This window comes from Rossellomorea arthrocnemi, assembly GCF_904424705.1.
Taxonomy (GTDB): Bacteria; Bacillota; Bacilli; order Bacillales; family Bacillaceae_B; genus Rossellomorea; species Rossellomorea arthrocnemi.
Genome location: NZ_CAJGBF010000001.1, coordinates 459430 through 517100, shown reverse-complemented (window position 1 = coordinate 517100; position 57671 = coordinate 459430). Strand labels below are relative to the sequence as shown.

General features: G+C 43.5%; 54 protein-coding genes and 1 pseudogene (2 of these 55 only partly in view). 40 read left to right on the top strand and 15 right to left on the bottom strand.

What is annotated here, in order from left to right:
• The 9 genes from BAA9072_RS02615 to BAA9072_RS02575 all read left to right on the top strand — a co-directional run.
• Positions 1–546: the 3' portion of a YveK family protein gene (locus BAA9072_RS02615; protein ID WP_201713110.1), read on the top strand. It extends 201 nt beyond the left edge of the window; only the last 546 of its 747 coding nucleotides appear in the window; the start codon falls outside the window, past its left edge; it ends in the stop codon at positions 544–546.
• Positions 530–1135, top strand: a complete 606-nt coding sequence (locus BAA9072_RS02610) for a tyrosine-protein kinase family protein (RefSeq protein WP_201713109.1) — start codon at positions 530–532, stop codon at positions 1133–1135. The genes BAA9072_RS02615 and BAA9072_RS02610 overlap by 17 nt, the downstream gene beginning before the upstream one ends.
• A 24-nt stretch (positions 1136–1159) precedes the next feature.
• The gene (locus BAA9072_RS02605; protein ID WP_201713108.1) at positions 1160–2629 is read left to right on the top strand and encodes an oligosaccharide flippase family protein; all 1470 of its coding nucleotides are present in this window, start codon (positions 1160–1162) and stop codon (positions 2627–2629) included.
• Positions 2616–3854, top strand: a complete 1239-nt coding sequence (locus tag BAA9072_RS02600; protein WP_201713107.1) for an O-antigen ligase family protein — start codon at positions 2616–2618, stop codon at positions 3852–3854. The genes BAA9072_RS02605 and BAA9072_RS02600 overlap by 14 nt, the downstream gene beginning before the upstream one ends.
• A complete protein-coding gene (locus BAA9072_RS02595; protein WP_201713106.1) occupies positions 3851–4891 on the top strand; it encodes a glycosyltransferase family 4 protein in 1041 nt (346 codons plus the stop codon). The genes BAA9072_RS02600 and BAA9072_RS02595 overlap by 4 nt, the downstream gene beginning before the upstream one ends.
• A 397-nt stretch (positions 4892–5288) precedes the next feature.
• Positions 5289–6533, top strand: coding sequence for an MFS transporter (locus tag BAA9072_RS02590; protein WP_201713105.1), 1245 nt, complete (start codon positions 5289–5291; stop codon positions 6531–6533).
• A 184-nt stretch (positions 6534–6717) separates the two neighbouring features.
• Positions 6718–7425, top strand: coding sequence for a DNA alkylation repair protein (locus BAA9072_RS02585; protein ID WP_201713104.1), 708 nt, complete (start codon positions 6718–6720; stop codon positions 7423–7425).
• 598 nt (positions 7426–8023) lie between these two features.
• Positions 8024–12283: a S8 family serine peptidase gene (locus tag BAA9072_RS02580; RefSeq protein ID WP_201713103.1), complete on the top strand. Its 4260-nt coding sequence runs from the start codon at positions 8024–8026 to the stop codon at positions 12281–12283.
• Positions 12284–12563: 280 nt separating this feature from the next.
• Positions 12564–13799: a helix-turn-helix domain-containing protein gene (locus tag BAA9072_RS02575; RefSeq protein WP_201713102.1), complete on the top strand. Its 1236-nt coding sequence runs from the start codon at positions 12564–12566 to the stop codon at positions 13797–13799.
• A 205-nt stretch (positions 13800–14004) separates the two neighbouring features.
• Here the strand turns inward: BAA9072_RS02575 and BAA9072_RS02570 are convergent, their stop codons facing one another.
• Both BAA9072_RS02570 and BAA9072_RS02565 read right to left on the bottom strand, forming a co-directional pair.
• Entirely contained in the window at positions 14005–14361 is a 357-nt protein-coding gene (locus BAA9072_RS02570) for an SH3 domain-containing protein (protein WP_201713101.1), read from the bottom strand.
• 42 nt (positions 14362–14403) lie between these two features.
• Complete coding sequence (locus BAA9072_RS02565; protein WP_230980728.1) at positions 14404–15180, bottom strand: M23 family metallopeptidase; 777 nt, start codon at positions 15178–15180, stop codon at positions 14404–14406.
• Between the two features lie 667 nt (positions 15181–15847).
• Between BAA9072_RS02565 and BAA9072_RS02560 the strand changes: the two genes are divergently transcribed.
• Positions 15848–16357, top strand: coding sequence for a MepB family protein (locus tag BAA9072_RS02560; protein WP_201713100.1), 510 nt, complete (start codon positions 15848–15850; stop codon positions 16355–16357).
• A gap of 170 nt (positions 16358–16527) precedes the next feature.
• Here BAA9072_RS02560 and BAA9072_RS02555 read toward each other — a convergent pair whose 3' ends face one another.
• Positions 16528–16881, bottom strand: a complete 354-nt coding sequence (locus tag BAA9072_RS02555) for a winged helix-turn-helix transcriptional regulator (RefSeq protein WP_330999256.1) — start codon at positions 16879–16881, stop codon at positions 16528–16530.
• A 114-nt stretch (positions 16882–16995) separates the two neighbouring features.
• Between BAA9072_RS02555 and BAA9072_RS02550 the strand changes: the two genes are divergently transcribed.
• Together BAA9072_RS02550 and BAA9072_RS02545 are read left to right on the top strand one after the other, a co-directional pair.
• A complete protein-coding gene (locus tag BAA9072_RS02550; RefSeq protein ID WP_201713099.1) occupies positions 16996–17790 on the top strand; it encodes an alpha/beta fold hydrolase in 795 nt (264 codons plus the stop codon).
• Positions 17791–17842: 52 nt separating this feature from the next.
• A complete protein-coding gene (locus tag BAA9072_RS02545; RefSeq protein ID WP_201713098.1) occupies positions 17843–18505 on the top strand; it encodes an NAD(P)H-dependent oxidoreductase in 663 nt (220 codons plus the stop codon).
• Between the two features lie 294 nt (positions 18506–18799).
• On the opposite strand, the gene BAA9072_RS02540 is transcribed toward BAA9072_RS02545, so the two are convergent.
• Positions 18800–19633: a YitT family protein gene (locus BAA9072_RS02540; RefSeq protein WP_201713097.1), complete on the bottom strand. Its 834-nt coding sequence runs from the start codon at positions 19631–19633 to the stop codon at positions 18800–18802.
• Between the two features lie 159 nt (positions 19634–19792).
• Between BAA9072_RS02540 and BAA9072_RS02535 the strand changes: the two genes are divergently transcribed.
• The 3 genes from BAA9072_RS02535 (at position 19793) to BAA9072_RS02525 (ending at position 21504) form a co-directional block, all read left to right on the top strand.
• Positions 19793–20278, top strand: coding sequence for an RNA polymerase sigma factor (locus BAA9072_RS02535; protein WP_201713096.1), 486 nt, complete (start codon positions 19793–19795; stop codon positions 20276–20278).
• Positions 20275–20958 (top strand): zf-HC2 domain-containing protein, encoded by a 684-nt coding sequence (locus BAA9072_RS02530; protein WP_201713095.1) that lies wholly within the window; start codon positions 20275–20277, stop codon positions 20956–20958. Before BAA9072_RS02535 ends, BAA9072_RS02530 begins: the two co-directional genes overlap by 4 nt.
• Positions 20959–21084: 126 nt before the next feature.
• A complete protein-coding gene (locus BAA9072_RS02525) occupies positions 21085–21504 on the top strand; it encodes a RidA family protein (protein WP_201713094.1) in 420 nt (139 codons plus the stop codon).
• A 424-nt stretch (positions 21505–21928) separates the two neighbouring features.
• Here BAA9072_RS02525 and BAA9072_RS02520 read toward each other — a convergent pair whose 3' ends face one another.
• On the bottom strand, positions 21929–23545 hold the full coding sequence (locus BAA9072_RS02520) for a glycoside hydrolase family 43 protein (RefSeq protein ID WP_201713093.1): 1617 nt from the start codon (positions 23543–23545) through the stop codon (positions 21929–21931).
• 31 nt (positions 23546–23576) lie between these two features.
• Positions 23577–24761 (bottom strand): ROK family transcriptional regulator, encoded by a 1185-nt coding sequence (locus tag BAA9072_RS02515; RefSeq protein WP_201713092.1) that lies wholly within the window; start codon positions 24759–24761, stop codon positions 23577–23579.
• Between the two features lie 157 nt (positions 24762–24918).
• Between BAA9072_RS02515 and BAA9072_RS02510 the strand changes: the two genes are divergently transcribed.
• The 3 genes from BAA9072_RS02510 to BAA9072_RS02500 all read left to right on the top strand — a co-directional run bounded on the left by BAA9072_RS02510 (position 24919) and on the right by BAA9072_RS02500 (position 28019).
• Positions 24919–26217, top strand: coding sequence for an extracellular solute-binding protein (locus BAA9072_RS02510; RefSeq protein ID WP_201713091.1), 1299 nt, complete (start codon positions 24919–24921; stop codon positions 26215–26217).
• Positions 26218–26305: 88 nt separating this feature from the next.
• Positions 26306–27184 carry a carbohydrate ABC transporter permease gene (locus BAA9072_RS02505; protein WP_201713090.1) on the top strand — a complete coding sequence of 293 codons (879 nt, stop codon included), beginning with the start codon at positions 26306–26308 and terminating at the stop codon, positions 27182–27184.
• 13 nt (positions 27185–27197) lie between these two features.
• Positions 27198–28019 carry a carbohydrate ABC transporter permease gene (locus BAA9072_RS02500; protein ID WP_201713089.1) on the top strand — a complete coding sequence of 274 codons (822 nt, stop codon included), beginning with the start codon at positions 27198–27200 and terminating at the stop codon, positions 28017–28019.
• Between the two features lie 535 nt (positions 28020–28554).
• On the opposite strand, the gene BAA9072_RS02495 is transcribed toward BAA9072_RS02500, so the two are convergent.
• The gene (locus BAA9072_RS02495) at positions 28555–29169 is read right to left on the bottom strand and encodes a YesL family protein (RefSeq protein WP_201713088.1); all 615 of its coding nucleotides are present in this window, start codon (positions 29167–29169) and stop codon (positions 28555–28557) included.
• A gap of 327 nt (positions 29170–29496) precedes the next feature.
• Here BAA9072_RS02495 and xylA point away from each other — a divergent pair, with 327 nt between their 5' ends.
• The 3 genes from xylA (at position 29497) to BAA9072_RS02480 (ending at position 33420) form a co-directional block, all read left to right on the top strand.
• Complete coding sequence (xylA, locus tag BAA9072_RS02490) at positions 29497–30822, top strand: xylose isomerase (protein WP_201713087.1); 1326 nt, start codon at positions 29497–29499, stop codon at positions 30820–30822.
• A gap of 25 nt (positions 30823–30847) precedes the next feature.
• Complete coding sequence (xylB, locus tag BAA9072_RS02485; RefSeq protein ID WP_201713086.1) at positions 30848–32347, top strand: xylulokinase; 1500 nt, start codon at positions 30848–30850, stop codon at positions 32345–32347.
• A gap of 89 nt (positions 32348–32436) precedes the next feature.
• Positions 32437–33420, top strand: a complete 984-nt coding sequence (locus BAA9072_RS02480; RefSeq protein ID WP_201713085.1) for an aldo/keto reductase — start codon at positions 32437–32439, stop codon at positions 33418–33420.
• Positions 33421–33451: 31 nt separating this feature from the next.
• Here BAA9072_RS02480 and BAA9072_RS02475 read toward each other — a convergent pair whose 3' ends face one another.
• The 3 genes from BAA9072_RS02475 to BAA9072_RS02465 form a co-directional block, all read right to left on the bottom strand.
• The gene (locus BAA9072_RS02475; protein WP_201713084.1) at positions 33452–34489 is read right to left on the bottom strand and encodes an aldose epimerase family protein; all 1038 of its coding nucleotides are present in this window, start codon (positions 34487–34489) and stop codon (positions 33452–33454) included.
• An 82-nt stretch (positions 34490–34571) separates the two neighbouring features.
• Positions 34572–35987, bottom strand: coding sequence for a D-xylose transporter XylE (gene xylE, locus BAA9072_RS02470; protein WP_201713204.1), 1416 nt, complete (start codon positions 35985–35987; stop codon positions 34572–34574).
• Positions 35988–36693: 706 nt separating this feature from the next.
• Positions 36694–37191: a DinB family protein gene (locus BAA9072_RS02465; RefSeq protein ID WP_201713083.1), complete on the bottom strand. Its 498-nt coding sequence runs from the start codon at positions 37189–37191 to the stop codon at positions 36694–36696.
• Positions 37192–37374: 183 nt separating this feature from the next.
• On the opposite strand from BAA9072_RS02465, the gene BAA9072_RS02460 reads away from it, so the two are divergent.
• A complete protein-coding gene (locus BAA9072_RS02460; RefSeq protein WP_201713082.1) occupies positions 37375–37908 on the top strand; it encodes a DinB family protein in 534 nt (177 codons plus the stop codon).
• 92 nt (positions 37909–38000) lie between these two features.
• Here the strand turns inward: BAA9072_RS02460 and BAA9072_RS02455 are convergent, their stop codons facing one another.
• Positions 38001–38414, bottom strand: coding sequence for a MerR family transcriptional regulator (locus BAA9072_RS02455; protein WP_201713081.1), 414 nt, complete (start codon positions 38412–38414; stop codon positions 38001–38003).
• Positions 38415–38627: 213 nt separating this feature from the next.
• Between BAA9072_RS02455 and BAA9072_RS02450 the strand changes: the two genes are divergently transcribed.
• Positions 38628–39668: an NAD(P)-dependent alcohol dehydrogenase gene (locus tag BAA9072_RS02450; protein WP_201713080.1), complete on the top strand. Its 1041-nt coding sequence runs from the start codon at positions 38628–38630 to the stop codon at positions 39666–39668.
• Between the two features lie 20 nt (positions 39669–39688).
• On the top strand, positions 39689–40261 hold the full coding sequence (locus BAA9072_RS02445; protein WP_201713079.1) for a sugar O-acetyltransferase: 573 nt from the start codon (positions 39689–39691) through the stop codon (positions 40259–40261).
• Positions 40262–40302: 41 nt separating this feature from the next.
• On the opposite strand, the gene BAA9072_RS02440 is transcribed toward BAA9072_RS02445, so the two are convergent.
• Both BAA9072_RS02440 and BAA9072_RS02435 read right to left on the bottom strand, forming a co-directional pair.
• Positions 40303–40830, bottom strand: coding sequence for a DinB family protein (locus BAA9072_RS02440; protein ID WP_201713078.1), 528 nt, complete (start codon positions 40828–40830; stop codon positions 40303–40305).
• 13 nt (positions 40831–40843) lie between these two features.
• The gene (locus tag BAA9072_RS02435) at positions 40844–41224 is read right to left on the bottom strand and encodes a YciI family protein (protein WP_230980727.1); all 381 of its coding nucleotides are present in this window, start codon (positions 41222–41224) and stop codon (positions 40844–40846) included.
• Positions 41225–41438: 214 nt separating this feature from the next.
• On the opposite strand from BAA9072_RS02435, the gene dhaK reads away from it, so the two are divergent.
• The 16 genes and pseudogenes from dhaK (at position 41439) to BAA9072_RS02355 (ending at position 56861) form a co-directional block, all read left to right on the top strand.
• Positions 41439–43196: a dihydroxyacetone kinase subunit DhaK gene (gene dhaK, locus BAA9072_RS02430; protein WP_201713077.1), complete on the top strand. Its 1758-nt coding sequence runs from the start codon at positions 41439–41441 to the stop codon at positions 43194–43196.
• 168 nt (positions 43197–43364) lie between these two features.
• Positions 43365–43634: a DUF3949 domain-containing protein gene (locus BAA9072_RS02425; protein ID WP_201713076.1), complete on the top strand. Its 270-nt coding sequence runs from the start codon at positions 43365–43367 to the stop codon at positions 43632–43634.
• A 51-nt stretch (positions 43635–43685) separates the two neighbouring features.
• Complete coding sequence (locus BAA9072_RS02420; RefSeq protein ID WP_201713075.1) at positions 43686–43958, top strand: hypothetical protein; 273 nt, start codon at positions 43686–43688, stop codon at positions 43956–43958.
• A gap of 411 nt (positions 43959–44369) precedes the next feature.
• Positions 44370–44966: a TerD family protein gene (locus BAA9072_RS02415; RefSeq protein ID WP_201713074.1), complete on the top strand. Its 597-nt coding sequence runs from the start codon at positions 44370–44372 to the stop codon at positions 44964–44966.
• Positions 44967–45006: 40 nt separating this feature from the next.
• A complete protein-coding gene (locus BAA9072_RS02410) occupies positions 45007–45585 on the top strand; it encodes a TerD family protein (protein ID WP_201713073.1) in 579 nt (192 codons plus the stop codon).
• 40 nt (positions 45586–45625) lie between these two features.
• Entirely contained in the window at positions 45626–46204 is a 579-nt protein-coding gene (locus tag BAA9072_RS02405; RefSeq protein ID WP_201713072.1) for a TerD family protein, read from the top strand.
• A 42-nt stretch (positions 46205–46246) separates the two neighbouring features.
• The gene (locus BAA9072_RS02400) at positions 46247–47035 is read left to right on the top strand and encodes a TerC family protein (RefSeq protein WP_201713071.1); all 789 of its coding nucleotides are present in this window, start codon (positions 46247–46249) and stop codon (positions 47033–47035) included.
• A 55-nt stretch (positions 47036–47090) separates the two neighbouring features.
• Positions 47091–48299 (top strand): HpcH/HpaI aldolase/citrate lyase family protein, encoded by a 1209-nt coding sequence (locus BAA9072_RS02395; RefSeq protein WP_201713070.1) that lies wholly within the window; start codon positions 47091–47093, stop codon positions 48297–48299.
• Positions 48226–49623: a phosphoribosyltransferase family protein gene (locus BAA9072_RS02390; RefSeq protein ID WP_230980726.1), complete on the top strand. Its 1398-nt coding sequence runs from the start codon at positions 48226–48228 to the stop codon at positions 49621–49623. The genes BAA9072_RS02395 and BAA9072_RS02390 overlap by 74 nt, the downstream gene beginning before the upstream one ends.
• Entirely contained in the window at positions 49598–50713 is a 1116-nt protein-coding gene (locus BAA9072_RS02385) for a cysteine protease StiP family protein (RefSeq protein WP_201713069.1), read from the top strand. Before BAA9072_RS02390 ends, BAA9072_RS02385 begins: the two co-directional genes overlap by 26 nt.
• Positions 50710–51510 carry an HAD family hydrolase gene (locus BAA9072_RS02380; RefSeq protein ID WP_201713068.1) on the top strand — a complete coding sequence of 267 codons (801 nt, stop codon included), beginning with the start codon at positions 50710–50712 and terminating at the stop codon, positions 51508–51510. The genes BAA9072_RS02385 and BAA9072_RS02380 overlap by 4 nt, the downstream gene beginning before the upstream one ends.
• Positions 51511–51588: 78 nt before the next feature.
• Entirely contained in the window at positions 51589–53208 is a 1620-nt protein-coding gene (locus BAA9072_RS02375) for a YceG family protein (RefSeq protein ID WP_201713067.1), read from the top strand.
• 12 nt (positions 53209–53220) lie between these two features.
• On the top strand, positions 53221–54312 hold the full coding sequence (locus tag BAA9072_RS02370; protein ID WP_201713066.1) for a toxic anion resistance protein: 1092 nt from the start codon (positions 53221–53223) through the stop codon (positions 54310–54312).
• Positions 54313–54350: 38 nt separating this feature from the next.
• Positions 54351–54959: pseudogene (locus BAA9072_RS02365) on the top strand (TerD family protein); the annotation flags it as partial.
• A 197-nt stretch (positions 54960–55156) separates the two neighbouring features.
• Complete coding sequence (locus BAA9072_RS02360; protein WP_201713064.1) at positions 55157–56236, top strand: thermonuclease family protein; 1080 nt, start codon at positions 55157–55159, stop codon at positions 56234–56236.
• Positions 56237–56369: 133 nt separating this feature from the next.
• Positions 56370–56861, top strand: a complete 492-nt coding sequence (locus BAA9072_RS02355) for an LURP-one-related/scramblase family protein (protein WP_201713063.1) — start codon at positions 56370–56372, stop codon at positions 56859–56861.
• Between the two features lie 30 nt (positions 56862–56891).
• Here the strand turns inward: BAA9072_RS02355 and BAA9072_RS02350 are convergent, their stop codons facing one another.
• A complete protein-coding gene (locus tag BAA9072_RS02350) occupies positions 56892–57419 on the bottom strand; it encodes a hypothetical protein (protein WP_201713062.1) in 528 nt (175 codons plus the stop codon).
• A 77-nt stretch (positions 57420–57496) separates the two neighbouring features.
• Positions 57497–57671, bottom strand: partial view of a hypothetical protein gene (locus BAA9072_RS02345; protein WP_201713061.1) — the 3' portion only. It continues 14 nt past the right edge of the window; 175 of the gene's 189 nt are visible here — the last part of the coding sequence; the start codon falls outside the window, past its right edge; the stop codon is at positions 57497–57499.

The following is a 57671-nucleotide window of genomic DNA, read 5'->3' as shown; positions in this document are numbered from 1 at the left end:
ATTAACAGGTTAATTGCATCAACGGTTGATTTTATTACCAGTCCGATTGTATTGGAAACTGTACAGGATCATTTCAAGCTTTCCCAGGAAGAGATGGAGGAAAGAATCACAGTGAAAAATAAGGAAGGTTCCCAGATTATTTCTATTGTTATACGAGATAATGATCTGGAACGATCCCAAGAGCTTGCCCACCTTCTGGCAGCCACTTCAGTGGAAAAAATGAAGAGTTCTTTGGAATTGGAAGATATAACGATGCTCAATAAAAATGAAGGAACAAATATACCAGAAAAAGTGGGAAATCCAATCGTTAACTTATTGATAGGAACGGTGGTGGGATTATTTTGTGGTATTGGATTGGCTTTGTTAAAAGACCACTGGGATGATTCCATACAAAGTGTTGTTCAAATTGAAGACGAATTGGGGTTGCCGGTGTTAGGTGTAGTGGCTTCCACTAAAGACGAACTTCCCAAAGTCTACCGAAAACAGTTTAAAGCGCCGAAAGGAAATGTGAGAAAAGGAGGGGAAATCCATGCAAAGTCCCATTGAAGATATCATCTGTAGAAAAGACGAGAACAAGAAGGGGATAGTCAACTTTGACCAGATGAAGGTAATCGGTAGCAAAGTAGAGAAGCATGACCCTTCAGTGCTGATGGTTACTTCGATCCCTGCTGGGAAATCAGTAGGTATGATTACAGCAGAACTTGCGGCAGCTATGGCGCTTCAAGGGAAAAGAGTACTTCTTGTGGAAGGAGATTGGAAAAAACCTTCCCTCCATGAATGGTTCCATATGGAGCAACCTGATGGAAATCATCAGGAGCCATTAAATCTCGTCTTCCCGACTTTTCTACAGAGTCTTGATGTGGTTTTGGCGAACGATTCTTCGGGAAATCCGATTGACATCTGGCTTTCACCATCTTTTAAGCAGCATATCGAGTCTTGGCAGGAGACGTATGATCGGGTTGTATTAGCCGCTCCGTCTTTCCATTCAGGTGTTGAAATGGAGCTGCTTGCTGAAGTGTGCAGGGAGGTGGTGCTGGTCCTTCAACGAAAGGATAAAACCGAAGATATAAGGAAAATCCAATCCAAACTTGAAACAGCAGGATGTAAGGTAATCGGTGTCATTTACCAACAATGACTCATGACGAAGGAGTTCCCATTCATGACGGATAATAGAAATTCCATTGTGAAGAATGTTTTTCATCTATTTTACAGTACCGCGCTATCCAGCATCATGAATGCAGCAGCATTGATTGTACTTGCCTCTTTTATCCGCACTGATGATTATGGGAGATTTAGTGTGGTTCTCGCCTTTGCTATGATCATGGCTTATTTGTCGGAAGCTGGCTTAAACCAGATCGTCCTCCGTGAAGGGGCGAAAAAAGAAGCCCCCATTTCTGAAATCATGGCCTCTTTTATAAAGATGCGTATTGCATTAACATCGGCAACGATGGTGATTGGATTCCTTTTAATTCATTGGATTTACCAAAGTGACACGGAATTGATTATACTTTCTTATTCTCTGATTCTGCCGCTTGTAATCGGGATATCCATGCAGAGCATCAGTATTACCTATTTTCAGATGCTGGAGAAAATGCAATATTCCGGATTAATCCGAATCATTTCAGCATGTCTGTTGATTATCGTTATATTGGTCGGGAAATGGTTTTACATAGATCCCATGATCGTCTTTTTCCTATATGGATCATCCTATTTCTTGGCAGGATGTTTTGGAATATACTTGACGGCGAAAAATCTGACGATTTCCTTTAAATCGTCGTTTTATAAAGGGCTGCGTAAGAACTGGTTTTCTTTTATGGCGACCGGTTTATTGTTTATCCTTTTGCCTCAGATTGGTCCAATTGTATTGGAAAAGACATTGTCATGGAAAGAAGTCGGTTTTTTCGCTGTAGCTTACAGGATCCCGCAAGCTTTGCAACAAGTGCCCTTTATTATTGCCGGTGCATTTTATCCAGTCCTATTCCGCTTATTCCAGGCTGGTAACCATCAGGAACATATAAGGAAGAGCCTCTCACAGGTGAAATTGATAGGGCTTGTTGGTATGCTGGCAGCCATACCTTTTTACCATCTTTCTGAATTTGTCATCGAACTTTTATTTGGGGAGAAATGGATGGAGGCCGCGTCTTTACTGAAGGTATTATCCTTGGTCATGGTTTTTCAGGGGATCAGCATCGCTCTGGGAGATGGGTTGACGACAAAGGCACTCCAGTCGAGAAGGATGATGATACAGGGTATTGCCGTTGTATCGGGGGTGATTTTTTATACTGTATTTAGCCGGTTTTACGGTTTGACAGGAGCAGCAACAGCGGGGGTGCTCATTGAATTAGTCCTGTTAATCGGATTATTGTTCTGGCATCCAGATCGGACCATCCTATTCAAACGGGCAGTCTTTCCGTATTTGATTTCCTTTTTTCTCAGTCTCTTGATAGTGGAACTGTTCTTATCTTCTTTCCCGTTCCTTGCTTTTTTCATCCATTTTATCCTTATTCTTTCCCTTGCAGGGCTTGACAAGGAATGGAGGAAAAAAGGTATGGAAACTTGGAGAAAGACTTTCTTGTACGAAAAATGGAAGGGGAAATTCAGAAAGGAGGCACAGGATGGGGTATCCTGAAGCATCTTACTTACCGCGAAACAGTTTGATTCTGTTTCTATTGCTGTTTTCAGTTATGCTTGGCAAGTATCATATCTACATCGGCTTCGCCTTTAAACCGTATATGATGTATTTAGGCATTCTTGTCTTCTTCCTTTCAGCCTTCTTTCGATTTCAAAAACTGCAGGTTTTTGAGGTGCTGCTTCTTTTCTTCTATTTGGTGTATGTATTTTCCGGTGCTTTCTCCTTGTATGCAACCTCCAGCCTTAGGGTTATGCTTGGGATTATTCTATATGTCATCTTCTATATTGCAATGAAAGGAATCCTCGGCATGTTCAGGAAGAGGGAACTGGAAAACGGGATTGCGAATGCGGGCATTCTATTTAATGTTGGGAGTCTTCTTCTTTATGTGTGGGGATTGAAAAGCAATGGGTTTTCCTTACTTGGGGACGGAGTGATACGATACGGGGCTTGGTTTGACCGTGATTACCCCAGACTAATCGGCCTGATAGAGGACCCGAACTATTTCGTATTTTATAATACTCTTTTCTTTACTTTCTATCTATGTAAACGTGACTCGTGGAAAAATAATTTCGGGCTCTTTTTGTGTTTAATATCGAGTGTGCTCACGTTTTCTAGGGGAGGATTGTTGATTCTCATGGTCATCTTCATGGTATATTTTATCCTGAGCAAACCTGCTAACCAATGGCGGTTATTTAGTTCCACCATTTCTTTCCTGAGCATTGCTTGGGTAGCAAGCTATCTCCTCGGTTTCCGTGTCCTTGATATACTCCAGAATAGGTTTCAGGACTTTTCCAATGATGGTGGAAGTGGGAGACTTGAGTTATGGGGACGGGCGTGGGATTTCTTTACATCCAATCCTTTATTCGGAATTGGAGCAAGCAACTTCGCCGATTACAATGCTTTTAAATTCGGTGATGAACTTGTCGTTCACAATACATTCCTGGAAATCTTGACAGAATCGGGTCTTATCGGACTACTTATCTATGTAGTGTTTGTCTTCACTGTACTCTTTCAAATTTTCAAAGCAGACTTTCATAAGAAACACCCATTTCTCTTTTTGACCTTCCTTGGATTCATTTTTCAGATGATGTTTCTGTCTCTGATTTTTAATGACATGTTCTTACTCTTTCTTGCAATCTTATCTACATACTTTTCCTATGAAAGAGAAATTGGCTTGAACAATGAGAATGTACGTATGATAAAGGAGGCGGGATACAGATGAACGTATTGATGCTGACGGATAAATTGACCATGGGTGGAGCAGAAAATTATTTTATCAAACTGGAAAATAAACTGACAGGCACTGGCTTCCGTTTTTATTCTGCTGCCGGTGGAGGAGAACTTACCGATCAAATCGCCCATAAACATAACTTTATGGAATTATCCAGAAAAAATCACATTCTAAATATTGTGCGACTCACCCGGCATATCCATAAGCAGGGAATCGACGTCATTCATGCGAACAGCCTGAGGATGGTCTTGTATGCCGGATGTTTAAGGGGACTTACCTGGAAACGAAAGGTGAAGATTGTCTATACCAAGCATAATATCACTTTTCTTGAAAAATTCCCGAAACTATTTTCCACCTTGATGAATCATTGGGTAACAGGCATCATTACGGTAAGTGAGTACGAGAAAAGAGTACTCGTACAATACGGAGTCAAAGAAGAGAAGATGACCACCGTTTACAATGGGGTTGATTTAGAAAAGTTCCCTTTCTCAGAAAAGTCCCAGCTAGAGGTATTTAAAGTGGGTATTCTGGCGAGATTGTCTCCGGAAAAAAATCATAGTTTGTTCTTGGATATTGCCGCTGCTATGAAGGAGGAAAAAGATTTTCAGTTTTATATAGCGGGAGACGGACCGGAACGGGTGTCTATCCAGGAAAAGATTCAAAAGTTAGGAATCAACGATCGGGTAACTTTACTGGGTGAAGTGAAAGAACCCCATTCCTTTATCCAATCGATGGATGCACTTCTTCTTACCTCAGAGAGGGAGGTATTCCCCATGGTTATCCTAGAGGCAATGGCAACAGGCACTCCTGTGATAACGATTAACAAGGGAGGGATATCCGAAGCCATCGCAGACGGGGAAACGGGAATGATGGTAAACAGTCATTGCGTCAAAGCTTTTTGTGAAAAAATCTTTTCATTAAAATCCAACTGGGAATTAAGGAAAACGATCATACTTGCCGCACGTCGGAAAGTAACAAGTAATTTCTCTTCAACTCAAATGGTTACCCATACTTTCGAACAATATTAAATTACTATAATCAAATTTCAAGAAAAATTGAGAGGGACTATCATGGGGAATATTAAATGATCGTTCCCCAGGTGCCCGTTTATTCGGACTTTTCCAAAAAAACAATTGCCCTCTCAGGAGTCCTCTGCTAGGATTAGTATAATTAAAAATGAAATGGAGGTTTTCCTGTTGACAGCATCACTGAGATTGCGTTTCCCGCTTTTCACTCGTTAATTGAATACGTTTGGAGGCTCTGCCTATCTAAGAGAGCAATGGGATTGATCTGTCTATTTTTAAGGAACCTGTATTAATCGGTATTTTTAAAGAGGGGGGCATCCTCTCTTTTTTTATGTCTTTAAAAATAACCAGTAGGCAAGGCTTGTTTTTATAATAAATAATAGAAATGAGTTGGTGGGAAATGAACATAGTTAATCAAAACCATAAGGAAGATTGGTTAAGGAATATCATTCTTTTTCTTAGCAGTCAGACGATCTCATTATTCGGGTCGTCCCTTGTGCAATATGCGATCATGTGGCATATCACGTTAACGACAGAGTCTGGATTGATGATGACGCTCTTCATCATTTGCGGGTTTATTCCGACGTTCCTTTTGTCGCCGGTAGCGGGTGTCTGGGCGGATCGGTATAACCGGAAGCTTCTGATTATGTTATCGGATGGGCTGATCGCGTTTTCAACGCTGGTTCTCGCGATTCTCTTCTTAATGGGATACGATTCAATTTGGCTGCTGTTTGTCATGGCAGCGGTCCGGGCCCTTGGAACCGGCATTCAGACACCGGCTGTGGGTGCAATTTTGCCGCAGATTGTTCCAAAGGAGAAGCTGACGAAGGTGAATGGGGCTAATGGAAGCATTCAAGCTGTCATTATGTTCGTGTCCCCAATGGTCAGTGCGGCATTACTTGGGATGGCATCGATTGAAGTCATCTTCTTCATCGATGTCATTACGGCGGCCATTGCAATCATCACACTTCTGGCCTTTTTAAACATCTCGGTGCATGAGAAGGCAGCGGGAGAACAAACAACAAGCTACTTCAGTGACTTCAAGCAAGGCTTACAGTATGTCAACAGCCATGGGTTTCTGAAGAAATTCTTCCTGTTTTTCTCCATCTTTTTTGTTCTGATGGCACCTGCTGCCTTTTTGACTCCCCTGCAGGTCACCAGGAGTTTCGGCGACGATATTTGGAGACTGACGGCCATCGAAATTGCCTTTTCTTTCGGGATGATGGCTGGCGGAGCCATCATTGCTTCCTGGGGAGGGTTTAAAAATAAGATTGCCACGATGACCTTCGCAAGTCTCATTATGGGATTTTGCACCTTCGCCCTTGGTATCGTGCCGGTCTTTTGGTTCTACCTCGTATTCATGGCATTATTCGGTGTGGCCATGCCGATTTTCAATACACCGACAATGGTGTTGCTGCAAGAGAAAATCGAAGAGAATTACTTGGGAAGAGTCTTCGGGGTCATGGGGATGATCTCCACCTCGATGATGCCGATTGGGATGCTGATATTCGGACCCTTAGCAGACATCGTCGCCATTGAGTGGCTCCTCTTGGGAACAGGCGTAATGACCATCCTCCTTTCCATCATGCTGGGCCGCGATCAAGTGTTGATAGAAGCAGGGAAGCCTGCTCCTGTGCTAGAGTGATATGATTTCTTAGCTGTTATAAAGGGCTGTCAATGTGGCAGCTCTTTTTCTGTCATCAAATAAAGGAAAAGCAATACGAAGGGAGAATACTTATACTAAACAGGAGTACTCGATTTAGAAATAAAAAGGATGCAAGACAGACGAAATAAGAGGGTCAACCTATTATTAAAAGGAAGTGAATAACATGGATCAACAAACCGTCATGCAGGAACTTGAAGCACTCGGCAAGGAACGAATGAAGAAAATGTACATATCCAATGGTGCTCATGAACCGGTGTTTGGTGTCGCAACAGGTGCGATGAAGCCAATCGTCAAGAAAATCAAGAAGGACCAGGTCCTCGCTGAGGAGCTATACGCAACAGGCAATTACGATGCCATGTACTTTGCTGGCATCATTGCTGATCCGAAAGCGATGACAGAGTCTGACTTTGATCGCTGGATTGAAGGGGCATATTTTTACATGCTGTCCGATTATGTGGTGGCCGTTACGTTGGCAGAAGCCGATATCGCTCAGGACGTGGCAGACAAGTGGATCGCAAGCGGTGATGAGCTGAAAATGTCCGCCGGGTGGAGCTGCTACTGCTGGCTCCTGGGAAACCGTAAGGACGAAGAATTTTCAGAAACGAAGCTTCGAGGGATGCTTGACCAAGTGAAAGAAACCATCCACGACTCGCCGGAACGGACGAAATCCGCGATGAGTCAATTCGTCACGACTGTTGGGGTTTCCTATGTACCTCTTCATGAAACGGCTCTTCAGACGGCAGAAGAGATCGGACCAGTTGAAATGGTACGTGAAGGGAAAAAGAACAGTGTCCTGAAGGCGGCCGATGATATTCGGAAGCAAGTCGAGAGAGGAAAGATCGGGTTTAAGCGGAAGTATGTGAGGTGTTAACAGGGAGACGGTTGCTGCTAAGGAAGATTATGATGTAACGGGGAAACCAGACAGTTTTTCCTAACGACTAAACTAAAGTAATGCCCTAAGAAATAAGATAAGACTGGGACAAACGTATTTTAGTCAAAGTAAAACCCGAACTTACAATGAATTCAAGAATTCATTGTAAGTTCGGTTTTTTAGTTTGCTCCAGTAAAGTGAAGCCTTCCACGAAAATCATAAACGCCTTCACTGAAATGTTCGTCTTAAGGTTGTGGTCCTTATATTTAGTCCCAGCCACATCTTACGAAACCTATTCAATCATCCATACATTCCTACCTTACATTACCCCAAATGACTAATATGAATAACAGGCCTTTTATACTATATAAATCGATCCTTTGTGGTTATATAGAACCGAAACAAATGGGTGGGTTCGTACGTTTTGTACCTGGAAAACCCCGATTTACAGTGTTTTAGGCATCATGCTAACATTCAGAATGAATAGTTAGATTATTCTAAAAAAGTTAGCCGTGGAAAGGGATTGGTCATTATTCACTAGTTGCACTTTTGTCATTTTGAAAATGAAAAAACAAGAGGTTAAAGGGGGAAAATGTAAGTGAAGTCTACTTTAAAGGGATTGGCGTTAGCTACTTTAAGTGCAAGTTTATTACTTACTCCAATAAGTTCGATGGCAATGGGATTAGATTATTTGAAAAAGGCGCCAAATGATAAAACCGGGATATCTAATATTGAAGGTGCATTAAAGCATCTAACAGATCAGCAAAGGATGGAGAATAACCTAGTCACGGATGTAACGAGCAAGTTACATATTACGTCGGAGGTTAATCTAAATAATGAAGAAAATATAGATATCATCGTTCAGTTTTCAGTAGAACCAGTCGAAATTCAAATGAAACAAGGGAAATCTAAAAGTAAAGGAATTGGATTGCCAGAAGCGAAGGCTAAAGTAGATCAATCTCATCAAGATTTTAAAGAAAAAATTGGCAAGATGGGCAAATCAGGTAAAGCAAAATCGGCTAATGAAAATATCACGATAAAAGATGAATACAAACATGCCTTTAATGGTGTAGCTATGACATTACCAGCAAAAGAGGTAATGGAACTAATTGAGTTCTCAGAAGTGAAGGGTGTATGGTTGAATGAAAAAATCCAAGTGGAGCAGCCAAAAGTGGTACAGTCGGCAGTTGAAGAAGATCGCTCTGTATCGACTATGATGAAGGATAGCATTCCTTTCTTAGAAGTTGATACTCTTCATGATGAAGGAATCACAGGTAAAGGAATAAAGGTTGGTGTGTTAGATACAGGTATAGATTATCATCACCCGGATTTAAAAGCTGTCTATAAAGGGGGGTATGACTTTGTAGATAATGATGCTGACCCGATGGAAACGACCTATGAAGATTGGTCAAAGCTAGACCCTAATGATTGGCCAGAAACCTGGAATGGTAGTTCGTATTGGACATCACACGGAACCCATGTATCAGGCATTATTGCGGGACAAGCTCAATCCGATTCAGAACTTGCCATTACAGGTGTAGCGAATGGAGTGGAATTATATGGATATCGTGTGTTAGGACCATATGGCTCGGGGGATACGAGTGGAATATTAAGTGGTATTGATAGGGCAGTGGCAGACGGTATGGATGTCATTAATTTATCACTGGGAGCGGGTATTAATGATCCTTTATATCCAACATCCACCGCCTTAAATAACGCAATGGAGGCAGGGACAGTAGCACTTGTAGCTGCAGGTAATACAGGTCCCGAGCCTTATACCCTGGGCTCTCCCGGAGCATCGGCATTAGCCATAACAGTAGGGGCGAGTGATGTTCCTGTTACGATTCCTACTATGTCAGGCGAGAGTGAAGGGAACACATATAATATGAGATTACTAGCGAAGCATTTTGACGACCGACTAGCTGAATTACAAAATACATCACTTTCTCTGGTGGATGCTGGTTTAGGACATACTGAAGATTTTGAAGGGAAAGATCTTAAGGGGAAAGCAGTGCTGATTGAACGCGGTACAATTGCATTTAATGAAAAAATTGCAAATGCTAAGAAGGCTGGAGCAAGTGCAGTCATTATTTGGAATGATGTGGATGGAGTGATTCCTCATTATTTAGGGGAAGGAATTGACTATATTCCTACCTTCACACTGACTCAAGAGGAAGGTCAAAGACTTCAAGATGGTTTAGCAGAAGGCACCCTGTTTAATTTTAAAGACATAGGTGAAGTGAAAACGGATGGAGATAATCTAGCAGACTTCAGCTCACGCGGTCCATCATTAAAAACATATGATATTAAACCTGAAATCACAGCCCCGGGTGTAAGCATTCTTTCAACAGTTCCTTATTACATTAATAGCAAGGAAGAGGCTGATTATAACTATGCTTATGAGAGAATGTCAGGTACTTCCATGGCCACACCTTTTGCTGCCGGGGTCGCTGCCCTTATCTTACAACAACATCCGGATTATACACCATTTGATGTAAAAACGGCATTAATGAACTCTGCAGACGATTTACGGGAAGATTATAGCGTATTCCAAGTTGGTGCTGGCAGGGTTGATCCATATCATGCTGTTCATTCAGAAGTGAAATTTCAAGTAATGGATACAACACCTTCTGCAGATCAAAACTTTAATCGAACGATTGTTGATGATATTACTGGTGCCATTTCATTTGGTTATCACGCCAAAGAAAAAGATGGACCAACGCTTGATAGCAGAAAAGTAGAAATACAAAATGATAGTAATCAAAAGAAAGATTTTCACGTTAGTGTAGAACTATTATCTTCTGATATTTCAGGTGCAAATGATGCAGATGCAAATGGCGTTACCATTAAAGCAGAAGACACAGTATCTGTAGAAGCAAACAGTAAAGTTGAGTTTTCTCCGAGTATAGAGATACCATCCGAAGCTAAATCAGGCACATATGAAGGGTATATTCATTTTACTAACAAGAATGTTAACGATGAACAATATCAAATTCCTTTCTCTATTATCGTAGCTGAAAGAGGACTTGACTATTCAGTAGATAGACCAGCATTCGCTACAGATACAAGTAAATTTCATCCGTATTTGCAAGTACCTGCTACCTTTATATATATGACATTAAGAAGTCCAATGGATACAATGGATTTAGTGGTGAAAGATGGAAATACAGGTGAATATATCGGATATCTTGGCTCCTTCAATCCTGAGAGCATCAATGACCTGTTAGGAATGGAATTATTAGTACCTTTTGTATTTACAAGTGGAGCATACTACCCATTCACAGGGGATTCGGAAAACCCGATAAGTGATACACCAGTTCAAGCAAGGGATGGCGCTTATGAGCTGGAAATCGTTGCAACAGATGCAAACGGTGACACGTTTCGCCCATCTGATTATGTATTTATTGATAACGAAGCACCAGAAGTGACAATGGAACAAAAGCCTGGTGTGTATGAAATTGAGTATAACCAAAATGATGAACAAGGAGTCACTTGGTTCAATGGAAAGGCATACGATTCAAACATTGATTTGATGAAAGAAAAAGGATTAACAAAAGTTAGGGATAATTTTGAGGGGATTTTAAAACCTGTTGATCAAGGATTAAATACGATCGTTGGATATGATTTGACTAAAGATTTTGGCTTTCCGACGCACTTCTTTACACCTGAAGCAGACGGAAGTTTCAAGTTTGGAGTTACTCCGGAAGAAGTAGCCGATGGCCAGTATGTAGAGTTTCAGTTGTATGGTTTTGACCAAGCGACTGCAGGAGACATGAATTTTGGGATGAATCACTACTACTTTATAGGTAAAGGCGAACAATATGCAGAACATGAAGTAGATAAACATAAGCTTTATTTAAATGATGAAGTCACCGTAACGCTAACCATGAATAACGTGAAAGATTTAACAGGCGGAGAATTTAATCTAGCATACATGAAACAATATTTTGAGTTTGTTGGTGCGAAAGCAACTCCACAATTTGAGAAATTTGCAAGTGATCATCATGCACAGGCGAAGGTTGAAACGGGCGAGATCATTGAAGATTTATGGGAGAACACACTTCCCGTCAGCGCTTCTTTAGATGGAGAAGTTACGAATGGGATTGCTGGTGACATGCCGATTGCCGAAGTTACGTTTAAAGTCATAAATGATGAATCATTTGGATATGCCAATGGGATCCGTTCGAATGGCCAGGCTAAATACTTTAAGCTAGGTGAAACCGAAGCTGTTGAAGTCCCGGATTTCAAAGATTCTGAACCGATTGAAATCGTTCCAAGACATTCTATGATATGGGGTTATATTGGCCCTGAGGCATTTCTTCATGAAGAAGGATGGGTAAATCAGGAGCTGGATGATAAGGGTATTAAGTTTAAAGCCATCGCTCCAGATGGAAAAGAATACAAAGGGGAGCTTGACAATACCGGGGGAATATCTCAATTTGTTATTCATGGCATACCTGCTTCTCTAGAAGAGTATGAAGTCGTTGTGAGTATACCGGGGCACTTCGAATCCCGGACAAAAGTTGAAGTAGGGATAGAAGAAGGTGGGGAAATATTAGGAGTGAAAGAGCGGGTTTTCCCTGGTCTCCAGTTAGCTGGAGATGTCGATGGAGATAATATAATTGACATTAGTGATGCCATTATTTCAGTTTTCTCTTATGGAAAAGAAGGCGTAGGGGTAAATAAAGGCGACATAAATCAAGATGGGAAAGTGGATGAAACGGATCTTCGTTTCATTGAAAAGAATTTCTTAGAAAAAGGAACAGGTGCTAAAAAGAACAAAAAGCCAAAAGAAAAGCATGGAAAAGTTACGTTGGAGAAATTATTCCATTCAATTGGATTGGAATTGAAACAATAGTAAATTATAAATGCCTGAGAAAACATCTCAATAGCCCTGTTTCAAAAGACTAATTATTGGAAGGAATACAAGAGTATAAATCAAAATTTTCACCTCCCTTTTTCCCACCATTGAATAAGGGAGGTTTTCTTTCTCATTTTCCATTTGAAACATATGAATCAGCTCCCTTGTATGGGGAGTGATAATAGAAAAGTGTATAATGGTTACTATATTGGCAATGATACTTTCCTTTATTACAAAAGTGAATAAATGGTCTTAAAGGCAGAATGGGAGGGCTCGGATGATTGAGGGGAATATTATAAAGTTTTATCGTGAAAAAGCGAATTTAACACAAAAAGAGTTAGGCAGCGGTATTTGTTCTGTAACTCATTTAAGTAAAATTGAACGAGGGTTAACAGAGTATTCCTCTGAAACAATCCTCCACATTGCCAATCGTTTAGGGATAGATTTGGAGAAGGAGCTGGAGAAGCTTTGCGACATCAAAGAGCTTCTTGATCGCTGGCATGAAGTGATGATTAAAGAGGGACTCCCAGAAGTGGAAGTTATCAAAATAGAACTGGATCATTCGCCTTTACTGCACATTTCCACCTATAAACACTTCTATCGATTGCTCCAGATAAGATATGAACTCATTCATTATAACCTTGACAGAGCACATGAGATCATAAAGGATATCCGGAAAATCGAATTTCATTTATCTGATTACGAGAGGAACTTGTTTAAACAAATAGTAGGAATGTACTACATATCGAATAGTGATTATGTTAAAGCAATCGATACGTTAAAAACAATCAAACAAAATGAATACAATAATCCAGAACATTATTATCATCTTGCCGTTGCTTATCATAATCTGAACTCTCAAATTATGTGCTACCATTATGCAGAAAAAGCATTGAACTTTTTTAAGAAAAGTAACAATTTCCTTAAAGTAATCGATACCGAAATGCTTATGTTAATTCAACTTCAATATGATCAGCACCATGATTTTAAACGCACGGTCAAACAATATGAAGCGTTAATTGAAAGCTGTGTTACGTGTAACGCAATAAGAAGAAAATCGAAGCTGTTACATAATTTAGCGTTCCTCTATTATGTTAGGAAGAATTATAAAAAGGCAAGCGAGCTTTATAAAGAATCATGCAGCATAAAAAATAAGAAGTCGAGGGAATACTTATTGTCTTTTGAAGGATATATCCGCTGCTCCTTTGAAGCAGATCTAGTATCAAAGGCCAAATTATTACAGTTGACCAATGAGGGATTACGCATCGCTACGGAAACGCACCAGGAATTATTTATGATCCTGTTCAATCTTTTATTGGATTTAATCAATGGAAGACAAGATCAGTATTATCATTATTTATATACAGAAGGTCTGCCCTACTATAGAAAGTATGGATTTGTCTATTTAGTTCAACGCTCAGAGAAAGAATTATTTCATTATTTTTATAAGAAGAATGAAGTAGAGAAGGCGTTGGAAATGGCCTATCTTTCATTTAATGAGGATGAAGGTTGAATCCAGTTTGATTTTGAAATATATGGTATATATGTAGAAGATGGAAAACTCATAGTTATTAAATAAAATTCTTTTGGTTCCATAAAAGATGAATAAAGCTGAAGATTAAGTAACGATCTTCAGCTTTATTTATATTCGGTAAATGGAACTTATCGTAATAAGTTAATTGATTTAAATAGGCGAGAGGAGGATGATGTATTTTTAGCTAGTTGCATTGGGTACCAACCGGTCCGTCTGACCCTGTGTAGAGGTATGTGTCAGAGATATACCCAATATTCACAACTCCCCGTGAATCTTTCCATTGGATTTGATCCCAAATATTACTGGTTCCATACTTCCCTGTCACAGTTGTACCATAAGAGTAACAATAGTAAGGTACCCTCGATCCACTAGGGATGGAAAGCATAATGGGATAATTTGTACCTGGACCGCTACGCATATTTAGCGGCATCCCACTGTTAGTAGATAGTGTGTAATATTGAACTGCTAATGCATTACTAGAAAAAAAGAACAATGATGCTATCACAATGGATAGAATTCCACGCTTTTTTAGTTTACTCATTTTAATCCCTCTTTCTACAGAAAATCCTTTATTTTATGTGTTTTAATTGCAGGTAGGGGCTACTTGTCCATCAGATCCCGTAAAGACATACGTATCGGAAATATACCCTTCTCCGATGAAACTCCATAGATTACTGGTGCCATATTTACCCGTAACGGTTTCTCCACGTTTCTGACAAGTGATGGTTACATTTTGTCCATCCGCAACTGAGCCTACAACTCCATAATTAGTGCCAGGTCCTGAGCGGACATTTAGTGAAATCCCTGAATCCGTATGTACAGTTCCGGTTACACCCTCAGAAGAACAAGAGTTTTTACTTGTATAGTTCTTAGCACCATAGTAGGCAATCTGAGCACCATTAAATGAAATTTTTTGGGCTGAACCATTATACCGTTGTTCAAAATGAAGATGCGCCCCTGTGACATTCCCTGTTTCACCAACTGTTCCAATCTTCTGGCCTTGAGAGACGCTTTGACCATTAGATACACTGAAAGAATTCAAGTGAGCATATAATGTTGACCATCCATTCCCATGATCAATCACAATATACTTCCCATAACTTGAACTTCCGAGATCCCTGACAGTAACGACCGAACCTGATGCAGAGGAGACGACTGTATCTCCATGATCATTGGACCGGTTGAAGTCAACTGAATTTAATGGATTATGGTTCGTTCGTGTTTGACCTTCCCATACTTGTCCACAAGGGAAAGGCATTTGAAAAGAAGGTGAAGCGGCGGATACTTGGCTCGTACTAAAAAGTCCTGATCCTACAAAAAGAATGGCAACGATAAGTACCTTAAAACTATTTAACTTCATCTCTATCTTCCTCCTGAATTTTAATAAAATATATTCGACTTCTTTCATAGCACCCATTTATTCATGTACCACCTCCTTTTTCATAATGCTAACATATAAGTAAAAATTTTCTATTGGTTATTCCTATAATTATATTAGGAAATGCTACTCACTCACTCCTCTTATGTTTTATATAAAGTATTTAATAAGTGGGTACTACAGTATTAATTCCTGAATATATAGATGAAGGGTCCTTCCGATAGGATTTGTGCTTATTTAGCATGAAAGGGAGATCTTGTTGAAGAGCAGCAGGGTATTCCGTGGTTGTTTAAATTAGCGATACATTTGTTGAAGACGAACTATTTATAGCAATCTTTTACTTCTGAATATCAGTACATATGTTCTGTTTTTGTGTTATGCTTTTTAGGGCAGGATAAAACATTTCTTTGTATTGGAGATTCTTGTTCATTCAAAGACAAGACTTTCCAAAAAGTATTATCCATTTTCATGAATAAAGGACGTGATAGATTTCTCTGAATCGCCCATGTTTTTTGAATAACGAACCTAATAGTTACATAGTTCTGAAGTTCTTTAATGTTTGGTGAAATTTCACTGACGTATCTTAATACATTTGTCCATCTTTAATAGGGAGAAATCGTATATTAGCAGAAAGACTAGGAGTGAAGATATGAACCAGTTTTTTAAAGCGTTAGCTCACGTAAACAAAATAGTATATGAACCTAATCAATTAACTTTAAAATCGATTCAAGAAGAAAAACAAAATTTAAATTACGGAGCTGGTACATTTCAATTAGCTTCTCGTTCAGTCCGATTTAGAGTAGCAAAAAAAACACCTAATAAGGCAGGGCAGTTTGTTGCTTTTTGGGAAAAAGACAAAAATGATACAAATCAACCTTTTACATATGAAAAGGCACCCAATTTATTGGTTATTAATGCCTTTTTGAGCAATGATCAATGGGGGCAATTTATTTTCCCGAAAGACATTCTTTCCAAACACGACATTCTTAAAACGAGTACTACAAAAGGGAAAATGGCCATTAGAGTTTACCCTGACTGGGATATTCCTACCAGTAAACAAGCGAAAGAAACTCAAAAATGGCAGTTACCGTATTTTGTTGATTTGAGTGATACGAATAAATTGCCCATGATAAAAATCTTAGAACTGTATTCGCAGTAAATCACTAGAATTAAATTAAAATAAGTATGATCATCAAATGGTTCATGCTAAAATCAAAACACTAAAAAACGTCTTAATGATGAAAAACGCCAAGGTTCCTTCTAAAAAGGGATCCTTGGCATTTTTAACTATATAGGGTGTTATTTCAAGCAGTCCTTCCATTCTTCTCTTCATTCTTCTGTCGCAATGGACCCGAAATTCATGCCCCACTCCTGCAAGTATTGGACAACTGGTCTCAACCCTTCACCAAGGTGGGTTAACTCGTATTCAACTTTGGGTGGTATAACGGGAAATACCTCTCTATGAACAATTCCCGCTTCCTCCAGTTCCCGCAATTGTTCTGCGAGCATTTTATGGGTAATTCCGCCGATGTCTCGATGAAGCTCTCCATATCGCTTTTTTCCTTCAAGAAGTTGGCAAATAATCGTGGTTTTCCATTTTCCTGAAAATATAGAGACCGAGAGTTCTATGGGGCATTGAAATTGTTTTCCGTTTATTTCATACATTTCCGGAGATACCGTCATGACCAATACTTCCTTTCTAGTAAGTATTAAACGAAAAAGTGCGTACTTACTTTTAACCAGTTTATTAGGTAACATTTGGTTTGTAAAATAAAAAAATGTTTCTAGGAGGTTTACATGGATAAATGTGTGAGGGTAGGTAATGTAGATGTGGCTTATTCCGTTGATGGGGAAGGACCGGGGTTGCTGCTGGTTCATGGGACAGGTGGCACATATGAGAATACGTGGGGAGATATGATCAAGTCCCTTTCAGGACATTATAAAATAATTTCTCCCAATTACCACTGTTCCAATGACACAAAGGATCAAACGGGAAAATTACAAATGGATGATTTGATTGAACAGCATATACAAGCGGTTCAGCAAGAAGGTATCGGGAAATTCCATATTGTCGGCTATTCTCTTGGGGCAGAGATTGCTGCAGCAATAGCCTCTAAATATCCGGACAGGGTGGAATCAGTCACACTGATAGCCGGATGGGTAGAAAGCAATTTATCCTCAACCTTTCAATTTGACCTATGGCAAAAACTTTATCATTTGGATCGTACACTGTTTGCACAATTTTTGATTCATACCGGATTTAGTCCTGATTTTTATGATCGATTTAGCAGTATAGAGGAATTGCATCAAATGGCACACCAATTTGGAGGGGTTCTGTCCACGGGAACAGGTAACCACTCGGAACTTGATAAACGGATAAATATTCGTACCCTGCTTACCAGTATAACCGCACCAGTCTTAGTAATTGGTTTAACATATGATCGCATGGTCCCTGTTGAGCAAACGAAAGAACTTGCCACGTTAATTAAAGGGGCTCAATACAGGGAAATTGCCTCCGGGCATTTGGTTCCTTGGGAGAAAGGGGAAGCCCTCATAGAAGAAGTAACGTGTTTTCTTCAGTCAAACTCCTGATATTTGGCTATCTCAATTCAATCAAAATTAGAACAAAAGGAGTGAAGAGGACGTGCATAAAGAAGCCATATTGAATGCATTTAACTATAGACATGCATGTAAGGAATTTGATGCTACGCAAAAGATTGTTAAGGAAGACTTTGACTTAATTCTCGAAACGGCAAGATTATCCCCAAGTTCATTTGGATTCGAACCATGGAAATTTATCGTTTTACCACAATCACATATACGAGAAAAGTTGAGTCCGGTCACCTGGGGAGGGCAAAAACAGCTCAAAACAGCAAGCCATTTCGTCATCATATTGGCACGGACAAAAAATGATATGTCTGCTGATTCGGATTATGTCCAGGACATTATGCGCCATACTCACAAATTACCTGAAAATATCATCGAACAAAGAAGTTCTGCTTATGAGAAATTTCTTCATACTGACTTTAATATATTTCATAATGAAAGAGCTCTGTTTGAATGGTCCTGCAGACAAACATATCTTGCAGCCGGTAATATGATGACATCTGCCGCATTAATCGGTATCGACTCTTGTCCTATAGAAGGTTTCAATAAAGTTGAGGCAGAGAATATCCTCGTACAGGAAGGCTTTTTGAATAGGGATCACTTTGGTATAGCTTGTATGGTTGCCTTTGGTTATCGCTTAAATCAGCCACGGGAAAAAACGAGACAAACAATGGAAGAAATCGTTCAGTGGGTTCAATAATTTTGATGAATAATATTTGCCTAATAAAAAAACAGTCTTTTCACATTGATAAGACTGTTTTTTTTTATGCCCTATAACACTTAATAGAAGGCTTAATACATTTGGTGTGTTTAACATTAAGCTACATGAGAAAAGAGCTGATGTTATTCAAACCTGCATGCAGTCAGAACTGAAGTGATTTAGAGCATAGTTCACTATCTTCCGATGAAATTTAAGTGTAGGGGGACAAGTCTATCGCTGAGTTAGACCTGGTAAAGCTGGCCCTTGGCAACCCCAAGGGCCAGACACCATTAATTATGTCTTCGGAAACGTAAATCCTTCCCCAAACACATCTCTCACATCATGCACCACTACAAATGCTTTCTCATCAATCTGCTGGATCATCTTCTTTAAGAGGAACAGCTCCTGTTTATTGATGACCACATATAAAATGTCCTTGGATTCTTTTGAATAGTGACCTCTTGCGTTGATGACGGTGACCCCGCGGTCCATTTCGTCGCTCACTTTTTCAGCGATGGCGTCGGTCTGCCCGGAAATGATGGTGACGGCCTTTCGTGTATCGAAACCGTCAATCAAGTAATCCAGGATTTTCGTACTGATATAGATGGATATTCCTGTGTACATCGTATTTTCTACACCGATAACAAACGATGATCCGAGAACGACCACAATGTCGAACACGAACATCGTGGTACTGACAGCCCAGCCGAAATGCTGGTTGAGCATGCGGGCAATGATGGTGGATCCGCCCGTTGTTCCCCCTGAACGCAGGACCAGTCCGAGACCGACACCGATGAATACCCCGGCGAAGACGGTCCCGAGCATGATGTCGACAGAATGGCCCATGCCTTCTGTCAACTGAATAAAGAGGGAGGTAAAGAAAATGGCGAGTATCGTATACCATGTCACGCGTTTATTTAATACTTTATAACCAATTCCTAAGAGGATGCCGTTCATGACGAAGTTCGTGATACCCGGTGACCAATCCAGTACGTAATACAGTGTCATGGAGATCCCGGTCACGCCGCCTTCCCCAAGCTCATTCGGGATCGCAAACAAGTTCACTCCGAGTGCGAAGAATAAGGAACCGATAATGATCAGTGTCATTTCTTTCGTTGTTGCCTTCATATTTTCACTCCGTTCCGTTAGAATACTAGGATACTATAGCACACGGGGAAATCGTATGGGAAAAATTCTTGAGACCACGTACGATTTATATACATAACCATCACTTTTTTGTAACGAAATCACTTCAGCATAGTCTTACATAGGAAGGGAGGCAGGCGGGTGACAGAGTTTGAGAAGATATATGATCAATACTTCCGGGAAGTGTACGCGTTTGTACTGAACTTGAGCCGGGATGAAAAGCTGGCGGAAGAGATGACTCAGGAGACATTTTTCAAAGCATTGAAGAGCATGGACCAATTTAAAGGTCATTGCAAGATGAATGTGTGGCTTTGCCAGATTGCCAAGAACACCTACTTCACCTATCATTCCAAACAAAAACGGTATACTGCAGAAGAGATAGCGGATCCGCCCGGTGACACGGTCATCGAGACGCTGATTGAGAGGAAAGAGGAAGCATTCCGTGTACATAAAGTCCTTCATTCCTTACATGAACCATACAAAGAAGTGTTCACCCTGCGGATCTTCGGGGAGCTCTCCTTTAAGGAAATCAGTGGGCTTTTTGAAAAGACGGAAAGCTGGGCAAGAGTCACCTTTTACCGTGCCAAACAAAAAATACAGGACATGTTAAAGGAGGATGGAGGATGAGAGACGTTCCATGTCAAATCATTCATGATCTGCTTCCTCTTTATCACGACGAGGTATGCAGTGACGAGAGCAGGGAAATGGTAGAGGAGCATCTTGTTCATTGTGAACAGTGCCAATTGGAATTGGAGCGGATGAAGGCCGAGCTGCCTATTGCAGAAAAAAAAGGGATCGACCCAACCACGGATGACCGCCTCATCCAAAAGATCGCTGCCACGTGGAAAAAAGGAAGAAAGAAGTCGTTTATGAAAGGGGCCATCATTACAGCCCTATCCATCACCACCCTGATCCTTGTCTATGCCGGCTTATTCAATTGGGACATCATCAGTGTGGCTGCAGACAAGGCGGAGATCAGTGATATTAGTAAAACGGCAGATGGCAAGATCGTCTATTACCTGAACATAGACGACGGCTACAGCGTAAATACATTAAAGTATAGTATGGATGACAACGGGAATTTTTATATTACCGCGAAGCGTCCCGTCGTCAAGAAAGAAGCACAGCCACCGTATGCATTGGAAAAAGGTCACGATTTCATCGATGTCCCAAGCCAGGAACAGTCCCGTGGCCGGAAAATCAAGGCGATCTATTTCGGAACGCCAAAGAATAAGACGCTGATGTGGAAAAAGGGGATGGAATTGCCGGATGCGAGTGAGAGAGTAGAAAATCGCTTTGGGTTTTAAAAAGGGAAGTTCACATCGGGAAATGTTCATGTATCAGTGACCACGGGAACCATTCCCCTGGTAATTAGCAGGTGCAGCAATCAAGGGGATTTTTAACGATTTAGAAATCTATTAGGAGGGAAAAACATGAACAAAAAAATATCATTTATTCGCTCGAAGGATTTAGCTGATGTTGATTATGCATACGCTTCAAGAGTAACTGCTGATATGGATCTTCTTTTTTTGGCCGGATCTTGTCCTCTCAATCAAGACGGGGAAGTGCCTGATGTAAATGATTACGAATGCCAAGCCAAACTATGTGTGGAGAATATGAAGGAAGTACTGCAAGAAAGTGGTGCCTCCTTGAGTGACGTCGTCTATACCCGGGTCCTGGTAGCCTCCCATCATCAGTCAGATTTAGTAACAGCATGGAACGCCATAAGGAAAGAGTTCGGGGATCATGACGTCCCCAGTACGCTATCAGGAGTGACGGTATTGGGATACACGAATCAACTGGTGGAAATCGAAGCGATTGCAGCAGTAGAAAAACGTACACATATAAAGTAATTTGGTTTGTCAGGAGGGTACTTTATTAGATCAATCATAAGGTATAGACTTTACGTAGAAGTTCAAAGATTTTCGACAAGGGGCTCATATAATGAAATTCTGGCTCATATATCAGAATTCCGGCTTATATATGTAAAAGCCGGATCAAAAAAATGAAATGTGGCTCATAAAGAGTCCAAAGCGGCTCATATCTAAGTGAGAGAGAGTGCAACGAGAATTCGAACCCTCTTCAAGGTATCTCCAAGACCGTTTACTACTTAAAAGTGGAACAGTTTCATAGACTTTAAGCTTCATGTAACAGAACATTTATAGAAATCAGTCGCATAGTGCGAAGATTTAAATGTCTCTCCAACATAAAAACAGCCGGTTCTCGCCGGCTGTTTTTATGTTAGAGGTATTCATGAACAGCATTCGTGAATCAACGCTATTCTTTATGTCCTTCCTTATAAACAAAATAATCGAAATCAGCATGCAGCTTTTGTCCGGAAGTGTCCTGGCACTGCATTCCTACAAAGGCTCCTGTAAAGAAGCCGCCACCCTGGATGTAATCGTCTGATAGTTTGTGAGAATCCAGCTTAACAGGGATCGTGGTCCAGTTTTCTCCATCGAAGGAGTAGGAATATTCGTAGATGGCCGTGCTTACATTTACACGCAAGTAGACAGATTCGACGTCTTCCGGGATGACAATCGGGTCATCTTTCAGCGGACCGCTGAATGTGAAGTTGTCACAGACGGTCAGATCGAGAATCCGGCCGTGTTCTTCATGCCAGGTGATTTGCAGGGCAGACCAGTTTTGCGTATTGTAGTAGTTTACTAGACCGGCTGCCTGCTGGAAAGTGTCCGGGTTAAAGGCGACCTTGGTTTCGGCCGTGAAGTTGAAATGCTGCCAGCGCCTTGCGATATGGGCCTGTGTGAATTTAGAGGATAACGATTCTCTTCCATATAGACGCAGGTGTCCAGGGTTATCCTTTAATGAAACGATGTCTTCACCCAATGGGATGCGCAGGGATTGGAAATGAAGATTCAGAGAGTCGGTATTAAAGTCGTCCTTCTCCTGAACATCCCTTTCCCATGGAACTTCTTCCACAGCAGGTCCCTGGATTTCTACAGACGGCTGGTTGCCTCCTGTGACATAAGGCCAATCATGTTTCCATTCAAGTCGCTGGATCGCCGTTTCCCTTCCGAGTGGACAATAGCCGCGTGGGTCTAAGAGCGGTTTATTTTCCTGTGGCAGGGGTCGTCCTGTTAAATGAACAAGGAACCATTCATCCGTATGGGTGTGAACGATGGATGCGTGTCCGGCTTTTTGCAATGGGTTTCTTGGATACGGGAATGACGTGATCAATGGGTTGTCAGGATGCACTTCATATGGTCCCCAAAGATCCTTCGAGCGGGCGATGGTGGCCTGATGATCGTATTTCGTTCCGCCTTCCGCCGTGAGAAGGTAATAGTATCCGTTCATTTTATACAGGTGAGGTGCTTCTGTCAGCTTAATATCCGTTCCTTTGAAGATGATTTCCTTTTTGCCGATCAGCTTTCGTTCGCTTACACTGTATTCCTGCATGACGATGCCGTAGAAGTTATGATGGCCGAGGCGGTGATCCCAGAGCATATTGACGAGATACTTCCTGCCGTCTTCATCATGAAATAAGGACGGATCGAAGCCTGAGCTGTTTAAATGGATTGGTTCAGACCACTCGCCGTCAATGGTGTCGCAGGTAACGAGGTAATTGTGGCTGTCCTTCCACTGTCCTTCGACGACTTTCACATCGGTGTAGATCAGCCAGAAGCTGCCATCACGATAAGATAGGGCAGGGGCCCAGATTCCGCCTGAATCGGGGTTGCCCATCATGTTCAATTGACTGAGACGGTTCAGGGGACGGGACACGAGTCGCCAATTTTTTAAATCCTTTGAATGGTAGATACCGACTCCCGGGAACCATTCGAAGGTAGAAACGGCAATGTAATAATCTTCTCCTGCACGGCAAATACTCGGGTCAGGATTGAAGCCTGGTAAAATCGGGTTTTGAATCGTTGTCATTGTTCTGCACCTCTCCTACTAGAAAATAGTTTTACACTTCCTGAATATCGATGGTTAAGAAGTTTTCACTTGCATAAGCAGCCACGCCCAATGCAGTGGCATGAGTGGATAACTGTGAAAAATCGATGCTCAAATCTTTCTGATGCGTAAACAGAGTCTGACCTTGTTTCTTCTTTAATGGTTCTTCCAGCCATTTAGAGCACGATGCCAGGCGATTTCCGATGATGACTTGTTCAGGATTGAAGATATTGATGATGTTATTGATCCCAGTGCCCAGATATCCACCGATTTCTTCGAAAACACGAATGACATGTGCATCCCCGTTTTCAGCACGTTCAATTAAGCTTTCAAGAGAAAGCGTCTGGCCGTTTTCGGGGTGAATGCCGTGCTCTGTGGCAGAATGGACGAGTGCTTTTTCCGACGCATATAATTCCCAACAGCCCTGATTTCCGCACGGGCATTCCGGACCATCGACTTCAATGGTCATGTGGCCAAGTTCTCCGGAAAAGCCGTTATTTCCTTTATACAGCTGACCATTCAAGATAAGGCCGACCCCGATTCCGATCCCGACACTGACATAAATAATATTGTTGGAATCTTTACCCGCACCGAATTTCTTCTCCCCGTAGGCTCCGGCATTTGCTTCGTTCTCGATTTGAACGGGAACGGTATATTTGGCTTCCATTGTCAGTTTAAGGTTGATATTCTTCCAATTTAAATTGGGAGCGAGAAGAATTTCGCCTTCTGTGCTGACGGTTCCCGGCACACCGATTCCGATCCCCACCAATCCATAGGGGCTATCAGGCATGGACTCAATCAGGGAATCGACAATGGTAAACAGTTTATCTTTGATTTCTTCATACGTCAGGTCATGAAACTTAATCAGTTTTTCATTGCGGATGTTGCCCTGGAGGTCGGTCAGGATTCCAAGAATATAGTTCACACCAATGTCGACACCGATGGAGTAACCGGCTAAGTGGTTGAATAACAGCATGACGGGTCTTCTTCCGCCGCTTGAGACTCCGGGTCCGGACTCGAGGATCAGGTTTTCGTTAAGGAGCTCACTTACCTGGGAGGAGACCGTTCCTTTGTTCAGCCCTGTTTTATTGGCAATGTCTGCCCTTGAGATAGGGGTGAATTCCTGAATGGTTTGTAAAACTAAGGACTTGTTGCCTTTTTTGACAACATGCTGATTGTAGGTTTGTGACATTTTCATTTGGAAGCTCCAATCTTTCTCTATTTTTCCTTTAGTGTACCATTTTCTAATTCTATTATAAACTTAGTTTATCCACTAGACAAACATTGTTTTCGATGGTAATCTAAAATCAGTAACATATCTGGTTTCAAAAAAACGAATATTGGGGGTATTTAGTTTGAGAAATAAGAAAGCGGTTACAACAGTCTTCACTCTTTTTTCCTCTCTGTTACTGATCACCGGTTGTTCCGGATCAGATGAGAAAGCCAATGGGTCCGGAGATGAGAAAACAATCGAGTTCATGCATCTTTGGCCGGAAGGAAGCTCTAAGCAGCACAATGAAATTGTAAACGGTATCATCAAGGATTTTGAAAGTGATCATCCGGATGTGAAAGTGGACCTTGAAGTACTGAGCAATGAGCAGTACAAGGATAAGCTTAAAGTGTTATCAACTTCGAATGAATTACCGGATGTGGGGATGACGTGGGCTGCAGGATTCCTGGACCCGTATGTAAGCGGTAAGAAGTTTGCACCTTTAGATGATGTGCTTGAAGGGGATCTAAAGGACAAATTTGTATCAGGTACGGCAGAAGCGTATGAAGTGGATGGAAGTACTTACGGGCTGCCTCTTGAATTGAACATTGCCACGGTATTCTACAATAAAGCGATTTTCGATAAATATAACTTGGAAGCACCGAAAACATATGAAGAATTGGAAAATGTCGTAAAGACGTTGAAGAAAAATGATGTGGCGCCAATCGCTCTTGGAAACAAGGATCGCTGGACTGGATCGTTATGGTATATGTACCTGGCGGACAGGATAGGCGGGGGAGACGTCTTGACGAATGCAATTAACCGAACTGGTTCATTTGAAGACCCTGCACTTGTTTCAGCTGCCGAAAAAGTACAGGATTTAGTTGGTATGGACGCTTTTGTCAAAGGATTCAATGGGCTATCAGATGAAGAAGCGAAGAGCATGTTTATGAACGAACAGGCGGCCATGTACTTGATTGCGACATGGGATCTGCCAAACTACACAACCAATGAAGATGTTCCGCAAGAGTTCAGGGACTCGGTCGGATACTTCAACTTCCCGACGGTTGATGGAAATGGAGATATGAACAGCTTCGTCGGAGGTCCAGGGGTAGGACTATTCGTTGCGGAAGACTCGGATGTGAAGGAAGAAGCGAAAGAATTTGCCTCCTTCTTCGTACAGGAATGGGGAGAGAAGTCAGTGACCGATGCCGGGGTCATCCCTGCAACGAAGGTCGATGCTGAATCATTGGATCTTCCGGATATGTATGTCGACGTATTGGATGATCTAAACAATGCCAGCAACATTACATTATTCGCAGACGTTCAAATGAGCGCAGATGTTGCACAGGTTCACTTGGATATGATTCAATCTCTCTTTGGTAAAGAAGTTACACCGGAGGAATTTGCAAAAGAACACGAAAAGGCCCTTTCGAAAGAATAATAGAGTTTAGAAAGGATCAATGAAAGAAAAGGACATACCCGTAAGCTGGATTGTCCTTTTCTATTTTTAAAATATGGGGTTGAATGTTATGAATAAAGTAATGTCTAACAAGTGGATTATCGCCTTTTACGTTCTCCCTGCACTCCTTTTGATCGGTGTATTCATTTTCATCCCATTAATCCTGACTGGGTACTACGGTTTGATGGACTGGGATGGCATCGGGGAGATGCAGTTCATAGGGCTTGATCATTATATCCATGCAATTACGGATGAGAAGTTCTGGGATAGTGCACTTCATTCCTTTTTACTTGCTGTATTTTCAACACTGAGTCTGATTATTTATCTGGCAATCTCGTTAATATTGGCTTCAAAAATAAAAGGGGCCGACCTTTTAAGGAAAATCTATTTGATTCCGATGCTGCTCTCATCCGTCGCCATCGCCCAGTTATGGATCAAGGTTTTCAATCCGACAAACGGGATGCTGAATAACATTCTGATGGCAATCGGGGTAGAGGATCCACCGGCGTGGCTTGCTGAACCATCCGTTGTACTGTATGCCATTTTCATTCCGATTCTATGGCAATATGCGGGGTTCTATATTTTGATATACTATGCGGCCTTGAAGAATATCCCGGAATCTCTGGTGGAAGCGGCAAAAATCGATGGCGCGACACCTTTCCAAATTGCCTATAAAATCAAGCTGCCTTTAATCATGGGAGTCGTGAAAGTGACCATCGTGCTGGCGGTTGTCGGTTCACTGAAATACTTTGATCTGATTTACGTCATGACCGGCGGCGGGCCGAATGGCGCAAGTGAAGTCATGGCTTCCTATATGTATAAACTGGCTTTCTCAAGTAATGACTTTGGATACGGAAGCGCCATCGGCTTCCTGCTGTTGATTATCACCTTAATCGTGACCGTCATCGTCCGCAAAGTCACAGCGACCAAAGAAGAAATTCAATATTGAAGGGGGTTAGACCATGAAGCGTGCGGGTTACTTTATTCTCTATCTCTGTTTAGCCATCGTCGCGGTCTTTCAAATATTTCCGGTGGTTTGGCTGTTCCTGTTTTCATTAAAGGATAACCAGGATATTTTCTCGAAATCGCCTTTTTCCCTGCCTTCTGAATTCAGATGGGAGAATTACGCGAAAGTATGGGAAGGCGGAATCGGGATTTACTTTTGGAACAGTATCTGGATTACCGGTGTAGCGATCATCTTAACGGTATTGTTCGCAAGCATGGCGACATTCGTCATCACCAGAATGCAGTGGAAGCTAAGTAAACTGGTATTGGGATTATTCATGGTTGGGTTGATGATCCCGATTCATTCAGCCATCATACCGCTATTCAGCATGTTCTTGAATGTGAATTTAATTGATAATCCATGGTCGATCGTCATTACGTATACGGCTTATAACCTGCCGATTACGATGATGATTTTGCTTGGCTTCTATTATACGTTACCCCGGGAGATAGAAGAGGCGGCTATCATGGACGGATGCTCGGTTCATCGGATGTTTTTCAAAATCATCCTTCCGATGACGATCCCGATCATGTCGACGACCGTCATTATCAATATGATCTACAATTGGAATGAGTTTGTCTTTGTGAACACATTCATCAGCTCCGACGAGTATAAAACCCTTACCGTCGGAATCCAGAATTTCATCGGACAGTACATGACCGACTGGGGAGCCATTGGCGCTACACTCATTATCAGTGTCCTGCCGATCCTGCTGGCATTCCTCTTCTTCAGCAATAAAGTTGTAGAAGGGATCTCATCAAGTGCGGTAAAGGGATAAGTAATAAAAAAATCACTTCTTCTTTTATTCCATTGTCTCTGATAAACATGATGGTTGATTCCCACTTTGGACATCAACCATTCGTGTTAACGGAGTTTAATGGTAAAGAGAGAAGTGATTTTTTTATGCTTTTTTCACAAGTATGTTGTGATTAAATACTGTATTTTTACATGCTCTGACATTACGTGTGTGCTGCAGGGTGAGGGGAACTGCTCCGTTTTCCACGGACGTTCGGCCGAGCCTCCTCAGCTTCGCTTCCGGGGTCTCGGCATGCCCGTTTTCCGTAGGAGTCTCCGCAGTTCCCCTCACCCTCTAAAAAAGCAATTGGTGTCAGAGCAAATTGGTCTATATTTATCAGAAAAAAATATTCTTACTATTAGTCAAGAAAGCAATCCTGACATTTTTTTGTTGAAGTGAAAACGTATGCTTGGACCATTTAGCTCCAGCTCCGCGGAAAGGAACGATCTCTGTTTCCCACTACAACTTGTATAAAAGATAAGGCTACTTTTTTATACTGTGCGAAAAGAGCCTCTTATTATGACTGCTTCCCCTGAATGCGTTTAAATGCATGCAGGCTGATCCATGTTGTGATAAAGGTATAAGCGCTGCCGCCGAAGATAAACGCAAGAGCCGGTACCCGTGACATGATCAAGAAAAGGGAACCGAGACAAAGGAGTATCAACAGCGTATGGAGTGGATGGATCAGCATGATCAGAAACGCTTGTTTGATCAGTTGCCTCACGCTCAAATCGAAATGCACAAAGGCCGGTAACAGATAAAAGGAGAAGAATAGAAAGAGCAGCATAAAGGCAAACAGCGGAATATGAGTCCAAGTGAACGGTTCACGGAAATCCGCTTGGATATACCAGAAATCAAGGCCAATCAGGAAGGAGGTCGCCACAATGACGATACCTAATCGGTTGCTCTTCCAGAATTCTTTTTTGAAATAAGTCAAGAAGGCGCTGAAAACCGGTTCTTCCGTATTTCCCCGTAACCAATCCCGGACAATGGCGAACATGGCCACCGTAGAAGGGAAGAAGCCGAACAGGATGCCTCCAGCCAAAGTAAAGAGGACCCATAAAATATTTATGTAAGCGAAACGTGTGATCCATTCAAAGATGCTGTAAATCGCACTGTTTAACGTGTTCATGGACACAGTCACCTCCATCGTAGAGTAAGTTATATGCGCAATCATGAACTATTATACGGTATTGCGGCTTGTTTGACAGTAGTTTATAAAAACTTAGTTTATTCAATAGACAAACTAACGCTATGTTGCTATAATGACGTTGTAAGCATTTACATTTTATGAATGGCGGAGACGGCAACTGGATCGTCCGCATAAAAAGAACCTGTTATAAAAGCTGATTACGTTTCAAGTGACAGTAAGGAAAGTCCGATTCATTATCGCTCATCCGGATGGACGGTGAGCCGGAAGTTGAAGCACTTCATTATAAAATTTTAGGAGGAACGATCAATGGCTTACTTTAAGAACATCGACAAAATTAACTACGAAGGTTCAACATCAACCAATCCATTTGCGTTTAAATTTTATAATCCAAAGGAAGAAATCGGTGGCAAAACAATGGAGGAAATCCTGCGTTTTGGTGTAGCTTACTGGCATACCTTCACGATGGACGGCTCCGACCCATTCGGAAGCGGCACAATGATCCGCCCCTGGGATCAATATTCGGGAATGGATTTAGCAAAGGCTCGTGTAGAAGCGGCTTTCGAATTTTTTGAAAAGCTGGATGTCCCATTCTTCTGTTTTCACGATGTCGATATTGCCCCGGAAGGAAGCAGCTTAAGAGAAACGAATCAAAATCTTGATACAATTGTAAGTATGATAAAGGAATACATGAAAGACAGCAAAACGAAATTACTCTGGAATACGGCGAACAATTTCACGCATCCCCGCTTTATCCATGGTGCGGCCACGTCCAATAGCGCAGACATCTTCGCTTACTCCGCAGCGAAAGTGAAGAAAGGATTGGAAGTCGGGAAGGAATTAGGCGCAGATAACTATGTATTCTGGGGCGGACGGGAAGGATACGAAACCCTCCTGAATACAGACATGAAGCTTGAGATGGATAACCTTGGACGCTTCCTTCATATGGCCGTTGATTATGCGAAGGAAATCGGCTTTGATGCCCAATTCCTCATCGAGCCTAAACCGAAAGAACCAACGACTCATCAGTACGATTTCGATGTAGCAACAGGCTTTGCGTTCCTTCAGAATTACGGACTGCAGGATCACTTCAAGTTCAATATCGAAGCGAATCACGCGACATTGGCAGGACATACCTTTGAGCATGAACTGCGCTATGCACGTGTGAACAATATGCTTGGTTCAGTGGATGCCAATCAGGGCGATCCATTACTTGGCTGGGATACAGACGAATTTCCGACAGACTTGTATTCTACCACTCTTGCCATGTATGAAATTCTTAAAAATGGAGGACTTGGCCGCGGTGGATTGAACTTCGACGCGAAAGTGAGAAGAGGTTCTTTCGAGGCGGAGGATTTATTCCACGCGCATATCGCCGGAATGGACAGTTTCGCAGTCGGGCTTAAGGTTGCTCAGAAGCTGATTGATGATAACGTACTTGATGGTGTGGTTGACAATCGTTATAAGAGCTATACAGAAGGCATCGGTCTTGAGATTGTAGAAGGAAATTCAGACTTCAAGAAGCTTGAGGAGCATGCCCTGGGCTTAACAGAAGTGAAGCATCAATCTGGCCGTCTTGAGAAGATCAAGGCAACCATCAATCAATATTTACTGAAAGCATACGCTGGAGAATAAGGTGTAACGTAGAAGAGGTGAAGGGATGAAATACGTAATTGGCGTTGATCTGGGAACAAGTGCAGTGAAAATCCTGTTGGTGAATCAAACCGGGGAAGTCGTTCAGGAGGTTTCAAAGGAGTACGGGCTGATCCAGGAGAGAACGGGTTACAGCGAACAGGACCCGAAAGCGTGGGTGGATCAGACGGTTGCTGGATTGTCTGATCTCCTGCAAGACTTCCAGGGAGATACGGAAGAGATCGAGGGCATCAGCTTTTCAGGCCAGATGCATGGACTTGTACTCTTGGATGAGAACAATGAAGTGCTTCGCAATGCCATCCTCTGGAACGATACCAGAACCACCGCCCAATGCAGAAAGATATACGAGGTCATCGGGGAAGAACGCTTGCTCTCCATTACGAAAAACCCTGCATTGGAAGGCTTTACGCTTCCGAAGCTCCTTTGGGTGAAAGAGCATGAGCCGGAAATCTATGAGAAGGCGGCAACCTTTGTGCTGCCGAAGGATTATCTCCGCTACAAGCTGACGGGGAAACTGCATATGGACTATTCCGATGCAGCGGGAACACTGCTATTGGATATCGGGGAAAAAGCATGGAGCAAAGAAATCTGCGACCTTCTGGGGATTGATCCAGAGATTTGCCCGCCATTGGTAGATTCCTATGAGAAGACGGGCAGCCTGAGCGAGGAAATCGCTGAATCGACTGGTTTATCCCCGTCTACCCAAGTATTTGCCGGTGGAGCGGATAATGCGTGCGGCGCGATCGGTTCCGGTATATTAGAAGATGGCAAGACCCTATGCAGTATCGGGACTTCAGGTGTAGTGCTATCCTATGAATCTGGCAATGATAAGGATTTCGAGGGGAAGGTCCATTACTTTAATCACGGAGCCCCGGAAGCGTATTATACGATGGGCGTCACTCTTGCAGCAGGTTACAGCCTGAGCTGGTTCAGGAATGTGTTTGCCAAGGATGAAAGCTTTGATGAGTTGGTGAGGGAGGCAGGCACTGTGCCTCCCGGGTCAAACGGTTTACTGTTTACACCGTATGTGGCGGGGGAAAGGACCCCTCATGCAGATGCTGCGATTCGGGCAAGCTTTATTGGCATGGACAGCTCCCATGAACGAAAGGACTTTGTACGGGCAGTCATGGAAGGCATCACCTTTTCATTAAATGAATCCTTGGCGATCTTCCGCGGCAGCGGCAAGAAAATCGAGACGATTGTCTCCACTGGAGGCGGAACGAAGAATGAAGACTGGCTGCAAATGCAGGCGGATATCTTCAACGCCAGAATCGTGAAGCTCTCGAGTGAACAGGGGCCGGGAATGGGAGCAGCGATGTTAGCGGCCTATGGATGCGGCTGGTTCGATTCCCTGAAGGCATGTGCCGATGAGTTTTTGAAAGTAGAGAAAGAGTTCATCCCGAATGCGGAAAACGCAGAGATGTACAAGGAATTGTTCCATCTCTATCAGGACGTATACGGGCAAACAAAATCATTAAATGAAAAACTGGTAAACTATCGAAAATAATACCGACAGATGATAAGGCTGCTTCAGAAGAGAAATTCCACCACTTCTCGAGGCAGCCTTTCCCGTCTGAAGGGGAGGAGAGGGAAGCATTGAAATATAATCAGCTCGGTAATACGGATTTGAACATAAGTGAATTAAGTTTTGGGACATGGGCCATCGGCGGCGCCTGGGGCAAGCTGGATGACCGGGAAGCAATGAAGGCATTGGACAAGGCAATGGATGCAGGGGTGAACTTCTTTGATACGGCAGATGTGTATGGAGACGGTCATAGTGAAGAGCTGCTTGGGAAAGCGACTAAAGGGAAGGAAGCAGCGATCCAGGTCGCGACGAAATTTTGCCGCAGTGCCGATATCCATGATCCCAGGACCTATTCAATGGAAACCGTGCGGGCATTTTGCGAGAACAGCTTAAGGAGACTGGACAGGGAAGCAATTGATTTGTACCAGATTCATTGTCCCCCGCTGGAAATCCTAAAGGATGGCAGCGTATTCGAGGTTCTGGAAAGACTGAAGGAAGAAGGGAAAATCCGCTACTACGGCGTGAGCGTCGAAACAATAGAAGAAGGCCTCTTCTGTCTCGAGCATACTAAGGCAAGTTCTCTGCAGGTCATCTTTAATCTGTTAAGACAGAAACCGTTGGAAAAGCTGTTTCCGATTGCGCAGGAAAGGAAAGTCGGAATTCTTGCCCGAGTACCGTTGGCAAGCGGACTGTTAACCGGTAAGTTTACAAATGACACGACATTCGAAAGTGATGATCACCGCAGCTTCAACCGCAACGGGGAAGCGTTTAACGTCGGGGAAACCTTTGGTGGATTGGACTTTAAAAAAGGGGTCGAGCTGAGTGATGAGCTGAGCTGGATCGAAGAGGAGAGAGGCAACCGTACAAGAGCCGCGATCAAGTGGATTCTTCAGCAGGAAGAGGTGACGAGTGTCATTCCGGGTTTCAGAAGTGTCAAGCAGGTGGAGGATAACCTTAAGGCGCTGAATGCAAAGGAATTCAGTCCCGAGGAACTGCAGACATTGAAAAGTTTTTATGATAAAGAGGTCCACACTCATATTCGGGGAGCTTATTAATAGAACCTCCAGCTAACGGCTGGAGGTTCCTTTATTTCTCAATTGAAAACGTAAAGACAGTGCGCTGCTGATAGCGTTCATTCGGATGCAGGATGACAGGGGGCAGGCCATCATGATGGAGAGAGGCCGGCGGGGATTGTGTTTCAAAGCAGACGCCCAAATGCTTTCTCGATGTTCCTTCATGAAGATCCAGTCCGTGTTGGAGATTGTTCGCCGTGTACATGACCATGCCGGGTTGATCCGTCTCGATGGTGAGCACACGACCGCTCGTTTGTTCTTTCACTGTGACCATTTCTGACCTGCTGTGATCAAACAGGAAGTAATGATCGTAGCCATGACCTGCTATGTCGTTTTGCTCCGTTTGTGCCGTTATACCGTCTTGCAGTCTGCGCCCCTTACGGAAATCAAATGAAGTATCGGCAGCATCCACCACCGTCCCAGTCGGGATCAACTCTTCGTTGAGCTCGAGAAATTGATGGCTGTCGATCGTGACCTGATGCTCGAGGATCGTCTCCTTTCCATTCCCGCTTAAATTAAAGTAAGCATGATTGGTTAAGGTAAGGGGAGTGGGCTGATCCGTCACGGCCCCGTACTCAAGGATCAGTTCATTTTCATTTGTTAAAAGGTATGTGACAGACACATCCATCGTGCCGGGATATCCACCCTCACCGTCTTTACGGGAGTAGGAGAGAACGACCCCGACCCGGTCCTCATCCTGGAATGGTTCCGTGTCCCAAAGAACCTGATGAAATCCATTTGAGCCTCCGTGTAAATGATTTTCCCCATCATTTGCTTCAAGCATATAGACATTCCCATCCAGTTCAAAGGCGGCCCCTTGGATCCTGCCGGCAACAGGTCCGATCAATGCTCCGAAGAAATTCGGATTCGTCTCGTAATCCTCAACCCGTTTATATCCGATCATCACGTTTTCAACCTTACCGTCCTGATCAGGCACCATCGCCTTTGTGATGATACCCCCGTAGTTTAATAGACTGACAGCCATTCCATGATCGTTCTGTAAAGTATATTCCTTCCATCCCCGTTTAAGGTCTTTTATATCGATTTTCATGTTTTCACCCCGAATGTATCGTATTCTCTTCATCTAGTAAAAGAGGCATCTGCCTTTCAGGCAGATGCCCCGTCATTTTAATCTACATGGCCTTAGATTTTGATGCAGAAGGCACTTTCCACAAGTCTTCCATTTGTTCAAGGGATTTTCCTTTGGTTTCCGGTACGAACTTCAATACAAAGATGGCGGAAAGAACACTCATCAATCCGTATATCCCATACGTCATCCCGCCGCTGTATTCCATCATCATCGGATATGTGGAGGAGACGAGGTAATTCGCTGCCCACTGCGCGGCCACAGCGATCGCCACTGCCTGGCCGCGGATACGGTTAGGGAAGATTTCTGAAATCAACACCCAGCAGATCGGACCCCAGGACATCATGAAGGAAGCCGTGTACACAATGATAAAGATTAACGTACTGATGCCGATGATATTCGAGAAGGCAAGCCCTGCCACACCGAACATCCCGATGGCCATCCCGATCGAACCGATGATCATTAATGGTTTGCGTCCCCAGCGGTCGACAGTCATGATCGCAATCACCGTAAAGACGACATTGACCAAGCCCATGACGATCGTCTGCATCATGGAAGCATCCTTTGCTGCACCCATACTTTCAAAGATCCGGGGTGCATAATAGAGAGCCACATTGATCCCGACAAACTGCTGGAACACAGAAAGCAGGATTCCGATGATAATGACAGTTTTTCCATAAGCAAAAGTGGAGAGCTTTTCCGTCGACACATTCACCGATTGCTTGATCTCCTGGAGGATTGACTTCGCAGGCGCGGAGCCGTTGATCTTCGTCAGAATCGCCAATGCGCTTTCATCCTTGTTCTTCAGGGAAAGGTAACGAGGCGTTTCCGGAACAAAGAAAAGGAAAACGCAGAACAAGATGGCGGGAATGGCTTCTGAAGCAAACATGTATCTCCAGCCGATATCATTGATCCAATCCAGGGGCTGTCCTTTGGCAATTCCCCAGTTGACAAAATAAACGACAAGCATCCCGAATATGATCGCAAACTGATTAAATGAAACGAGGCGTCCACGGATCCCTGCCGGTGCGATTTCCCCGATATACATCGGTACGATGGCAGAAGCAAGACCGACACCGATTCCCCCGATAATCCGGTAAAGGTTAAAGGCGAGCAGCAAGCCCATCGTCGGTTCTCCGGCAGAAAAGAACAGGAACTCCGGAAAAGCAGACCCTAATGCCGATAATAAGAAGAGGATTGAAGCAATAATCAAAGACTTCTTACGTCCGAACCGTGATGAAAAATTGCCGGAAATCACTCCGCCGATGATACACCCGATCAGGGCACTGGAAATCGTCGCACCGTGAATGAATGAGCTTAAGCCGAGGCCATCGATCAAATAAGCCTGAATCGATTTCTCCGCCCCGGATATGACAGCCGTATCATACCCGAACAGGAGACCGCCGAGGGTGGCTACTAAGGTAATAGAAAAAATGTAAAGTGAACTTTTTTGCTTAGTCATCATGTGTGGAGGCAGTATCTAATCCATTCGAGACAACGCTTACATTTTCAGCGTTTAGAATAATAAAGCGTTTTCAAATGGGAGTATAAAAAAAGATACTGCCGTAATTCCCCCCTTATCATTTGTTTTTTCAGTATAGTAACAGTTTCGTTATTATTCTGAATTATAGCAGATGTGAATTAGTTTGTCTAATGGATGAACAAAGTACTTTTTACCTGTTTTTTAAGCGTGGCCCATCATAAGAGGGGAACGGTGTGATCTGAAATAGATCTGAGATTATTGATGTGGAAAAGTTCAGGGAAGCTACAAGTTTCGACAAGGAGCTCACATCATGAAATTCCGGCTCATATACGAGGGGAGAGGGTAATCGGCGTGGCTGCAATCCTGTAAAAATAGCATGAAGATGATCCTCCTTAAAAATACAGAACCGTTTCTATCGGTAATCGGGTAGGAAACGATCCATTTACATAAAAGAAGATCCATTTGCGATACAGCAATTTGATGGCGGACATCCATTCGGGGAGAAGGGGAACTGGTCTCTTTGACTATCCTATTAATTTACTGAACAACATAGTGAAAGTTGAGGAAGTTTTATTGAACAACGGGCAACTTTGAACAAAAATTCCAAGAAAGAATGCCGACCACCTATCAGACAGCAAACATACTAAAAAAAACAACCGGCGCCCGCCGGTTGTCCTCTCTCATTCTAGCTTTTCTGAGCATTCATTGCTTCCCATTCTTCCTTACTCGGGCCATACACGCCAGGCACTTTCAAATCAGCCTGTCTCATAAGAGTCGTCAACTGTCCGCGATGATGAACCTGGTGTTGAATCAGGAGACGGAATACGGCTTGTACCGGCATATCCATTCCGAACAGATTCACCATTTCATTCATCTTCTCATCGGACACTTGTTCAGATACAGCTTCTGATAGACGCTCACTTACCAACTTATACGTATTGCTGATCTCAGCAGCAGAAGCAGGGGCTTCTTTCCGAAGATCCGGCACTTCGAATGTAATGCCGAGCTGAGCCGGGAAGTAATAAGCGGATCCCGTAATGTGCCAGGCAACGCTTCCGATGCTGTATAAGTCGGGTGCAACTTCCTGCTTCAGTGACTCATCCGTCAGTGCGTCCATGACTTTCTGGGTTACGGCGGCTTCTTGTTTCCACTCTTGTAAGAAATCATTTACTGTTGTGAACATAGTGATTCCCTCCTTAAAATAACGTTCCTTCTCATTGTATCACGTTGGGCTGATTTATCATTATTTTACCTACTGCTCTGTAGTGAAGTGGAATTCTATCAACATATGACATTGAATACACTATGATGGAATGGAAGAGAGAGTCCTCTTTGGTGTGAAAATCTATTTCTAGGGGGAAAGCAGATGAACTTTGAATTACATGAAGGAATCGAAATGTTGGAAAGGACTCCGATCACGCTCCGCTATTTCCTAACTGGGCTGTCGAACGGATGGCTTGAATGTGATGAAGGAGACGGGACATGGAATGCGAATCAAGTAGTAGATCATTTAATTGAAGGAGAAAAACATAATTGGATCCCGAGATTAAAGATGATTCTTGAAGAAGGTGAACGTAAAGTGTTTCCTGTATTTGATCGGCATTCACACTTAGATGGAAGGTCTTCAGGCAGTCTTGAAGAAAAGCTGAAGGAATTTGACTCTCTCCGATCAAAAAATATTCATGAGTTAAAAGAGTTGTTGGACCATCACCATCACGCCCTCGATGCGACCGGCATGCACCCGGCTTTCGGCAAAGTCACTGCACGGGAACTCCTTTCAACCTGGGTGGTCCATGACATGACCCATCTTGCTCAACTGGTAAGAGTATTTTCCCACCGCTATATGGAAGACGTTGGGCCTTGGAAGGAGTATTTGGGAGTATTGAAAAAGCAGTCATAGGTTGGCAGAAGCAAGGGGAAGCAAGGGGACGGTTCTCTTGCTTCTATTTGTGTTAAAAGGAAGCAGCAGAACCGTCCCCTTGCTCCCCAGCCTCATGGATTGATGATCTCAATCTTCTTCCCTTTATGAACATCTTCTGTGCCGGCATCCAGGGCGGTCTTGTAATAGCTGCATTTATGGTTAATGACCTCCATCGTTTGCTCGAGTTCTTTGATTTTTGCTTCTACAGTGGCTTTTCTTTCCTGGAACATATTGTATCGCTGTTGCAGGGTGGCATCGCCTTCTGCACACCAATCGATGAAATGCTTGATCTCCTTGATCGGCATCCCGGTGGATTTCAGGCACTCAATGATATGTAAAGCGGAGATATCCGATTCTTTAAATCGTCTTGTGCCACTTTCTGTCCGTTCGACAAAAGGCATGAGTCCCTCCTTGTCGTAGTATCTCAGGGTATAGATTGAGAGATTCAACTCTTTTGCCACTTCTCCAATGGAATAAGTTTTCATGTTCGCGCTCCTTTTTCAGTTATCTGGACGTCGAGTTAACTCTATGTTTGTGGGAAAATCGTAGCACGGATAGGATTCCCTGTCAAAGCAGATTCACGGAGGGTTATCTCTTGACCTAGAGTTAACTATAGGTATTACCATTGATGTAACAAGAGTTCATCAGGTTTGTTCACCTGTCTCTTGAAAGCTACTATTACAGGAGGTTTTTAATTCATGGTTATTGCTAAAGCACGAGCAGTTGATGGTCCTGACAAATCTTTCAGAGCGGCTGAAATCGAGAGGCGCGATCTTGATGTGCATGATGTTCTGATTGAAATCAAGTATGCAGGGATCTGCCATTCCGATATCCATACGGCACACGGAGACTGGGGAGAAGTGAAGTATCCACTCGTACCGGGACACGAGATCGCTGGAATCGTCACGGAGGTAGGTTCAGAGGTGACGAAGTACAAAGCCGGCGACCGTGTAGGGGTTGGCTGTATGGTTGATTCCTGCGGAGAATGTAAGAACTGCCGTGAAGGGGAAGAACAGTACTGCCTCAAAGGAAACGTACCGACGTATGCAGGCGTGGACAAATATGGTGAGCCGACTCAAGGAGGCTATTCCACTCATATCGTCGTAACGGAAGATTTTGTCCTTCGCATCCCTGATAACATCGAACTTGACGCTGCTGCACCTCTGTTATGTGCAGGGATTACGACGTATTCCCCGCTGAATCATTGGAATGCAGGTCCAGGGAAAAAAGTAGCGGTTGTCGGCATGGGTGGACTCGGTCATATGGCGGTCAAGATCGCACATGCCATGGGTGCCGAAGTGTCGGTCCTTTCCCGTACGTTGAACAAAAAAGAGGATGGACTGGAATTCGGGGCGGAAGCGTATTATGCTACCACCGAGCCGGATACGTTCGAAAAACTTGCCGGGACATTTGATCTGATCATTAATACGGTCAGCGCCAAGATTGATATCAGTGCGTATCTTTCCCTCTTGACGCTAGATGGCGCGATGGTCAATGTGGGAGCACCTGCAGAACCACTGGAAGTCAATGTATTCTCCTTGATCGGCCACCGCCGTTCATTTGCAGGATCCATGATCGGAGGCATCCGCGAAACACAGGAAATGCTCGATTTCTGTGGGGAACATGGAATTGTCCCTAAGATCGAAGTGATTTCCGCCGATTACATCGATGAAGCGTACGAACGGGTATTGGCTTCTGATGTGAAATATCGATTTGTTATTGATACGAGCACGATTTAAGGGAAGTAGGTGGCTGGAATATGAATATGGAAGAGTTCCTGACATTTTGTAAGGAAGGCAACCCTATTTCCGGTGGGGACAAAGAACTTCATGGTCTTCTGACTCAATGCAGCTACGAAGCCCAACGGATCACGATGGAATTGAATACTTCTTATCATTCCAAGGAAGAAATCGTCGAGATATTCAGCGAACTGACCGGAACCGAAGTGGATTCGTCGTTCATGTGCTTCCCGCCATTTTATACGGACTTTGGGAAAAACATTAATATCGGAAAAAATGTGTTCTTCAACACAGGGTGTTCGTTCCAGGACAGGGGCGGCATTCACATCGGAGACGGTTCACTGATCGGCATGAATGTCACGATTGCGACACTGAATCACGGGTTGCCTCTGGAGACGAGGAACACCACATTCGCGTCACCGGTGACGTTAGGGAAGAACGTTTGGATCGGATCTAATGCCACGATCCTGCCTGGTGTCACAATCGGGGACAATTCTGTCATTGCTGCTGGAGCGGTTGTCACGAAAGACGTTCCTGAAAATGTAGTGGCTGCAGGAGTACCAGCGAAAGTCCTGAAAGGGATTTATGAGTGAAGGAAGGAAGCAAGGGGACGGTTCCCTTGCTTCTTTTTTTATTATATGGAAGCATCAGAACCGTCTCCATGCTTCACCCATACACCATCTAACTCATACTTCTGTCGCAGATGATGACGGAAATGCATTGCAACGAGGTCAAACCATTCCTGGGCATTCAGCCATCCAAAGCCTCCGTGCTCCTGCTTGTAGTTTGGGTTGATTTCATCTACCTTTATTTTCAACTCTTTCATTCGCTCCATTAGTTGATCAAGCTCTCGTCTAATATCCTCTTTCGTTTTTGTATTGTCCGGGTCGGCATTAAGTTCGGGCGGTAATTGGATTTTAACTGGCGGGAATCCACCAATGTTAAATAAGTATTCTCCAAACTCTGTTTTCCCCTGCGTTTGCTCTCCACCAGCCAGCGCACAAGCTTCAACACTGTCCAGATACTCATGAGCCACGACAATCAGATGGTCATACATTTGACCGATGGACCAGGCCCCTTTCTCGGGGATATACCTTATCTGCTCAGGAGAATATGCTTGTAGGAAGCTTTTGTATGTGTCAATCAATTTAAGGTCATTCATTTTATCGGGTACCTCACTTATCATTCTTAAAGAAATGAACAGGACGAATTTCGATGCGCCACCCAAATTCTTCTCCTATATTCATTTGCGTGGTTGGATGAATAGAGGCAAGCTCGATCGCTTCATCCATGTCTTCTGCTTCAAAAATGAAGACGCTGCCGATCATCTCTTTCGATTCTGTAAACGGACCATCTGTTACCATGACCTTCCCGTCCACCCGGCGCAAGTTTTTGATCTCGGATTCCAGACCTGCATCAAGGAGCACCTTCCCCGTTTCATACAATTTCTCCGTGTGCGGTTGGCATTCAGCCATCACCGCTTCAATCTCCGCACTTGGACGTGCATCCATTTTTTCAGAGTTGAAATAGCCCATGCATAGGAATATCATCATCATCTCTCCTAGGTCATTCAATTTTTTGTTACTCATCTAAATGATTTTTAAAATTCTGATAATATCATCTTACCATGTTTGAACAAGCAGGAACGATCCTCGTACTTCTTTTTTTATCTAGAGGAAGCAGCAGAACCGTCCCCATGCTTCTTGCTTTCGTTTTAGCGTGCTGAGTGAGATAATTTGGTCAATCATAAAACTGAAGGAGGAGTTATGAATGAAGAAAGTCATGAATGAACCTGAAGATTTGGTCGTGGAGATGTGCAATGGAATGGCCATGGCTCATCCGGAGCTTGAGTTTATGAAGAAGTATAAGGTGATGAAGAAGAAGGATTTGAATGAGAATAAGGTAACGTTGATCAGCGGCGGAGGAAGTGGACATGAGCCTGCACATGCTGGATTAGTGGGCAAAGGGATGCTTGATGCTGCTGTGTGCGGTGATGTGTTTGCGTCACCTTCGCAGATCCAGGTCTATCAGGCGATTAAAGCAACAGCCGGTAAAAAGGGAGCCCTCTTGGTCATTAAGAATTACAGCGGGGATATCATGAATTTTAAAAATGCAGCTCATATGGCTTCAGAGGATGGCATCCCTGTGGAATATGTCAAAGTGGATGATGATATTGCCGTGGAAGACAGCCTTTATACAGTGGGGCGCCGAGGTGTCGCTGGAACCGTGTTGGTACATAAAATTGCGGGAGCGGCAGCTGAAGAAGGCAGAAGCTTGATGGAAGTGAAAGCCGTGGCGGAGAAGGCTGCTGAAAATGTCCGCAGCATCGGATTCGCACTGACATCCTGTACCGTACCAGCCAGTGGATCTCCAACGTTCAAATTGGCTGACGACGAAATCGAATATGGTGTCGGAATTCACGGTGAGCCTGGGACAAGACGGGAAAAAATGGCGTCCGCTGACGAACTGGCAGAGCGTATGGTAAACGACCTTCTGAAGGATTTGAAAATGGAAGAGGGGGATTCTTCCGAGGTCGCGGTCCTTGTAAACGGCTTTGGAGGTACTCCGCTACAAGAACTCTACCTTTTAAACCATTCCGTCACTCGGATTTTGGCGGATAAAAAGATCGCGATCAACCGTGCCTTTGTCGGCAATTACATGACGAGCATCGATATGGCAGGTGTTTCCCTGACCGTGATGAAGCTGGATGAAGAGTTAAAAACATTGCTGTCCAGTGAAAGTACAGCGCCTGCGTTCAGAGTGGACGGACCGGTACCGGGTGTGGAGTACATCGACCTCGAAGAAGATGAGGAAGCGAAACCAGTCTCCTTCGAAGTGGAGACATCGGAAGAACACGCTGTGATCAAGAATGATAAGGCAACACTTGATAACGTGATCTATCTCGTGGATAAAATGAGTGACATCATCATCAAGAACGAAGTACCTTTCTGTGAATTGGATTCCCATGCAGGAGACGGGGATTTCGGAATGAGCGTTTCCAAAGGATTCAAGCAGTTGAAGCGGGAGTGGAAAGACATCCTTAGGCAAGAAAATCTCACAATCGGTAGCTTTCTGGATGCAAGTTCTATGGTCATCATGGAATATTGCGGCGGTGCTTCCGGTCCAATCTGGGGATCTGCGTTCCGTGCGGCAGGGAAGTCGGCTCAAGATCGAACCGAACTGACCGTGGAAGAATTCGCAGACATGCTGCAAGCGGCCGTGAAAGGAATCCAGGATACAGGCGAGAGATCCTTCGGCAGAGGAGCAGAGGTCGGTGACAAAACACTCGTGGACGCACTCGTTCCATGTGCGGACTCCTGGTCGGAGAGTGCAGCGAACGGGGATGACTTCAAGACTGCGTTTGAAAAAGGAGCAGCGGCCGCTGTAGAAGGAGCCGAGAAAACCAAGGATATCGTTGCCCGGATGGGACGAGCAGGTACCGTTGGGGAAAGAAGCCTTGGACATCCAGATGCTGGTGCTTATGCCCTTGGGGTAATATTTACCGAGTTATCGGAGAGTTTGAAGTAAAGAATGAAGCAAGAGGAAGCACGGGGACGGTTCTCGTGCTTCTTTTTTTTATGAGTTGGAAGCGGGAGAACCGTCCCTGTGCTCCCCATTAACGAAACTTTCCAATTCAGTTAAACGTATACATATATAAGGAATAAAAACAGTGGTGGATTTAAGGAGGCAGTCAAATTGGAATTGTATATCTTTCTAGCTGTTATCGGTTTATATGTATTGATTTCCCTGATGATCTTACCTATGCAATATCGCTTCTTGATCTCTTTAAAAGCGGAAGAGGAAAAGAATCGATTGAAAGGAAAGAAGCAGGGAGAGATGTATGATGACATGAATGCAGGTGAACTGAGCCTTCTTGGGAATATGCAGGGGAACCCGTTATTCTTTCTGGCTAATCTGTTTGCTTCGATTTTGTATAGGGTGAGGCATGGTGGGGTTCGGAAGTAGGCAAAGGGATTCTTTTCACTGGCTTTCTTAACCTATCAAGGAGGTATTTCAATGAAAGGGAAAATGGGGAAAAGAAGCATGGTAGAAAACCTAATAGGTAGTTTGTTATTATTTTGGGCAGGGTTTCAAGTCTTTTACTTCATAAAATATGGACATGAGACTGAATTCGCCTATTATGTGAATATTGCGGGCCCTGCCCTTCTATGCTTACTATTATTAACTCTAGCTATCAAAAAAATCACGGAGAAAAAGATTATAATGTTTTCCTTATACATAAGCCTCTCTATCGTTGTCGCTTATGTATCTTCTGCCTATTTTTTATAAAACAGAAAATTAAATACACTACTAGATTGAAAGCATGGGAACGGTTCCCATGCTTCTTTTTCTGGAGAGTTGGAAGCAGGAGAACCGTCCCTATGCTCTTAATCTTCCCATCAGTGAAAAAATCATGAAACCTAATCCCATCTCAATCGTAGATAATAGTAAGCCTTATAACTAACCAGTATACGATTTATAATGAGACGGTTTCGCAACGAAGAAGCATCAGAACCGTCCCCTTGCTTCACTAGTATATATTTCCTTCAACAAATATTGGGAAAAACTAGATTTTATGGTAGTGCTTTAGTAGAATGTAAATATAATTATGTTTTACATTTTAATAGAAAAAACGCTATTTTTCTACAATTTATGCAATGTGTTTGGTAGAATTTTATTATGGAAGAGGAGTGAAGCACAGTGTCTATTTCATTACAAAAAGGTCAAAGAATTGATTTAACAAAAGGGAATGCTGGTTTATCCAAATTAATGGTAGGTCTTGGCTGGGATCCTGTTCAAGTCAAGAAAAGCGGTTTGTTCGGATTAGGCGGGGGAGCACCGAATATCGATTGTGATGCATCTGTCTTGATGCTTGAGAACGATCGATTCACTGAAAACAAAAACCTGATCTATTTCGGCAAGTTGAAAAGTAACTGTGGAAGTGTCAAGCACACGGGTGATAACTTGACAGGTGATGGAGATGGGGACGATGAGCAAATCCTCGTTGATCTTCAGAAAGTTCCTTCACATATCAATAAGCTTGTATTCGTGGTAAATATCTATGATTGCAAGAAACGTAATCAAGACTTTGGCATGATTGAGAATGCATTTATCCGAGTAGTGAATATGAGTAACAAGCAAGAACTGATCAAGTTCAATCTGTCTGAAGACTATTCAGGTAAGACAAGCCTAATCGTGGCTGAGATCTACAGACACGGAGAAGAGTGGAAGTTTGCTGCAGTCGGAACCGGCACGAATGATGGCAAGGTAGGCGACCTGGTTCAACGATTCGCTTAAGCAAATGGAAAAAACAATTCTAAGATAGGGGAGATATATAGTGGCAATTTCATTATCAAAAGGACAAAAAGTCGATTTAACGAAAACAAACCCTGGTCTATCCAAAGTGATGGTTGGACTTGGCTGGGATACGAATAAGTATGACGGAGGAAATGATTTCGATTTAGATGCAAGCATTTTCCTGCTTGATTCAAACGGGAAATGTTCATCGGAAAAAGACTTTGTTTTCTACAATCAGCTGATCGGTGGAAACGGATCTGTTGAGCATACGGGTGACAATCTGACTGGTGAAGGGGACGGGGACGACGAGCAAGTGAAGGTCAACCTGGGTTCTGTTCCAGTGGCGGTTGAAAAGATTTCATTTGTCATCACGATCCATGATGCAGAAGCGCGCAACCAGAACTTTGGTCAAGTATCCAATGCGTTTGTTCGTATCGTGAATGAAGATAACAAGGAAGAAATCATCCGCTATGATCTGGGAGAGGATTTCTCTATTGAAACGGCAATTATCGTTGGGGAATTATATCGTCACAACGGAGAATGGAAGTTCTCTGCGATCGGTTCAGGTTACCAAGGCGGATTAGCAAGAATCGCGACAGACTACGGTCTTTCACTGTAAGTAAGATATCACTCTATGAATCACGATTGGAGAGATTAATATGGCTATTCAATTATCAAAAGGTCAACGAATCGATTTGACCAAAACAAATCCCGGATTGACAAGAGCCGTCATCGGTCTTGGATGGGATACAAATAAATACCAAGGCGGACATGATTTCGACTTGGATGCTTCTGCTTTCCTTGTGGATGCGAATGATAAATGTGTAAATGATCAGGATTTCATTTTCTACAATAATTTATCCCACCCTTCTGAATCTGTTATACATACAGGTGATAACCTGACAGGAGAGGGAGATGGTGACGATGAACAGCTGATCGTGGATTTTTCCAAGATTCCATCATATGTTCATAAGATTGGAATCACGGTAACCATCCATGATGCCGATGCGCGCCGTCAGAACTTTGGACAAGTGTCGAATGCGTTCGTCCGTTTGGTGGACGATGCTTCGGATAACGAGTTACTTCGTTTTGATTTAGGAGAAGATTTCTCCATCGAAACAGCTGTGGTCATTTGTGAGCTTTACAGACACGGGAATGAGTGGAAATTCAGTGCCATTGGAAGTGGGTTTGCCGGTGGATTGGCAGACTTATGCCGAAATTATGGTTTACAGGTTTAAAGCAAGCTGAAACATCGAGTTCAGCTTTAGGAGGATCATGAATTGGAAATTATACAACAAATACTTTCGACGTACGCCATGTTTTTTGACTTTGAAATGTGGGGGGAAGTGTTAACCGACCCGGTAGCCTGGGGATTGATCGGTTCACTGGTCGTCATTGAGGGATTGTTATCAGCGGATAATGCCCTCGTCTTGGCGATACTAGTGAAACACTTGCCTGAAAAACAACGAAAAAAAGCACTGATGTACGGATTGTTCGGAGCCTATTTCTTCCGTTTCTTATTTATAGGAGTAGGTGTGTACTTAGTTAAATTTACATTTGTTAAAGTGATCGGAGCGGCTTACCTTGCCTGGATCGTCATTGACTTCTTCCGCAAAAAGAATAGCGGGGATGATGAAGACGAAGCGAAGGAATTCAATAAAGGCGGCTGGTTGGTTCGTACGATCGGGATGTTCTGGGCAACGGTCTTTACCGTTGAGATGGTCGATATCACGTTCAGTGTGGACTCGATCCTTGCGGCATTTGCGATTTCTGATCAGGTCTGGGTGTTACTGATCGGTGGTATGATCGGGATCCTGATGATGCGTACGGTTGCAGGTGTTTTCTTGAAATTGATCGATAAGTTCCCAGAGTTTGAAACGACTGCGTTCATTCTGATTGGATTGATTTCGGCGAAAATGTTTGCCAGTATCTTCGGATTCCATCTGGATCATATCGTGTTCTTTGTTATATTGATAGGGGCATTTCTTGCGACATTTGTTGTTCATTACATCAACAAGTCCAGAAGAATGGTTGCCAGCGAGCAAACAGCAGCTTCAAAAGAAGAATAATGAAAAGAAGGAGACTCCGAATCTCCTTCTTTTTTCTAAATATGAGGTGTACTACATGAGGCATTTTAGTTATTTATCCGCTCTGCAAACGGCAGGGGTTTTTTATATTAAACCTGCAAACATTACAAAAAACTCTCCTAAAGAACTCCTGGAATACAGCCTGGGAGCCACTTTGTATATGCCGGCGACAAGGACAGATATTTCAGACCTGGTCAGCGAGAGAAAGTATCCCGAATTATGTTCGATGGTCCTGTGTCTGGAGGATAGCATCGCTGACAGTGAAGTCGAGCATGCAGAGCGAATGGTGATTCACCATCTCCAAGCGATTTATGAGTCTTTACAAAATGGAAGACTGTCTACATCCGATCTCCCCTTGATTTTTCTTCGAGTACGGTCACCTGAGCAAATCTCCATCATTAGCAACGAGCTGGGAGAGGCCATCGACTGTTTGACCGGGTTCGTGTTCCCTAAGTTTTCACTTGGCAATGCTACTTCGTATTTGGATCACATGATTCGTGCCGGTAAGGATAAAGGCGTTACATTATACGGGATGCCGATCTTTGAAACAGCTGACCTCCTGGAAAAGGAGACCCGGTACAGCCACCTATCAGAAATCAAGAAACTCCTTCACCACTATAAGGAGAACATCCTGAATCTCCGCATCGGAGCCACGGATCTTTGCGGCCTTTACGGAGTCCGACGTAACTGTCATACGACGATTTATGATATTTCACTCGTAAAAGATTTTATCATCGATGTGTTCAACTACTTCGGCAGGGAATACACCATCTCCGGTCCTGTCTGGGAATATTTTGAGCAGGCATCTTCAAGGATCATGAAACCTGAGCTGCGACAGTCTCCATTTAGGGAGTCCTATGGTGAAGAAGGTTTACGGTTCAGGTCCCAGTTATTGAGTGAATACCACGATGGGTTAATCAAGGAAACGTTATTGGACTTGGCAAATGGACTGAATGGGAAAACGGTCATTCATCCGAGTCACATTAAAATTGTCGAAAGCCTGAATGCCGTTTCGAAAGAGGATTATATGGATGCCTTGTCGATTACGGAGGGTGTGAATGGAACGGTTGGAGTGATGAAGAGTGAATACTCCAACAAAATGAATGAAATCAAACCCCATTATTTATGGGCTCAGAAAGTTTTGAGAAAATCAACGATTTACGGGGTGTACAATGAAAACCACAACTACATCGATTTACTGTCAGACACAGCACAAACTTCAACTATTACCCAATATGGCCATTGATATAGAGGTAATGGAAAATCCCCTGAACCTCTCGATCGACGACTTATTCATCATGGCACTCCGGGTGAATAAGAAAAGAGGGTTTCTATTTGTCAGCAAGCTCTTAGGTAAACACCTGCCGTTGCTCCCTGCACAGTCCCTGCTCACATCTGGATTGCTTGCGATCGAGTATTACGAACAAATCACGGGGGAAAGCGTGAAAGAGAAAGACCCCATCCTCAATGGATGCTTCTCTGAAGATCCTCTGGAAATCGAGGAGGCCTATAGTCGGCTGTCCAGTTTAAGGCTGGACTTACCCGGGGATCCACTGGTCATCGGGTTTGCTGAAACTGCCACGTCATTGGGGCATGCCTTTTTTGATTGTATCGGGCAGGCAGAATACATCCATACCACACGGGAAGAAATCAACGGCTATAAACCACTGTTGAATTTCAAAGAAGAACATTCACATGCGGTCAACCAATTTTGTTATATAGATGAGCACCGCATACGAAACGATAAGCCGATTGTGTTGATCGATGATGAAATGACCACGGGGAAAACGTCTTTGAATATCATCAGAGATATCCATTCAAAATTCCCACGTGAACAATATGCTGTCGTGTCCATCCTGGATTGGCGCTCGGATGAAAATAGAGAGCAGTTCCGTCAGTTGGAAAGGGAATTAGGAGTGAAGATTCATACGACTTCCCTCCTGTCGGGCCATATCTCTTTCTCCGGAGAGACGATCGGGGAAGCAGCGTATGATTATGAGCCGAAACCTCGAGAAGCTGAGCTTCACATCGAAAGGTTCAACATAGAATCCCTATTCACCCAAACACCATATGTGAATGAAAAAGACAGCATTCCGTACATCAAGGAAACAGGCAGGTTCGGGATATCCCGTAATGATAAAGAAGACGTGGACGCTTCCTGTGCCAAGGCAGCCGACTATCTGAAACAGAACCGGATCAAGAAGAAAACCCTTTGTCTCGGTACAGGGGAAATGATGTACCTCCCGATGAAGATTGCTTCTTTGATGGGAGACGGAGTGCTTTATCACTCCACGACCAGAAGCCCGATCCTTCCCTTTGAAAAAGAGGGCTATGCGATTCAGAACGGTTTTACCTTCGAGAATCCAGAAGACGATGCAGTCGTTCATTATGTCTACAATATCCCTGAAGGGGAGTACGATGAACTGTTCATGTTCTTTGAAAAAGAGGTTTCAGAGGATGCGCTGCAAGAAATCAAACAGTTGGCGAAGGACAGGGGCATCGGGCAGTTGAATGTCGTCATGTTTTCCTCAATGGAAAGGAGGGATGACGATGGTCAAGACAATGGATGATCTGGGCAGTTATGCAAAGGAAGACGTTACCTTCCTGCTGAAAGATCTGTCGGGGGCCGATATTGAAAAAAGTACGCTCGAACGGGAAAGGGCGATCCAGAACGGGGTACACTATTCCGAGATGCTTCCAGTCGAGTATCAGCCTTCTGAACAATACATCAAGCTCTTTCATGATTCGTTGGAAAAAAATAAAAAGGACATCGCTTTATATGTAGCCCTTGCCGCTGAACAGATTGTGCACACGCGTGGGCTGGACATCGTCCTGTGCAGTCTAGCTAGGGCAGGCACGCCTATAGGTGTTCTGATGAAAAAATATATCGAATTCAAATATGGTGTGACGGTTTCCCACTACAGTATTTCCATTATCAGGGGAAGCGGCATCGATGAAAATGCCCTTTCATTCATCCTCGACCATCACCCTGAAGAAACGATCGTGTTTGTGGACGGATGGACGGGAAAGGGAGCGATCACGAAGGAGCTTACCGATTCCATCAATCGCTTTAACGAGAAGCATGGCACGGATCTGTCCCCTGAACTTGCGGTTTTGGCCGATCCCGGTCATTGCTCGAATCTGTATGGCACACGGGAGGATTTCCTGATTCCAAGTGCCTGCTTGAATTCGACGGTCTCAGGCCTTGTGAGCCGTACCGTATTGAATGATTCGTTGATCGGTCCGGATGACTTCCATGGTGCTAAATATTATAAGGAACTGTTACCGGATGACCTCTCTACTTTCTATGTGGATACGATTTCGTCTGAATTTAAGGGGATCTCCTCACGAGTGGAAAGGGCGCTTGCCAAGCTGCGGGAAAGCCATACAGACATGAATTGGGAAGGTTTGAAATCGGTCAGGAGAATACAGGAGGAATTCCAAATTGAGGATATCAATCATATCAAGCCCGGCGTCGGTGAAACGACTCGTGTGTTACTCAGAAGGGTGCCGTGGAAGATTCTGATCAATACGGAGAAAGAGCATTATCTTGAGCATATCCTCATGCTTGCAAGGGACAGAGGGGTCCCGGTTGAAGAGTACAATGACATGTCGTACAGCTGCTGCGGTTTGATCAAACAGATGGATGATACGAAATGAATGCATTCGCCAGTGACCTGGACCGGACCCTGATATTTTCACCAAGAATGCTCGAAGCGTATGGATCGGACGCTAATGAGGAATGTATTGAACTTCTTGACGGGAAACCCATTTCCTATATTTCACTGAAAACGAAAGAGGTCCTGAAGCAGATCCATGAGAACATGTTCTTTATCCCGGTGACGACAAGGACCATCGAGCAGTACAAGAGAATTCAGCTGTTTCAAGAGGACATCGTGCCCGAGTATGCGATCACCAGCAATGGGGGGACGATCTTGAAGAGGGGTACGGTGTTGAAGGAATGGACGCGTCTTGTTCAGGGTCTGCTCCGAAACTCTACTCCCCTTGAAGATGTGATGAAGAAAGTAGCGGCCCTTGACGATACAAAGTGGATCAAGAAAATCAAACCGGGAGATTCTGTGTTTTTTTACATCATCCTGCATACGGACCGTTTTTCTCCTGATGTATTCATGGAGTTGAGGATGCTTTCAGACCATTTAGGATGGCAGGTATCGCTTCAGGGAAGGAAGCTTTATTTTATCCCTAAGATCCTGACGAAGTGGACGGCCCTTCATTATTTAGGTGACGAGTTGGGGTTGAAGAACATTTGTACAGCCGGCGATTCTATCCTCGATCTTGAACTGATCACGAACGGGACGCTTGGAATGGCCCCTCTTCATGGAGAGGTTCTGGAGAAGTTCCCTACACTCAATATGACGGGGAAAGCCGGAATCCAAGCTTCTGAGGAAATCGTCGAAATCGTATACAGCCGCTATCGGGATGTAGGGGCTCAATAGAAAGTAAGCAGTATATGGAGGTCACCGGCTGATGTGAAGAAGATGACCTCTTGAAAAAAAGATGTGAGGGGTGACATCATGAGTGATTATTCCAGTATCAACATGACTCAAGCAGAGATAGACTCTGATAAATGGAAACTGACATTATATAAAAAACTGACAGAACGGACTCCTTATGAGAAAGGTGACCAGCTGACCTTTTGCCAGGTGACGGGGAGGATCGTCGGGATTGGTTATGATGAAACGGATTATTATCTCTCCCTCTATGAACTATATTCTTCCGATGGGGTTCACGTTTTAAGTGAGGAATTAAATAAAGAAATCTCTCCAGACATGTTTCAGCGTGTTCAGAAGATCATCATGATCAATCAGAAAGAAAAAGGGCTTTCCGTCAACCGAATTGTCGCATTCATGGAAGGGGAGAGACTCATTCCCAGTCATTCCAACCAGCAGTTCCACAGACTGCTGAGACAATCCCTTATTTCGGTGCTCGCCACATTTGAGAAAAAGCATCCTGGCGGTCTGGGCAGTCCCGATTTCCGGAGAGTATTGGTGGATGTGGTGAAATGGTCGTGGAACCATCTGGACCCATGGCTGAAAGAGCTCGATCCCGAAGTTGAAATGCCCCGGGTCATATGGTACGGGGACGCATCGAAGAGTCAGCTGTACTTTCTTTATTACTTGATGACCATCGGGTGTGATGTCCTGATCTTCCATCCCGGGGGAGATGACCAGTTTGCGGACCTGGATCCGGATGAGGCATTCTCCAAAGTCGTACATAACCCAACCAATGGAGAACTGGAGCCGTTCCCCACTGAAAAGCCGGATCGTCAGTCGACTGTGGCATACCGTGCCACCCAGGAAATGAATGATGTGTTATTTCATGACGGGTCGCAACTGTATAAACCATGGCAATTCCGCAACAGTCTGCCAACCTCGGTCACATTGAAAACAACGTATGATGAACTGTTTCTAATCAGTAAAGAGAAAGCATTCGTCCGGCCAAACTTCAAAGCCACAAGGCAGGAAGTAGAGATTCCGGCCATCTTCGCCAAAATTATGGGGGTTTCCGAGAACCACAAGGAATATTGGAGCCGTTTACATAGTTTGGTAGAAGACAAGAATGCGGTGTTGATTCAGCGTTTTCCGTTCACAACGGAAGTGAAAGCCAATCATACCTTCCATTATCAGCATTCCATGGGTCAGGACGGAACCCTTGATGTAGAGAAAATGATGACCGGCAACTGGTGGCAATATAAGCATCTTCCAGAAGGAGTACAGCGGGCCATCGCCCATGTGATCTCGAAAATGTGCGAAAGTCCACGGCTACTCCCATTGAATCATGAACGCACGGAGGACGTACAACTCTATCTATTCACTCAAGCGACAGATCTTTCCATGGAAGATTTGAAGCTCATCCAGAAGTTTGATTATTCACAGGATGTTCCGAAGCTCGTTCTCTTCAATAATGAAATGAATGGCACGCTGTCCCGCTCGGATGCAGCAAGGCTCCTTTTCTTTAACGAACTGGGGGCCGATATCGCGGTGTATAATCCTCCGGGACATAATTGCATCGAACAATTCATCGAGTCCAATGTCTTTGATACCCACTGGCTGGAGGAAATGTCCTTTGAGCTTGAGTTTAAAGGACCTTCGTTTGTCAGAAGGATTTTCAACACAATCAAATCCCATAAATAGGAGTGAAGAAACATGGTAAACGAAACAGGAGTCGCAACCCTCGAAAACAATGAAGTGATCACAGAGAAAAAGGCAGAAGACATCCGAAAAGAACTTCGCCAGGATCCTGAAGTAATCCGACTGTCCCAACAAGTGGATGCAAAGAACCAAATGGAACTCTTAGAGTTCGGGAAAGAGCCGGCTGTACAGATCTCCCAATTCTCAGACCGTATCCTGTCCATGATGCGGACGACGGAAGTGTCTGACTCAGGGACCATGCTTAAGCAGCTAGGCAAGATCATGGATCGCTTTGATAAGAAAGATTTCGAAGAGAAAAAAGGCGGCCTCTTAGGTAAACTGTTCAACCGCGGCAACGACATGATCGAAAAGATCTTCGGAAAATACCAGACACTGGGCGGAGAAATCGAGAAAGTCCACGTAGAAATCTCGAAGTACAAAGATGAAATGACACGATCCACGATGACGCTTGAAGACATGTATGAAAACAACATCCAATATTATATGGAGCTGGAAAAATACGTCGTGGCCGGCCAAATCAAATTGGACGAACTGAAGAACATGCTTCCGGGTTACGAACAAAAAGCGATGAACGGGGACCAGATGGCCCAATTGCAACTCGATACGTTAAAGAGTGCCATCCAAACGCTGGAAGAACGCATATATGATCTTGACTTGGCCCGTATGGTCGCCCTGCAGACGGCTCCGCAAATTCGTCTTCTGCAACGAGGGAATACGAAACTGATCGGGAAAATCAACTCTGCATTTATCATCACGATCCCGATCTTCAAAAACGGCATCATCCAGGCGGTCACGGCCAAGCGCCAGAAGCTTGTGGCTGATTCCATGAACGAGCTGGATCGCCGTACCAATGAAATGCTGAAACGGAATGCCCAAAACATTGCCAATCAAAGTACCGAGATTGCTAAATTAGCAGGAAGACCAAGTGTTCAAATCGAAACAATCGAGGAATCTTGGAATACGATTGTAAAAGGTTTGCAGGAAACGAAATCGATTGAAGAAGAGAACAAACGTCTGCGTGAAGAGGGGACGAACCGGATCCTGGAGCTTCAGGATAATATGAAAAAAGTGACGCAACAGCAGTAATGTTGAAACACAAAAATTGGCGAGGTGGGCTATAAGTGATTGAATTAAAGAAAAAAGGCGATTCCATTAATCTTACAAAATCCAATAATCAAAGCATTGGAGAAATATTGGTCAATTTGAATTGGAACCAAAACGGTCAACAATCATCAGGCGGCTTCTTTGCCTCACTATTTAAAGGCAATCAAAATATGGACTTAGACCTCGGGGTGTTGTATGAATTCAAGAACGGCAAAAAAGGCTGTGTCCAAGCACTTGGAAACGCATTTGGTTCTCTAAACCAATTCCCTTACATGCAATTGGATCATGACGATCGTACCGGCGCTTCCACAGGAGGAGAGAATCTGAGGATCAACGGCAACAAAATCTCAGAAATCGAAAGAATCCTGGTGTATACCTTTATCTATGAAGGAGCTGCCAACTGGTCAGAAGTAGACGGTGTCATTACCCTAACCCATAAAAACGGGGAGGATATCGTCGTGAAAATGGATGAACACCGTAACGGGTTCACCATGTGTGCCATCGCCATGATTGAAAATGTGAACAACCAAACTTTTAGCGTGAAGAAGCTTGTGGAATACTTCCAGGGGCACAAACAAATGGACCGAGCCTATGGCTGGGGAATGAATTGGGTTTCCGGTTCAAAATAATGAGAGAGGAAAGAGCAGGGGCTGCGAAGCTTCTGCTCTTTTTTTAGTTAGAAGAAAATTATTTTACTAAATTGCTAGATTATCTGATAATTGGTCAATTTTGTATTACAATAAATATACAAAGCTATTAAAAAGTTTGCGGTCAGTCAGAGGGAATCGAGAACGATTTTAACGAAAAAAAGTAATGAGGTGCTGAAATGAACGGATTACGTACCATTATGGTTGCCGTGGCCATCATTTTCACCTTGCTCATGGCGATTATAACGCCGGTAGCATGGGTGGGATTATTGATTGTGGGATTTGGTTTATACCAAAATTCTCAAAAGAGAACAAACAAGAGAACTTTCTTAAGGAAGCCAGGCTGGTTGATAACGGTCGGAATTCTGGGGGTGATCATCGGGGGCTGTTCAGCTCCATCAGAACAAGTGGATGATGAACAGAAAGTAGCCACTGCGAAGGCTGAGAAGGAAGCCGATCAACAGGAGAAGGCAGAGAAAGAAAAACAAGCGGCAGAAGAGAAGAAAGCCAAGGAAGAAGAAGAGAAGAGACTGGCAGAAGAAAAGGCGGCACAGGAAAATGCGGAAGCTGAGAAAGGGCAGCAAGAACTTGCCGACACATTCGGTTTGGAAAAAGTACTGGTTTCCCGCGTGGTAGATGGTGATACAGTTGAATTGAAGGACGGTAGAAAAGTACGATTCATCGGCGTCAACACCCCGGAATCCACTACGAGAACAGAAGAATACGGAAAAGAAGCAAGTAACTATACGACGGAAAAGTTAGAAGGCAAAACGGTCTGGTTACAAAAAGATGTGTCGGAAACGGACCGGTACAATCGTTCGCTGCGTCTTATCTGGCTTGAGATTCCTAAGGATGACATGGACGAAGAAGAGATCCGGACCAAGATGTTCAATGCCGACCTGGTGTTAAACGGATATGCAGAGCCGTCGACCTATAATCCGGATGTGAAATACAGCGAGTACTTCGTGAAATTCGCCCGGGAAGCAAGGGAGAAAGAAACAGGCCTCTGGGCATACGGTGAAAATGGCACCACTAAAGGGGATCTGGATACAAAAGAAGAGAAAAAAACAACGACAGCCACCACACCGAAATCCAGCTCCGGTGCCACAACGGAAGAACCAGCAACTGCTCAAGAACAAGAGTATTATCAAAACTGTACGGAACTGAGAAAAGTATATCCGGATGGAGTCCCTTCCGATCATCCTGCTTATGCATCGAAGCATGACCGGGATAAGGATGACTGGGCGTGTGAGAGATAAAGAGAGAGTATGGGCCATTCCTTTTGTGAGGGATGGCTTTTTTATGTGGAGTAGGTAAAATGTTGAGGAATGACTGGAACTTATCCCCATCTCAATCGTATATAAAGGAAAGACGTAAAATGGGGGAACTGATATGAAACAGCTTTACATCAAACAAAAAGTATTCAGTCTGAGCGAGAAATTCACCGTAAAGGACCAGGACGAGAAGGACGTATATTATGTAGAGGGAAGCTTCATGAAGGTCCCGAAGACTTTCTCCATCATGAATCAGGATAAGGAAGAGGTGGCCCTGATCACGAAAAAGGTTTTGAGCTTTCTACCGACATTCTTTGTAGAGGTGAATGGTCAAGAGGTCGTGACGATCAAGAAGGAATTATCCTTTCTGAAAGCCAAGTATTCCATTGATGCGGCAGGCATTGAAGTGGAAGGTAACTGGATGGATATGAACTTCCAAGTGTTACACGAGGGAAGGGTCGTAGGCGAAGTGGGGAAGGAATGGTTCAGTTGGGGAGACAGTTACAGGGTGCAGATCCTGGAGGAAGAGATGGAGTCGGTGATTCTTGCGCTTGTGATTGCGATTGATTGTGTGAAGGCGGATCAGGCGAATAATACTTCGACGTTTTAAAGAAGCACGGGAACCGTTCCCGTGCTTCCTTTAAAGGTGAAACATCTTTCTAAATGTTTCCATCGTTTCTTCCTGCTCTTTTCTCGAACTTACAGGTGCTGTATCTTTGATGAATTTATCCATTAGGGCATTGTAACGGTTAAGCATCGTGCTTTGCTGCAGGGACATATGAATATGAATGTTGCGGACATTTTCAGCTTTCATTCGTAACCCGGAGTTGAAATTTTTGTTCGCCATGGACTCGGCAGTAGTGGCGAGTTCCTTTAGGATATTCTCCTGGCTCATGCTTGTATATTTTTGTTGACAGTTAAATGGAACAGGGTCCCATTTATGGAGGTCTTCGATACTTACACTTTCATTTCGAACGGGATCCATAAGCGCAATCATTACCTTCACATGGTTTTGCATGATCATGTACTGTTCTGTCGCTGCCTTTTTGATCTCCGGGTTTTGAATGGTGCATATATACGAGGCTAACTTATCCAATTCAGCTTTATGAACAGGCAGGTGTTCAGCCATTAAACTCAAATCAATCATCTTAAGAATCATATTGGTCATTCCTCCTCCCCTTCATATGTATTCATATGGGGTGGAAGAGTGACCTGGGAAGCACGGGAACCGTCCCCGTGCTTCTTTTACCTTTTAACCTTCTTCTTCGAAAATACATATCTAGCATTGATGAAAAATAGGGTACCAAAGAAAAACAACCCTGTTAGAAGCCAGCTCGCGATCGCCCAGTACTCTCCCTTTAATAGATACCCACCTATCAAATTCACACATACCATCATAGACATTACCACATACATGCCG

Coding starts and splice junctions, on each gene's coding strand:
- BAA9072_RS02605 (WP_201713108.1), top strand. CDS start 1,160: ATGACGGATAATAGAAATTCCATTGTGAAGAATGTTTTTCATCTATTT.
- BAA9072_RS02525 (WP_201713094.1), top strand. CDS start 21,085: ATGAACAAAAAAATATCATTTATTCGCTCGAAGGATTTAGCTGATGTT.
- xylA (WP_201713087.1), top strand. CDS start 29,497: ATGGCTTACTTTAAGAACATCGACAAAATTAACTACGAAGGTTCAACA.
- BAA9072_RS02390 (WP_230980726.1), top strand. CDS start 48,226: ATGAAAACCACAACTACATCGATTTACTGTCAGACACAGCACAAACTT.
- BAA9072_RS02555 (WP_330999256.1), bottom strand. CDS start 16,881: ATGACGGTATCTCCGGAAATGTATGAAATAAACGGAAAACAATTTCAA.
- BAA9072_RS02590 (WP_201713105.1), top strand. CDS start 5,289: ATGAACATAGTTAATCAAAACCATAAGGAAGATTGGTTAAGGAATATC.
- BAA9072_RS02520 (WP_201713093.1), bottom strand. CDS start 23,545: ATGACAACGATTCAAAACCCGATTTTACCAGGCTTCAATCCTGACCCG.
- BAA9072_RS02380 (WP_201713068.1), top strand. CDS start 50,710: ATGAATGCATTCGCCAGTGACCTGGACCGGACCCTGATATTTTCACCA.
- BAA9072_RS02420 (WP_201713075.1), top strand. CDS start 43,686: ATGAAAGGGAAAATGGGGAAAAGAAGCATGGTAGAAAACCTAATAGGT.
- BAA9072_RS02445 (WP_201713079.1), top strand. CDS start 39,689: ATGAATATGGAAGAGTTCCTGACATTTTGTAAGGAAGGCAACCCTATT.
- BAA9072_RS02460 (WP_201713082.1), top strand. CDS start 37,375: ATGAACTTTGAATTACATGAAGGAATCGAAATGTTGGAAAGGACTCCG.
- BAA9072_RS02395 (WP_201713070.1), top strand. CDS start 47,091: ATGAGGCATTTTAGTTATTTATCCGCTCTGCAAACGGCAGGGGTTTTT.
- BAA9072_RS02585 (WP_201713104.1), top strand. CDS start 6,718: ATGGATCAACAAACCGTCATGCAGGAACTTGAAGCACTCGGCAAGGAA.
- BAA9072_RS02550 (WP_201713099.1), top strand. CDS start 16,996: ATGGATAAATGTGTGAGGGTAGGTAATGTAGATGTGGCTTATTCCGTT.
- BAA9072_RS02370 (WP_201713066.1), top strand. CDS start 53,221: ATGGTAAACGAAACAGGAGTCGCAACCCTCGAAAACAATGAAGTGATC.
- xylE (WP_201713204.1), bottom strand. CDS start 35,987: ATGACTAAGCAAAAAAGTTCACTTTACATTTTTTCTATTACCTTAGTA.
- xylB (WP_201713086.1), top strand. CDS start 30,848: ATGAAATACGTAATTGGCGTTGATCTGGGAACAAGTGCAGTGAAAATC.
- BAA9072_RS02495 (WP_201713088.1), bottom strand. CDS start 29,169: ATGAACACGTTAAACAGTGCGATTTACAGCATCTTTGAATGGATCACA.
- BAA9072_RS02385 (WP_201713069.1), top strand. CDS start 49,598: ATGACGATGGTCAAGACAATGGATGATCTGGGCAGTTATGCAAAGGAA.
- BAA9072_RS02450 (WP_201713080.1), top strand. CDS start 38,628: ATGGTTATTGCTAAAGCACGAGCAGTTGATGGTCCTGACAAATCTTTC.
- BAA9072_RS02375 (WP_201713067.1), top strand. CDS start 51,589: ATGAGTGATTATTCCAGTATCAACATGACTCAAGCAGAGATAGACTCT.
- BAA9072_RS02500 (WP_201713089.1), top strand. CDS start 27,198: ATGAAGCGTGCGGGTTACTTTATTCTCTATCTCTGTTTAGCCATCGTC.
- BAA9072_RS02560 (WP_201713100.1), top strand. CDS start 15,848: ATGAACCAGTTTTTTAAAGCGTTAGCTCACGTAAACAAAATAGTATAT.
- BAA9072_RS02570 (WP_201713101.1), bottom strand. CDS start 14,361: ATGAGTAAACTAAAAAAGCGTGGAATTCTATCCATTGTGATAGCATCA.
- BAA9072_RS02610 (WP_201713109.1), top strand. CDS start 530: ATGCAAAGTCCCATTGAAGATATCATCTGTAGAAAAGACGAGAACAAG.
- BAA9072_RS02360 (WP_201713064.1), top strand. CDS start 55,157: ATGAACGGATTACGTACCATTATGGTTGCCGTGGCCATCATTTTCACC.
- BAA9072_RS02505 (WP_201713090.1), top strand. CDS start 26,306: ATGAATAAAGTAATGTCTAACAAGTGGATTATCGCCTTTTACGTTCTC.
- BAA9072_RS02355 (WP_201713063.1), top strand. CDS start 56,370: ATGAAACAGCTTTACATCAAACAAAAAGTATTCAGTCTGAGCGAGAAA.
- BAA9072_RS02405 (WP_201713072.1), top strand. CDS start 45,626: ATGGCTATTCAATTATCAAAAGGTCAACGAATCGATTTGACCAAAACA.
- BAA9072_RS02515 (WP_201713092.1), bottom strand. CDS start 24,761: ATGAAAATGTCACAAACCTACAATCAGCATGTTGTCAAAAAAGGCAAC.
- BAA9072_RS02465 (WP_201713083.1), bottom strand. CDS start 37,191: ATGTTCACAACAGTAAATGATTTCTTACAAGAGTGGAAACAAGAAGCC.
- BAA9072_RS02440 (WP_201713078.1), bottom strand. CDS start 40,830: ATGAATGACCTTAAATTGATTGACACATACAAAAGCTTCCTACAAGCA.
- dhaK (WP_201713077.1), top strand. CDS start 41,439: ATGAAGAAAGTCATGAATGAACCTGAAGATTTGGTCGTGGAGATGTGC.
- BAA9072_RS02530 (WP_201713095.1), top strand. CDS start 20,275: ATGAGAGACGTTCCATGTCAAATCATTCATGATCTGCTTCCTCTTTAT.
- BAA9072_RS02435 (WP_230980727.1), bottom strand. CDS start 41,224: ATGATGATGATATTCCTATGCATGGGCTATTTCAACTCTGAAAAAATG.
- BAA9072_RS02600 (WP_201713107.1), top strand. CDS start 2,616: ATGGGGTATCCTGAAGCATCTTACTTACCGCGAAACAGTTTGATTCTG.
- BAA9072_RS02455 (WP_201713081.1), bottom strand. CDS start 38,414: ATGAAAACTTATTCCATTGGAGAAGTGGCAAAAGAGTTGAATCTCTCA.
- BAA9072_RS02575 (WP_201713102.1), top strand. CDS start 12,564: ATGATTGAGGGGAATATTATAAAGTTTTATCGTGAAAAAGCGAATTTA.
- BAA9072_RS02565 (WP_230980728.1), bottom strand. CDS start 15,180: ATGAAGTTAAATAGTTTTAAGGTACTTATCGTTGCCATTCTTTTTGTA.
- BAA9072_RS02540 (WP_201713097.1), bottom strand. CDS start 19,633: ATGAAGGCAACAACGAAAGAAATGACACTGATCATTATCGGTTCCTTA.
- BAA9072_RS02595 (WP_201713106.1), top strand. CDS start 3,851: ATGAACGTATTGATGCTGACGGATAAATTGACCATGGGTGGAGCAGAA.
- BAA9072_RS02475 (WP_201713084.1), bottom strand. CDS start 34,489: ATGAAAATCGATATAAAAGACCTTAAACGGGGATGGAAGGAATATACT.
- BAA9072_RS02350 (WP_201713062.1), bottom strand. CDS start 57,419: ATGACCAATATGATTCTTAAGATGATTGATTTGAGTTTAATGGCTGAA.